Origin of the sequence: Thalassomonas sp. RHCl1, from assembly GCF_947387555.1 — a bacterium.
GTDB lineage: Bacteria > Pseudomonadota > Gammaproteobacteria > Enterobacterales > Alteromonadaceae > Thalassomonas.
In genome coordinates, this window is record NZ_CANDNZ010000002.1 from 922,742 (window position 1) to 980,412 (window position 57,671).

At 48.8% G+C, this 57,671-nt stretch carries 41 protein-coding genes (2 of these 41 running past the window's edge); 18 read left to right on the forward strand and 23 right to left on the reverse strand.

The features are described from left to right. Positions 1-1,617: the 3' portion of a phosphatidylinositol-specific phospholipase C domain-containing protein gene (locus QL234_RS10010; RefSeq protein WP_281557677.1), read on the forward strand. The gene continues 18 nt to the left of window position 1, outside the view; only the last 1,617 of its 1,635 coding nucleotides appear in the window; its start codon lies beyond the left edge, outside the window; the stop codon is at positions 1,615-1,617. 182 nt (positions 1,618-1,799) lie between these two features. Here the strand turns inward: QL234_RS10010 and QL234_RS10015 are convergent, their stop codons facing one another. Together QL234_RS10015 and QL234_RS10020 are read right to left on the reverse strand one after the other, a co-directional pair. Then, positions 1,800-2,804, reverse strand: a complete 1,005-nt coding sequence (locus tag QL234_RS10015) for a hypothetical protein (RefSeq protein WP_281557678.1) — start codon at positions 2,802-2,804, stop codon at positions 1,800-1,802. Positions 2,805-2,899: 95 nt separating this feature from the next. Further along, complete coding sequence (locus tag QL234_RS10020; protein ID WP_281557679.1) at positions 2,900-7,330, reverse strand: hypothetical protein; 4,431 nt, start codon at positions 7,328-7,330, stop codon at positions 2,900-2,902. Between the two features lie 559 nt (positions 7,331-7,889). Between QL234_RS10020 and QL234_RS10025 the strand changes: the two genes are divergently transcribed. From QL234_RS10025 to QL234_RS10055, 7 genes are all read left to right on the forward strand, one after another. Continuing rightward, entirely contained in the window at positions 7,890-9,905 is a 2,016-nt protein-coding gene (locus QL234_RS10025) for a hypothetical protein (protein WP_281557680.1), read from the forward strand. Positions 9,906-9,938: 33 nt separating this feature from the next. Further along, positions 9,939-10,646: a hypothetical protein gene (locus QL234_RS10030; protein ID WP_281557681.1), complete on the forward strand. Its 708-nt coding sequence runs from the start codon at positions 9,939-9,941 to the stop codon at positions 10,644-10,646. Positions 10,647-11,099: 453 nt separating this feature from the next. Next, on the forward strand, positions 11,100-11,966 hold the full coding sequence (locus tag QL234_RS10035) for a hypothetical protein (RefSeq protein WP_281557682.1): 867 nt from the start codon (positions 11,100-11,102) through the stop codon (positions 11,964-11,966). Positions 11,967-12,264: 298 nt separating this feature from the next. After that, positions 12,265-13,677: a reprolysin-like metallopeptidase gene (locus QL234_RS10040; protein ID WP_281557683.1), complete on the forward strand. Its 1,413-nt coding sequence runs from the start codon at positions 12,265-12,267 to the stop codon at positions 13,675-13,677. A 112-nt stretch (positions 13,678-13,789) separates the two neighbouring features. Continuing rightward, positions 13,790-14,473, forward strand: a complete 684-nt coding sequence (locus tag QL234_RS10045; RefSeq protein WP_281557684.1) for a hypothetical protein — start codon at positions 13,790-13,792, stop codon at positions 14,471-14,473. Between the two features lie 631 nt (positions 14,474-15,104). Then, a complete protein-coding gene (locus tag QL234_RS10050) occupies positions 15,105-16,454 on the forward strand; it encodes a hypothetical protein (protein WP_281557685.1) in 1,350 nt (449 codons plus the stop codon). A gap of 199 nt (positions 16,455-16,653) precedes the next feature. Further along, positions 16,654-17,553 carry a toll/interleukin-1 receptor domain-containing protein gene (locus QL234_RS10055; protein ID WP_281557686.1) on the forward strand — a complete coding sequence of 300 codons (900 nt, stop codon included), beginning with the start codon at positions 16,654-16,656 and terminating at the stop codon, positions 17,551-17,553. A gap of 208 nt (positions 17,554-17,761) precedes the next feature. Here the strand turns inward: QL234_RS10055 and QL234_RS10060 are convergent, their stop codons facing one another. The 3 genes from QL234_RS10060 to QL234_RS10070 all read right to left on the reverse strand — a co-directional run bounded on the left by QL234_RS10060 (position 17,762) and on the right by QL234_RS10070 (position 20,791). Then, positions 17,762-18,691 carry an alpha/beta hydrolase gene (locus QL234_RS10060; protein WP_281557687.1) on the reverse strand — a complete coding sequence of 310 codons (930 nt, stop codon included), beginning with the start codon at positions 18,689-18,691 and terminating at the stop codon, positions 17,762-17,764. Between the two features lie 37 nt (positions 18,692-18,728). Then, the gene (locus QL234_RS10065) at positions 18,729-19,604 is read right to left on the reverse strand and encodes an alpha/beta fold hydrolase (protein WP_281557688.1); all 876 of its coding nucleotides are present in this window, start codon (positions 19,602-19,604) and stop codon (positions 18,729-18,731) included. A 146-nt stretch (positions 19,605-19,750) separates the two neighbouring features. After that, entirely contained in the window at positions 19,751-20,791 is a 1,041-nt protein-coding gene (locus QL234_RS10070; RefSeq protein ID WP_281557689.1) for a hypothetical protein, read from the reverse strand. Positions 20,792-21,247: 456 nt separating this feature from the next. Here QL234_RS10070 and QL234_RS10075 point away from each other — a divergent pair, with 456 nt between their 5' ends. From QL234_RS10075 to QL234_RS10090, 4 genes are all read left to right on the forward strand, one after another. Further along, positions 21,248-23,095 carry a carotenoid oxygenase family protein gene (locus QL234_RS10075; protein WP_281557690.1) on the forward strand — a complete coding sequence of 616 codons (1,848 nt, stop codon included), beginning with the start codon at positions 21,248-21,250 and terminating at the stop codon, positions 23,093-23,095. Positions 23,096-23,156: 61 nt separating this feature from the next. Further along, positions 23,157-24,770 (forward strand): D-arabinono-1,4-lactone oxidase, encoded by a 1,614-nt coding sequence (locus tag QL234_RS10080; protein WP_281557691.1) that lies wholly within the window; start codon positions 23,157-23,159, stop codon positions 24,768-24,770. A 215-nt stretch (positions 24,771-24,985) separates the two neighbouring features. Then, on the forward strand, positions 24,986-27,583 hold the full coding sequence (locus QL234_RS10085; protein ID WP_281557692.1) for a TonB-dependent receptor: 2,598 nt from the start codon (positions 24,986-24,988) through the stop codon (positions 27,581-27,583). 427 nt (positions 27,584-28,010) lie between these two features. Continuing rightward, complete coding sequence (locus QL234_RS10090) at positions 28,011-29,138, forward strand: GGDEF domain-containing protein (protein ID WP_281557693.1); 1,128 nt, start codon at positions 28,011-28,013, stop codon at positions 29,136-29,138. A 9-nt stretch (positions 29,139-29,147) separates the two neighbouring features. On the opposite strand, the gene QL234_RS10095 is transcribed toward QL234_RS10090, so the two are convergent. Next, complete coding sequence (locus QL234_RS10095) at positions 29,148-29,522, reverse strand: YciI family protein (RefSeq protein WP_281557694.1); 375 nt, start codon at positions 29,520-29,522, stop codon at positions 29,148-29,150. A gap of 132 nt (positions 29,523-29,654) precedes the next feature. Beyond that, positions 29,655-31,835, reverse strand: a complete 2,181-nt coding sequence (locus tag QL234_RS10100; protein WP_281557695.1) for a TonB-dependent receptor — start codon at positions 31,833-31,835, stop codon at positions 29,655-29,657. A gap of 264 nt (positions 31,836-32,099) precedes the next feature. Here QL234_RS10100 and QL234_RS10105 point away from each other — a divergent pair, with 264 nt between their 5' ends. The 4 genes from QL234_RS10105 (at position 32,100) to QL234_RS10120 (ending at position 37,619) form a co-directional block, all read left to right on the forward strand. After that, positions 32,100-33,104: a D-cysteine desulfhydrase family protein gene (locus QL234_RS10105; RefSeq protein ID WP_281557696.1), complete on the forward strand. Its 1,005-nt coding sequence runs from the start codon at positions 32,100-32,102 to the stop codon at positions 33,102-33,104. Between the two features lie 240 nt (positions 33,105-33,344). Further along, the gene (locus QL234_RS10110) at positions 33,345-35,285 is read left to right on the forward strand and encodes a S8 family serine peptidase (protein WP_281557697.1); all 1,941 of its coding nucleotides are present in this window, start codon (positions 33,345-33,347) and stop codon (positions 35,283-35,285) included. Between the two features lie 123 nt (positions 35,286-35,408). Continuing rightward, positions 35,409-35,798 (forward strand): hypothetical protein, encoded by a 390-nt coding sequence (locus tag QL234_RS10115; RefSeq protein WP_281557698.1) that lies wholly within the window; start codon positions 35,409-35,411, stop codon positions 35,796-35,798. A 270-nt stretch (positions 35,799-36,068) separates the two neighbouring features. Then, positions 36,069-37,619, forward strand: a complete 1,551-nt coding sequence (locus QL234_RS10120) for an MFS transporter (protein ID WP_281557782.1) — start codon at positions 36,069-36,071, stop codon at positions 37,617-37,619. A 124-nt stretch (positions 37,620-37,743) separates the two neighbouring features. Here QL234_RS10120 and QL234_RS10125 read toward each other — a convergent pair whose 3' ends face one another. From QL234_RS10125 to QL234_RS10135, 3 genes are all read right to left on the reverse strand, one after another. Continuing rightward, positions 37,744-39,183 carry a cytochrome c peroxidase gene (locus tag QL234_RS10125; protein WP_281557699.1) on the reverse strand — a complete coding sequence of 480 codons (1,440 nt, stop codon included), beginning with the start codon at positions 39,181-39,183 and terminating at the stop codon, positions 37,744-37,746. Continuing rightward, a complete protein-coding gene (locus tag QL234_RS10130; RefSeq protein ID WP_281557700.1) occupies positions 39,183-40,217 on the reverse strand; it encodes a FixH family protein in 1,035 nt (344 codons plus the stop codon). Before QL234_RS10130 ends, QL234_RS10125 begins: the two co-directional genes overlap by 1 nt. 135 nt (positions 40,218-40,352) lie before the next feature. After that, entirely contained in the window at positions 40,353-42,095 is a 1,743-nt protein-coding gene (locus QL234_RS10135; protein WP_281557701.1) for a choice-of-anchor B family protein, read from the reverse strand. Between the two features lie 895 nt (positions 42,096-42,990). On the opposite strand from QL234_RS10135, the gene QL234_RS10140 reads away from it, so the two are divergent. Continuing rightward, positions 42,991-45,312 (forward strand): methyl-accepting chemotaxis protein, encoded by a 2,322-nt coding sequence (locus QL234_RS10140; RefSeq protein ID WP_281557702.1) that lies wholly within the window; start codon positions 42,991-42,993, stop codon positions 45,310-45,312. Between the two features lie 50 nt (positions 45,313-45,362). Here the strand turns inward: QL234_RS10140 and QL234_RS10145 are convergent, their stop codons facing one another. The 9 genes from QL234_RS10145 to QL234_RS10185 form a co-directional block, all read right to left on the reverse strand. Continuing rightward, positions 45,363-46,085: a transporter substrate-binding domain-containing protein gene (locus tag QL234_RS10145; RefSeq protein ID WP_281557703.1), complete on the reverse strand. Its 723-nt coding sequence runs from the start codon at positions 46,083-46,085 to the stop codon at positions 45,363-45,365. A gap of 115 nt (positions 46,086-46,200) precedes the next feature. Then, positions 46,201-46,503, reverse strand: a complete 303-nt coding sequence (locus QL234_RS10150) for a DUF1330 domain-containing protein (protein WP_281557704.1) — start codon at positions 46,501-46,503, stop codon at positions 46,201-46,203. A 32-nt stretch (positions 46,504-46,535) separates the two neighbouring features. Then, entirely contained in the window at positions 46,536-47,921 is a 1,386-nt protein-coding gene (radA, locus tag QL234_RS10155) for a DNA repair protein RadA (protein WP_281557705.1), read from the reverse strand. 122 nt (positions 47,922-48,043) lie between these two features. Next, positions 48,044-49,306 (reverse strand): gamma subclass chorismate mutase AroQ, encoded by a 1,263-nt coding sequence (aroQ, locus tag QL234_RS10160; RefSeq protein ID WP_281557706.1) that lies wholly within the window; start codon positions 49,304-49,306, stop codon positions 48,044-48,046. Positions 49,307-49,554: 248 nt separating this feature from the next. Next, on the reverse strand, positions 49,555-50,955 hold the full coding sequence (locus QL234_RS10165) for a cbb3-type cytochrome c oxidase subunit I (protein ID WP_281557707.1): 1,401 nt from the start codon (positions 50,953-50,955) through the stop codon (positions 49,555-49,557). 5 nt (positions 50,956-50,960) lie between these two features. Continuing rightward, positions 50,961-51,401, reverse strand: a complete 441-nt coding sequence (locus QL234_RS10170) for a cytochrome c (RefSeq protein ID WP_281557708.1) — start codon at positions 51,399-51,401, stop codon at positions 50,961-50,963. Positions 51,402-51,730: 329 nt separating this feature from the next. Continuing rightward, entirely contained in the window at positions 51,731-52,084 is a 354-nt protein-coding gene (locus tag QL234_RS10175) for a hypothetical protein (RefSeq protein WP_281557709.1), read from the reverse strand. 127 nt (positions 52,085-52,211) lie between these two features. After that, positions 52,212-53,042, reverse strand: coding sequence for a CbbQ/NirQ/NorQ/GpvN family protein (locus QL234_RS10180; protein ID WP_281557710.1), 831 nt, complete (start codon positions 53,040-53,042; stop codon positions 52,212-52,214). A gap of 119 nt (positions 53,043-53,161) precedes the next feature. Continuing rightward, positions 53,162-53,965, reverse strand: a complete 804-nt coding sequence (locus tag QL234_RS10185; protein ID WP_281557711.1) for a transporter substrate-binding domain-containing protein — start codon at positions 53,963-53,965, stop codon at positions 53,162-53,164. A gap of 195 nt (positions 53,966-54,160) precedes the next feature. On the opposite strand from QL234_RS10185, the gene QL234_RS10190 reads away from it, so the two are divergent. After that, a complete protein-coding gene (locus QL234_RS10190) occupies positions 54,161-54,508 on the forward strand; it encodes an efflux RND transporter permease subunit (RefSeq protein WP_348650706.1) in 348 nt (115 codons plus the stop codon). 209 nt (positions 54,509-54,717) lie between these two features. On the opposite strand, the gene QL234_RS10195 is transcribed toward QL234_RS10190, so the two are convergent. The 4 genes from QL234_RS10195 to QL234_RS10210 all read right to left on the reverse strand — a co-directional run. Then, the gene (locus QL234_RS10195; protein ID WP_281557712.1) at positions 54,718-54,918 is read right to left on the reverse strand and encodes a hypothetical protein; all 201 of its coding nucleotides are present in this window, start codon (positions 54,916-54,918) and stop codon (positions 54,718-54,720) included. 227 nt (positions 54,919-55,145) lie between these two features. After that, a complete protein-coding gene (locus tag QL234_RS10200; RefSeq protein WP_281557713.1) occupies positions 55,146-56,036 on the reverse strand; it encodes a hypothetical protein in 891 nt (296 codons plus the stop codon). Positions 56,037-56,291: 255 nt separating this feature from the next. Further along, entirely contained in the window at positions 56,292-56,699 is a 408-nt protein-coding gene (locus tag QL234_RS10205) for a hypothetical protein (RefSeq protein WP_281557714.1), read from the reverse strand. A gap of 215 nt (positions 56,700-56,914) precedes the next feature. Then, positions 56,915-57,671: the end of a PilC/PilY family type IV pilus protein gene (locus QL234_RS10210; RefSeq protein ID WP_281557715.1), read on the reverse strand. The gene runs 2,816 nt beyond the window's last position; the window shows 757 of its 3,573 coding nt (coding positions 2,817-3,573); its start codon lies beyond the right edge, outside the window; it ends in the stop codon at positions 56,915-56,917.

Sequence of the window (57,671 nt, forward strand, 5' to 3'; positions counted from 1 at the left end):
AGCAAAAAGCCGACTAACAAAAAAGCCCTGATGCTGGCCATAACCGCAGCCGCCGGTACTTTTACCGCCTCCGCCGACCAGCTTGGCCCCTATCACAGCCAGGACTGGGTCGGCCAGATTTATCAAAACCGGGGAGATACCCGGTTAAGGGACATAGTGATCCCCGGCACCCATGACTCGGGCACCTATAATATGCACTCGGGTTCGGATCTTTCGCCGGATGCCGAATCGTGGGCGCCTTATGTTACCGGGCTGTTGGGACAGGCAGGCGGCCATATCATAGCCAAATGGGGACGCACCCAGTCTTACGATATCCACACTATGCTGGAAAAAGGCATACGCCACTTTGATCTGAGGATCAAAAAACATCAGGGAGAATTTGTCATCGTCCATACTATGGTGGCGATGAAGGTTAAAGACGTGTTGGCGCAAGTCAAGCAGTTTGCAGAGGCACATCCGAAAGAGCCGATAATCCTGGAAGTAGCCAAAACTCCCGACAGCGCAGATATGCCCGCGTTATTGGATTTGTTTGATCAATACATAGGTCAGCGTAAGCCAAATAACAGTGTTAAAACGGCGGATCTTACCTTGAACACGCTTTGGCAAGATCATGGTGGTGACGGCAAAAATGACAATGTGGTGGTGGTCTGGAGCTCTTCCAGCGAAGACGGCAAGTCCCGGGGCTATTTCGGCGCAGAAAACTTTACCGGCACCTGGGCCAATACCGAAAGCTACGGGGAATTACGCGACCGGCTGCTAACGGGGCTAAAAAGCGCGCCAGATGACAAGCTCTTCTACAGCGCCTTCACCTACACCCCGACGGCCGGCACCATAATCAAAGACGCCATAGGGTTTGGCAAAAAACGCAGCCTGCTCAACTGGAGCCAGGACTTTTTACGTCCCTACCTGGGGGAGCTGGTTCCCGCCTGGGCACAGGCCGGTTACCGCCCCAATATTATGACCGCTGATTTTTTTGAATACACTGCCCTGATCCCCACGGCGCTGCAACTAAATACCCTGCCGCCCCAAGCGCCAACAAATAAGCTGCAAGTCACCCGGGCCGCGGGCGTGAAACGGGTGTGGACCGATGTCAATTCCGGCGCCGACACCGATGGCTCGGTATGGGTGGCAGAAGAAAAACCCGGTTATAAACCTTTGGCCTATATGCCGATCACCGGCTATCACTTCGACCCGGCGATTGACCAGTTGCTGGTCAAAGCAGATCAAGCAGGGGTTGTCCGGCCTTTAGGTTACAACTGGGTTTGGGACGATGTCGGCAACGGCGGCAGTGAATTTATCCAGGTATGGCGGCCGATAGCGCCCGCCGGTTATGTTTGTCTCGGTGATGTCGCCACGCCCAGCGCCCATCAGCATATTGCCCCTTCCACCGACTTGATCCGCTGCGTACATCAAAGTTATGTCGCCCAGGCGCCGTCTATATATCAAAAATGGACGGATAAAGACTCCGGCGGGACTTATGACGGCTCTTTATGGGACAGCGCCAACCATAACGGCAGCACCTATAATATCGGCGCACTGCGCACCAGCCGCGGCTACGCTCAACCCGATAACGCCCTGTTTCAGTTACTGCTGAAAAGCAAAACCGTGGAAATGTAAGCTGTGTAGAAGATTAAGTCTTTAGTTCAAGGCATCAGATTTAAAAAATCAGGTTTAGGGAATTTGCATTTTCTAAACCTTTATCCCAAACAGGCTGTTCCCGGCTAAGGATATCGCCGGGAGCCGCTGCTGTTGCTGCCCGCTTTCAACTCAGGCGAGGGGTAACATCCGCCCGCTAACGGTTACAATGTTTCCATCTGCCGCCCCAGGTTATTGGTTTTCCAATCCCGGTAAACCTCTGCCAGACGCAAGGCAACATCAAGCTCCCGGTTGGGATCTAAGTCTGTCAGGATAGTATTGATCTGCTCAAAGTAATGTACGGGATCCTTTGTCAGCCGGGGATCGATCGACGTTAAATATAACTCCAGCTTGGCCATGCTGTTGGCGCCGCCGTTCCACATAAGCTTGGCCGAAGCCCTGTCCAGGTTGATGTAAGCTGCCCAGATTTCATCATGATCCGTCTGCCGGTAGTCAAAAGGTTCGATAAAGTCTCCCGGCAGCAGCTTTTGTATGACAGTCAATTCTCCCTTTAGCCCTCCTTCGGGGTATTCGGCAATATAAAGTCCCTGTGCACTATGTTGGCTAAACTCGGGCAGCAACAGATACCGACCCGGCTCGGCAACATTAAATGCGGTGATGGTGCGCCATTTTTCCACCTGGCGTTTTTTATCGAGTGTGCCCGCCACCAGGATCAGCTTGTTGTCATTTTCCAGCAACACCATAACCTCAGGCGACATATCCGCCTGGATATTACCGCAAATAGCCGCCTTCACCATAAACGTTGCCCATTTGCCCGGTAACAGCGTACTTAGCGGCATCACATCAAGGTGCGTACTGTTAAAACGCTGACAGGCTAAGTCGGCTTCTTTTGCAAATACCTGGTGTTGGACTTGCTGCTTCGTCTGTTCGCGCAAGTCATATTCAAACAGCCCTTTGCCAGGTTCGGCAATGAACAATTTGCCATTGGCAAAACCTGCTGATTTAACTAACTGCCCGGGGGGAATAAAGTCCGCCAGCGCCGGCAGCCCTCCCCGGTATGCCGGCTGTGCTTTTACTTGTGTTTTAGCTTGTGTTTTAACTTGTGTTTCGGCCTGTGTTTCGGCAGTTTTTTCATGCTGGTGGTTGCAGGCCATGACCGCAAACAGGACAAAAAGAAACAAGCATTTATTTAATACTATCGCTCGCATATGCTTTCACTCTCAAAAACTAAACGGCAGCATCAAGGCCGGACCTGGATGCTGCCAAATGAAGCCAATTTTGGATTCATTGGGGTTAATTGGGGTTAATTGGGGTTAGGAATATAACGGCTGACACCGTCGACTCTGTGGGTTACCCGCCATACCGGGACGGCACTTTCACGCATTTGTTTGAGTATCTTCGCTGTGGTGATCTCACTGTCATGCAAATCTGTGCCCCTGATCAGGTGCGGCGACACCACCCTTTCAAAGAAGAATTTAAGGTTATTATCGCTTGCCGGCAGGAAATAGCTGCGGGAGTTATATTTATCCACCGCCCAGGGCAAAGTATTGTTGTTATCGTCCTGTACTTCGCTGGTCACACCTTTGTCAATGCTGGCATTAAAACTGATCGTGCTGGTATTGTTTTTACTGCCGACAAAGCTGCGCGAATAGTAGCCGCCGACCCCGACGCCAAAACCGGCGCCTGTTGGCGGATTTTCCAGGACATAGTCAACATTGGCTTCAATCGAGAAGTCATAACCGAGCCGGTCGGTCACAGAAGCTGCTGCCGTGGTACTGGTGCCGATAAAGCCGCCGTCGGAAACCGCTATGCCCGACACCAGCAATTTATCGCCGATAAAGGCTTCGGCGGAGGTGCCGGTAGAGCCTGCCCGGGAGACATTGGCGGCGGCATTGTAGCGTTTTTCCAGCTCCAGCTGCTGACGTTTATCTTCGGTGCGCCAGGCGCTTTCTTCCCTCGGGTTGAAATAAGAGAACCCGGCATTGTCTACTTTCTTCGGGCCGATATAACCGTCGAGAGAGCCCGCTTTGAGATATTCGGGATTGAGCTTAAAGTTGATACTCTCTTCATTGACGGCGGCATCGGAGAAATCCAGGCTATAACCTACCAGCTTATTGGTCTTGGGGTTATACATGGCATAACGCGAAGCACTTAAGGTCGAAGTGAACAGCGTACCTTCGGTGTGCGGCGCCCACAGCTCGGTTTTACTGCCGTCGCTATTTTCTTCATAGCAGGTATCGAGATAGGCACTTTCATTACTGTTACACTTTCTGCTCGGCACGCTACCGGTAATAAAACTTTTCCTGGAGATATTTTTAGTCAGGCTGTAATCCTCCGCCTTGCCAAACGTCGCCCCGCCGGTTACGGCAAGTGCGGCGGTCAGGCTGTGCTCGACAAAAATAGCCTTGCCGCCCCAACGCACATAACCGCTGGCTTTGGCGCCCAGGGCATTGTTGGCATCGGTAGAAACCGTGGTGCCCCTTTCGATCATAATTTCGACATCCGACAGTTCGGTGGAATAGGTCCAGATCCCGTTTTGGTTGCGGCCCAAGTTTTCCCGGGGAACCGGCGGCGGCCCTTCCATATAACCGATAGGCGTACTGCTGACCACCACACGTCCGGCAAAGCGGCTTTTTAACTGTCCGCGATCTTCTGAGGAGAAGGCGAACTTGTAACTGCCGTCGTCTTGTTTTAACAAGGTGACGTATTCGCGTATCAGCCTGGCTTCTTTTCTACCGCCAAACTCGCTCAGGCGGCCACTGCTAAAGACCACAGGGGCAAAACCGCCGCTGACCGGCACATCATTTCCCTGGTAGAAAACGCCAAATTTAGGCGACCATTTTGGCAAGGTATCCCCTGCTCTTGGGATCTGCAGGGCCTGGTATTTGCCAAAGGCACTCCTGTCTGACGGCGCCGGCCAGCTATGGGGAAACTCCAATGCCCTTACCGTATCTGAGCCGTCCACACCCCAGTTGGTGCGCATACTGGTTTTATTCAGGGCAGGATCTAACACATGGCTGACGATATCGCCGCTGGCCGCACGGAAATAATGGTGCAACAAGCCGTCAGAGCCAAAAAACAAGCTGCTATTGCCGGTATCGTTATTCTTTAATGCTACATCGGCATAGCCGTTATATGACAGCGCCCTTTTGCCCTGTTTCGGCTCGCCGCGGCTGTCAATCGGAATATGGGTAAACCGGGTTTCCCGGCCGTTGATATTGGTTGCTATGACCAGCTCCCGATCAACCAGGGCATTGATTTGCTCGCCCGCGGCACTTGCTGCGGCGGAAGTATCGATCACGATAGAATCTAAAGCACGCATATAGCCGTGGTTTCGGGTATACAGGGCTTGATGCCATTTGCTGACCGCGGCTGTCGTGCCGTCTTTAAGGTAGTTGATATTATTGGTATCGAAGATCTGATCTTTACCGAGCCGGTAACTGGCAACCGCCATATCCAGGCTATTGCTGCCGGAGCAGAAACCGCTGACCCCGGTCGTTAAAAACAAACGTTGTCTGCCTTTGCCTTCGCCGGCGATTGCAGCGGAGATCTCGTCTATTTGACACAATTCATTGTCAAGGGTGCCCGCCAGCGCATAAGGGATGACAAAAGCCGGCTCTAAAAAGCTGTTGCCGTCTTTATCGACGGTAGAAATATCGACCTCTTCGGTAAAAGATTGTTTCTGGGAAGCCTTAGTGACCACCTCTGTGGCATTGCCCGGCACATAACGCTTGCCGGAAGATTTATATCTCGACTCGATTAAACGCAGAAACTTGTTGTCCACCTCGGAAAACTCAAAACGCTCCACCAGGGCGTTAACCTCTTTGCCTGTGCCGTAGCCGCTTAAACCGTGGGCCCGGAACAGATAAAGGTATTGTCCGTCGGTTTCAACATCAAATGCCTGACCCTTATAAGCAGCATTACAGACAGGAACAAGGTAACCGCCTTCACTGCTTTGGCTAGCATTACTGATCGCCGGGTCGCTTAAGAAACGTTTGCCTGTGGGAATATCATTGCTACAGCGCACATCGTTATCCTGCAGGTAAAGCGGCAGCGCCTGTGCTTTTTGCCAGCCGTTTTCATCCTTATAGATGTATTTGATCTCATTCTCTTCACCGAAAAAGACAAACTTTTTATCCTTATAGCTGACACCGGCGATGCGTTTGACATTATGTACGGCTTCCTGGTTAACCGCCGCAACGGGATCGTAAGGCGGCATCAGGTAGAGTACGGGTGTCAGGCTATCTTGGGTCAAAATAAGCAAGTCATTAAAACCGTCGCCGTTGAAATCGGACGATGTCATACCGGTATCCTTTAACACAGTGCTCGGCAAATTATAATAACTGCCGTTATCGTCAAGGGCCTTAGTGTGTTTAATGCCGACAAAACTGACATCTTTGCCGTTAGTCTCTTCATTGCCAGTGGTTGAATATAAAACGAAAATGCTGCCTGCTATGGTGGCAATATCATCGCGGCTGTCGTTATTAAAATCGGCAACCACCGCCAGAGGGTTGTCTTTTTTCGCGCTTGAGTGTTCGATAACCGACTTGGAGAAAAGACCGACTTTACTTCGGGTAACCGTTTTTCTGCCGGTACGGTCCACTTTGGCTTTCACCGCATGGCTGGTGTAAATGGTATATTTGCCGTTTTCCATAAAGAGAATATCTTTACTGCCGTCACCGTTAAAATCGCCGATACGCACATCCTCTTCACCAAAATCGGCAAAAGAAGTCTTCACCTGGTTGTCATTGCTGGTTTTCAGGTAGTCGTTATCGGCATCCAAATAGAGGTAGCTGCGCCTGAAAGTGGCATTTTCACCTTCCTGTGCAAACCAGATATCAATTTTCGCGTGGCCGTCATCGCTATTGCTGATGCCGTCCAGATCCTCTTTACGATCCCACCTGAGAAAATCATCAAGGCCATCGCCGTTAAAATCACCAAAGGCAGTATTGGAGTTACCGATATACAGCAAATGTTGTGCTTTGCTTGCCTGGCTTGAGCCGTCGCTGCTGTCGGACATTTTCACCGTCAGGTATTCATTTTCAGGCCGGTAGGCAATAAAAGCACTGTGATTATCACTGCGGTTCAGGCTGCGTCCCATAAAGCTGTAATTGTCATTTTCCCCTTTGAAAAAGCTGATTTCATCAACGACGTCGGGAAATGCATTTATGGTATATTTTTTCTTTAATTGTGCACTCTGGTTGTTCGGCGAGCCGTCACCCCGGGTACCCGTGACTTCGACGCTATAAACCTCTACCGCTTTAATGTCGCCATTGGCGGTCGTGGTTACCGGCCTGGAGATTGAATTTGGCAAATCAAAAGCACTGCTTGAAAACATAAAGGGGGTATTGGTTTCGGTAATACTCAAACTATCCGGCAGCTCGATGCGGGAAAAGCGGACCTGCCCCGAGGTAAATAATTCCGACCACTGCCCTCTTTGCGCCTCGGGAGCATATTTGCCGCTACCGCCGACCGAGCGGTTAAGCAAGACCTGTATGCCATGGCCGCTGTTGCTTTTTTCCAACAGGAAAATATCGTCGGTGCCATTGTTGTCCAGATCGCCATAATCATTTGAAAAAAGAGGTTTGCCGCCGGATGTCGGCAAGGTGGTGCGCTTTAACGGCACCGTAGAGGTGTGTTCTTCAACTGCCTGGGCTAACACGGGTATACCCAAAAGCAGCATCAGGGGAAAACTTATCAAAGATCCCTTTTTCTTACTTCTTAACATATTCATACCTATATCTTTAAAAACTTAATGTGAAAAATTAAACCTTGTATACAAAAAATCACTCACCTCCTTATGCAAAGATTCAAGATAGTGCTCTGTCAGTGATGTGTTGACTTCGGGGGCAACTTGAACGATTCAGATAAAAACCGGGCCAGATATCTGGCATAGTACGAGAACATGACCCGGGCGTATTAGCATTGCGCTGCGCACACAGAAAACCGGGAGCGCCTGTTTACTCTACAAGTTAACGGGTGAAATTAATGTCTGGCTTTGTCCCGGTTTGTCCCGGCTTATCTTCACCTGTCACGCTTTGTCTTGATTGGTCTCAAAGCCAGCTTATAAAACCTAAAACCAAAGAAAATATAACCAATAAAATTCAACAACTTGCACATTACCTATCCAATTTCTCGCGGTTCCCGCCCAGTCTTTAGGGCGATAGACAAAGGCTTTTTCTATCACTAAAGTAGCGACCGGTTTTTGGCCGCATGCTCTTGCTATCACCTCTTGCTATCAAGAAAGGAGCGGACCATTAATCTGTGATCCATAGTGAAGTTAAAGGAATAAAATGAAACCCTACCAAAGAAGAATACTGTTACCGTTTTTATTAATCAGCCAGCAGGCTCTGGCAGCCGATGTCTGCGAAATCGATAAAAGCACACTGGAAAGCAATTTATCCAAAGTTGAAGCCACGGTAGATACCCTGGCAGAAACCGAATTGCCGTCGGCAACCAAACTCTCGATGCTGGCAGAGCTTACCCCTAAGCTCACGGCTTTTGTTGATGTCCTGGGCAAGATAGGCACAGTGGCCGGCCTGGGCATAGGGGTTTATGAAATTGCCGACGGCGCCAAAAGCCATAACTCGTCGGAAATTATTGACGGCAGCCTGAACATTGCCAGTGTGGTGGCGCCGGAAATTGTCTCAACCATAGTCGGAGAGCTGGCCGGTGAAGCCATCGGCGGTATTGCCGGAGGTGCGGCGGCCTTTGTCGTCATTGAAGGCATGGACATCTACAACGGCGTAAAAGTAGAAAAAGTGATTTCCAGCATAAAACACCAAAATGCCAAACTCAGCGAAGTCTACGGCGCCAATGTCACCGCCCTTGAACAAGGCTTGAGCGAAACCCGCCGGGTGATTGCCGGTGATTCGGATGAATTATATAAGATCACGACAGAAAATTTCGGCCGGGTTGCCGTAGAGTTAACCAAACGTTCTATCGACACCCTGGGCAATACCTTTTATTTAAGGGAAATGGGTAAAAAAGCCCTGAAATTATCGCAGGAAAATCACGATAAAAACGTGTTAACTTATAGCGAAGGCGGCGATAGCTTAGATAAAGACATCATAATGCAACGCCTTGAGGGCATGAACTTTAACCTCAAATTTTGGTACAGTATCGAGAAAGAGCAAATAGGCGGCGAAGGCAACGGCCGCCCCGTCAACACCAACGGTATTTGGAATGATTACTTTATCAGCAACAACTACTATTGGGGCCTGAGCCAGGCAACCCCGGATATGACCACCAACGAGCTGGAAGTTCGCCTGCTCACGCCGACTCTTTTTTCTAAAGGTGTGCAGAGCCATTTTATTCCGCTGGACAAATGGTCTAAAGCCACACTTGAGCCCGTAGTCACCCGCCTTGTCGATAGCGCTTTTGACGATAAACAGGCATTGGCAAAAGACTATCACGCGGTATTGCAGCAGGTGCTCAATAACTATCCCAAACTTCAAGCGCAAATGCTGGAAAGTTATAACCAAACCATCACCCAGCGGTATTCCTGGCTGAAATTCGGCCAGCAGCTGATGGCACATTTGGATTACAGCGATGAAAAAACCATAGATGCGCTGATTTGGACCTTCAGGATATTAAACCCGCTGGCAGCCTCTTTTGCCGAAGGTGCGCTGGATAAAAAATTAATCGAATCCGTCAATGTCAGCCATATGGTGTCCTCTGTTGTCAGCCACCTGATCAGCTCAGGTGTCGATATTTCTGCCCCCGGGACATACGATAAAGTCAGAAAGCTATTTGCCCACGATAAAGCCCCAACGGCAGTGACTTCAGCTTTTGATAAAGCCTTTAATTTAGCCAAAAGCGCCGCCAACCAGCGCCTGTTGGCAAAAAGTGCCGTTAAACCGCTCAAGCTGACACAAGCGGTTATCAACGAGCATTTGGCTAAAACCAAGGTAATGGTGGATGACGGCACCTTAAAAGGCATGTTGGATCGTGCCATCAACAGCCATCTGAAAGAAAAGGTCTTTGTTCCCTTACTCGACCCCCTGGCATTGGCAGAATTTACCCAGGCCGCATCGAAAATCCACTGGGCATACAACAAAACGGTTGTCAGCATTATCGACAAGCACAAAACCCGGTTAACCGAAGTTGAAGCCGGCGATAAGCAAAAAATAGCCGAAACTTTACTGAACTTAAAACTGGAGCTGTTGGCAAATTACGCCAGCTTTAAACAAAAAGACTTGCATGTTGATCCCAGGTACAAATGGGTCAGTTTCAATACCCTGCCGCATCCAAGAAGCGAACTTGACAGTATCGGTAAATATATCGATGCCACCACAAACAATTTATAACCGAGTTTATTCGCAGAGAATATGGAGAAAATAATGAAAAAACAAAAACGTTCAGTGAATACCCGGGTTATGCCTTTGCTCCTTGGTACGCTTGCCTTAAATACATATGCCGGCATTTTTGATGCCTGTTTTGGCGGCGGTGAATATAAGCCGATCACCGAGCAGAAACTGCAGGCAAGGATGAGTAAAATACCGGATAGTTTCGGTGTTTGTTTTAATAAGGCATTATGCCTGGCCAAGGTTGAACGCCTGCTGACTCAGGCCGATGAGGATGTTGTTGTCGCCGCCACAAAAACAGATCTGACAAAGTCGACCAATTATACCCCTGAGTATAAGTCGCTGATGAATTTAAATGATGACGGCCTGTTACATACCAGTCTCAATAACAGCAATGCCATCAATAATTTAAACCTTGGTGATATCCACGACTCCGGCTTTATCAACTTTAAGCGCTTAAACGGCGATAAAGCTTTCTTTCATACCGTTTATGTTCAGGTAAGCGCCAGCGGGGAAAAGTTTCTCTATAGTGCCAACGACGCTTCTCTGGCGCGGTCGATAATGCAGGCGGGCAATGATGAATTGGTTCAGGTCGGGGGCTCGTTACGTTTTAAGATGGATGAGAATACCGTAACCGGTTTCAATCGTTACCTCACAAACCATGAGGCGGGCGAGATAGGTTTTGTTTACACCCCCGCCAACCAGGTCGCCGACAATATCGCCCATTTTGGCAACGGAGTATAGACAGGCCACCTTGACTAGTGTTGTTATAGCGGGCAGACAAGGCAGGATATATACCCGCCTTTTATAAGGGAAAGCATGCTGAATTTGCTTGTCCGCCCGTTATTATGCATTTGGCTTTTTGGGCAATTACTTTCATTAATTACCCAAAAAGCCATTCCCCTAGATTCACAGTCAAACAAGCTAGAGAATAAAAGTTTAAAAATCAAACTCTTGACAACCTCTTTCACTCGAAGAAAGACACAGGGTTAAAGGCTTTTTTTGCCTATACTTACAGCAATTCTTTTTATCTACGCCACCGAATTACAAAAAGTAATAAAACCTTTATTGCTATTAGCCGGCCATTATGCGAAAAATGCGCTACTTATTTATTTTCCCCAACACTAACAAAAGCCTGTACACCAGGATAAAGAAACGGCTTATTGAGTTGGCTTATCCCGCGAAGGTGGTTTACCCGTGAAGTACTTTGCCGGACTGATGTTGTTTTTCTTATTCCCTGTAACCGCGATAGCAGAAGCAGAACAACGGATCCGTTATTTCCAAACCGATGCCAGATATGATTACCACGTTGAATTATTGCAGCTGGTACTGGATAAAACCCGGGATGAATTAGGTCCGGCGGTTTTGCATGCTACCACAGCCAACATGAGTCATGGCCGCGGCGAATTGTCATTGAAAAATGGCCAGATAGACATCGCTTTTTTGGCCACCAACCTGGCCCGGGAGCAAAAATATCGCGCCATTAAATATCCCATTTTGCAAGGCATACTCGGCTACCGGATATTGCTGGTACATAAAGACAAGCAGGCAGATTTTGCCGACATTAGCAACCTGGCACAGCTTACCAGCGATTTTATCGGCGGTTTCGGTACACACTGGGCCGACACAACTATTCTTAAAGATAACTACCTTAAGATCATCACTAACCCTTTATACCTGAACCTGTTTGCCATGTTAGACGCCAAGCGCTTTGATTATTTTCCGCGCGGCATTAATGAGGTCTGGCATGAAAGCAGCGCATTAAAACAACGTTATAACAACATAGTCGTCGAAGAAACCCTGGCATTGTATTACCCCTACCCGGTTTATTATTTTGTCACCAAGAACAACCGCCGCCTGGCTAAACGGGTTGAACTGGGGTTAAACCATGCCGTCAAAGACGGTTCGTTAAGAGCACTTTTTTTGAAGTATCACCTACAAGATATTAAGCGCAGCCGCTTACATAAGCGTAAAATACTCATGCTAGAAAATAATCAGCTTCCTGACGGTACGGCAAATCCAGACAGCCAGTGGTGGTTAAAACTGACAGAAAATGTAAGATAAAACCCCAAAATCGGACGGCGTCAATTGCTGCAGCACAAACCAATGCTAAACGCGAAAAGATAAATAGATGCTTTATAGCCACTTAGCCCTGCACTTAACATGATAGTAACGCCAGCCCACACCACAGACAAAACCAGACACAAAATTGCAACAAAAATACCCTTTGCTAAGCCGTTATTTGATGTGTAGTATATGGGTGTTGCTGAAAAATTATCGCCAACACCTAAAACTTTAAAGGACGCGCGCCAATTGGATAACCAGGGAGTGGTTGTTAAGTAAAGTTTAGGAGACTCCCTTTATGGGAAATCACCCCGTTAATCAACAGCTAAAAAGCTGCCGTAATCCCCTGATAAAAGCCGCTGGTATTGCCGCCGCTTTTACCTTTAGCGCAAATGCTTTCGCCACGACTACCTTAGATGTGATGGCCCTTTATACCGACGGGGTCCAGACACAATATGGCAGCAGCGTTGAAACCCGCTTAAACCAAATCATCAGCGTTTCCAATAAAGTCTACGCCGACAGTAACCTGGATATCGAATTACGCCTGGTGCACCAGCAACATGTCGATTACAGCGACTCGGTCTCACCTGAGCAGGCGCTGACGGATCTCACCTGTGACTTTACCGCGTTGCAAACCCAGGGAGTGTGTAACCGCGGCGAAGCATTTAGCCAGGTCGATGATTTGCGCGAACAATACGGCGCAGATTTAGTTTTACTGATGCGACCTTATGCCAACAGCCATAACAATGTTTGCGGTATCGCCTGGATCGGCGGCTACGGCACCAATGGCGATTTCAGCAACCCCTTGTGGCGTGAAACCGGCATGGGTGTGATCGGCATGGACGGCCCCTGCGGCGACTGGGTTACCAGCCATGAACTGGGCCATAACATGGGCCTGACCCACTCTTCACTGCAAGACAGCGAAGGCGGCACTTTCCCCTGGGCCTGGGGTTACGGCGAGTCCGACAACTTTGCCACTATCATGGGTTATGCCTGGCTCTTTGGCAGCAATACCCAAAAGGTCTATAACTTTTCCAGCCCGGATTTAGACTGTTTCGGCTCTGCCTGCGGTATCGACCACAACGAAGCTAACGGTGCCGATGCCGTGCATGCCTTAGGGGTTGCCGCGCCGCAGATTGCCGCCTATACCGCGACCGTGATCACAGATCCCAACGACGGCACTGACGGTTCAACCGACGGAGAAACACCAGAGGAAACTCAACCCTCGGACGATCCCGATGAGGCCAAGCAAGCCTGGTTAGATGCCAAAGAAAAACTGGCGGGGCTTAAAACCGAGCGTAAAGCGCTAAAAACCGAGCAAAACACCGCCCGCACAGCCTATAAGCAGGCCAGACGTGCTTATAACAAGGCTTATAACAGTTATCAGCGCCAGTTAACCCAGCTTAACAGCCTGTACCAGCAAGCGATGCAGGCAATTAATGATTATAATGCCAGCAGCAGCCTGACCACGGCTCAGCAACAAAGGTTATACAATGCCGCCATCAGCAAGGCAGACAGTTATAACGCCAAAGTGCTTGAAGTGAGTGCATCGGCAGAAGAGCTTAATGCCCTGCTTGACGCTTACAACAGCGCCAAAGACAGTTACGAGCAGGCCCAGGCAGCTTTCGAGCAAGCCAAAGCAGCCGTAGCAGCACAAAAACAAGTGGTTGCAGATGCCTACCAGGCTTATCAGGATGCCTTAAACGGTTAACCGGCAATGACGGCCATCAGCAGTGGCATTGTAAGCAGCGCCAATATCAAGCCTAAGGGCGGGATATTGGCGCTTTCTTTATAGAGTAAAGGCATAAGGGAAAAGGTTAACGATGAAAAACAACAAGGGGCTTTTTTTCGTTTTGGCCATAACAGCAAGTATCTTGCTGCTAATCTATTTCCAGCCATTTACCACGAATAAACACCAGACCCAGCAGCCGGGTCAACAACAAGAAAAGCAAAAACAGCCTGAACAAAGTATTTCAGCCCCACTCCCGACAGCACTCAAGCCACTGCCCTCGCCGCCGTCTCGCGCCACGATAAAACCTCTTAAACCTGGGCAGCTCTCGCTGCAAGGTAACGATATAGAGCCTGAAGACGATGCTGAAATTTCCGCCTGGCAGGTTAATAAGCAGGCCCTGGCCAGGGTACCAACGACCTTTGCCGATACCCCTTATCAAACCATTTCCTTTAATGACAGCCTGCATGCAGAGATCAGTGTCGGCGACACCGTGTCACTACCTCTACCCGATGGCAGTACCGTGGAAGTCACAGTCACCAAAGAAAGGCTGGAGAAAAACGGCGACTATACCTTCGAAGGCAATATCGAGCAGAACAACCACAGCTATCCCGTGGTGATCACCCAGGGCGCCGGCGGCACTTTTGGCTCAATAGCCACCAATGACAATACCTATAGCATCACGACTGTTGACGGTGTCGGGGTGATTTATCAAAACCCGCCACTACCGCCAAGCCATGATGATGATTTTTTGATTGTGCCTAAGATCAATCAATAACAATGTTTTGTTTTCCGAGTTAAACATCCGGTGCTTGTACCAAGCATGCCGGTAGAAACAATTAACTTTATCGGCAAACACGCTTTCGCCCGTATCATAATGTCCTAACTTGTCGGCTTAAGTGTAAAAGTCATCGACAACCTATTGAAGCCTTCATTGCATGCCTCAAATGCGCCGTTTGACTTGTGTGATCTTTGCAATACCAACAAGGTGTACACCAAAACTTCCCGGGTATGTTTATTAACAGTCACATTGTCATTTGTTTGCCAGGGACAGGAGCATAAAGCCGCCTGTAAACATTACTAACTATGCTTTTCCGCCCCTTACTCCCCCATTACAATAACAGCTATCATATCCGGTTATTTCCCCGATCTTGTCGATCTGCTCAGCAAATATTACGCAACCCGGTTTGTTATTGCTTCTGCAAATAGCAGTGAAATTTCATTTATCAAAAATTGAGGTGGGATAATCCATCCGGCATACGCACTAGCTAAATAAGCTGAAAGCGCAAAAGAACGTTCTGGGTGCGGTAGTCAAGGGATTCAGGCTGAAGGCTGATATTCGAAGGTACTGATATCTGTAGAGGTATTTAGCACCTTCTATAAAACTTCAATAGATTACGGAAACAAAGATGAGAAATTTAAACCTGTTAACTTTAGCCACCACAAAACAATCCAGCCTACTGCGCAACAGCAAGTTTATCATGCCGTTAAGCCTGTCGCTGTTATTAGCAACGCCGTTAGCAGCAAGTGCAGACGAAACACACTCACACGACCACGCGGATGACCACTCCCATGAGCAGGTATATCAAACCCGGGAGCAGACGGTTTATGAAGATGTCAAAATCCTGGCCGAGCAATCCGGTTTGTTAGTCGCCGATGTGGAAAAAGCCATAGCCTTTCAAACAAAGTTCTCGGAATTAGCGCAAAAAATCAACGAGCAATTTCCCGATAAAATTTCAGGGATCTGGGTCGAGCCTGTGCCTAAAACCCGGGGACATATGCGTTTTAAAGGCAAGATGCCAAAAGAAATCCGCACCCTGTTAAGAAAAAACCGCCTCAGCAATAAGGTCAGGGTTCAAGAGAACGACAAATTGTCCCTGGCAGAACAACTCAAGCGGGTAAATATCCTGTCGCGCTCTTTACTGGATTTAGGCTATAAAAACGCCATCACAGCTTTCAACCAGAAAACCCAGATGATTGACAGCACAGTACAGGCATCCAGGCAAAAAGCAAAACCCGATAAAAAAGCCATCATAGCCCAGGTACACAAACAGCTGCAGCTGCAACAAAGCAAGGCGCAGCAAGAAGATAGCTTCTTTATGGATAGCAAGGCCCTGTCCATCTCCGAGCAGGATCTCAACCTCAAGGTCGTCAGCGGTGATGCCCCGATGATCAACTTTGAGCACAGCCGCGGCGGCAACTGGCTGCGCGACGACGGTTTTCGCGAATGTACCAGCGGCTGGGCAGTTTCCGGCGGTTCGGGCGACGGCATTATTACCGCTGCCCACTGCAGCGGTTTGAACCAGTTTGAAGAACCGGGAGTTCCTTTATATTCCATGACCTGGCGTAACCAGCACTTAGGCCCTTTGGGAGATACCGAATACCACACCACCACCCATATTGAACCGGCAGAGTTTTATGCCAGCTCGGGACAAATCCGCGAAGTCAATAACTGGCGCTGGACCTGGTCTATGCCCGGCGCTTCCGTGTGCCGTTATGGCCGCTCTTCCAATATCCGTACCTGCAACCATACCGTGCTTAATATCGGGGTGACCGTCAACCAGAACGGTACCCTGGTGGGCAGCATGGTCACCGCCACCAACCATTCGGGGATCGGCGGCGACAGCGGCGGTGGCTGGTCTTGGGGCAATACCGCCTGGGGCATACACAGCGGCTCTATCTGGAGCGGCACTACCTCGGTGTTTACCCCGATATATGAAGGCATGATCTCAGTAGGCACTTTTATCAAAACCCAATAACCAGTCAAGCAACCACCTTAACCTGATGCAGATCGCAGGGACAGACAAGTTCACAGGGATGTGAGCTTTATCTTTTATCTGCGTCAGCAGAATCAGTGGTTAACTTGCCTTTATCAATCTATGCTTTCGGACAAGCCGAATAAATAACGACCCCTTGCGATAAACCCGCAATGCCGTCCGTTCAGGTTCGGGAGGTTTTATGAAAATATTTATCAGCCACGCCAGTAGTGAGCAGATTTTAGCCGATGCATGGAAACACCTGCTGGAAGATTTAGGCGCCAATATCGAGGCCTGGTATTCGGATGACCCGGATCCCGACGGCGGTATAGGCCCGGGCAAGTGGCGTGAGAAAATTGAAAAAGAACTGCAAAAGGCGGATTTAATTTTCGCCCTGTTCACCCCTGAGTCGAAAAACAGGCCGTGGATCTACTTTGAAAGCGCCTATGTCCTGGGCATGGGTAAAAACAAAACCATCATTCCTATCGTCTATTACATGGCAAAAGAAGAACTGCTCTCACCAATGCAAGACTTAAGTATTTTTTGCGGCGACGACGAAGCTAGCCTGACAGATCTCTACTACCGCTTGGTGAAAAAATATAAAGGCACACCGGTCAACCCCAAACTACTCAAAGTTGCCTTTAAGGACTATTTAAAAGCCGTTGACAGCTATAACCAGTCAAGGCTGGCGGAAAGTCTGTTCCACGGCCATTTTCATAACCAGCATACCGCTGCTTTCTTACAGGGCAACTGGTATTCAAAATGGACACAAATTGCCGAAGACGGCAGCCAAACCCCGTTTGAAGTTCACCCGGTAAAAATCTGGACCACGCCGGAGCGGCTGCGTATTGTCGGCGAAGGTAAGGACTGGGCAGATCATTATCCTATGGAGGGCGTGGTATCGTCTGAAGGCTATATCGCCTTGAGTTACTGGAGCCAGGGGGAGATTCCCATATGCGGCACTGCTTTGCTTAAACTTATCGGCGGCAACCGCATTATCAGAGGCACCTGGCAAGGTTATACTGCTGCCAGCTTAAACCAGGGACTCGGCTTTATGGCTGGCGAAGTGGTTATCGCCCGTGACCGGAATGATCTCAGCTGATAGCATGAATTGCCAAAAAAACCGAAAACCTTAGCCTTCTGCGTTTCATATAATTGCCTGAATAGCCGCTCCAGGCTTTATTGTTTATTTAGTGTATGTTTATCAGACTCTTGTTTGTCGACAATAGCACCTTTATCGATACTGGAAAGTAACGCCTTACCGGTGAATATCAAATTAACACCATAATAAATGACACAAACTTTGCGTCTCAGTTAAGCTCACACTTGGCTTTCATGAGATTTTCTCTGCCGGTCAGTGCACAACGAAAAGCCAGATAAGCCGTTAATACCGCCTCAGGGTCTTCTACCTGGGGATAATGCCCCACTTGCCCAAGGGCCACGACATCGCAGGCAGTTTCCGGCATCAGCTCACAGTAACGCGTTACCATGTGCGCGCCGGATATCGGATCTAAACTGCCATTTATCAGCCGAATTGGCACCCTGGCATTCACTAATGCCCCAACCCAGCGCTCACGATTTATTTTGCGTTCGGACATGTAACGGATAAGTTTATGACTGATAGCCAATCCCCGGTTATGTTTCATTAATGTCCAAAAATCCTGCCACTCATCATCCGACATTTGTTTATCCGGCGCTAAAATCCCATTAAGTTTTTTGCGTAACGTTCGCTCATTTGACAGATAACTGATCACTTTTCCTATCGGACTAAGCAGCAGCTTTTGCAACAATAACGGCCGGTGGGTTTCAGGGAACAAGCCACCGTTAAGCAAACAAAGGCTGTTGATAACATAACCGTTTTCATCGGGTGTTTTACTGACCTGTCCATCCTGGAATCTTGCCAGTAATTCCTGGGCCACGGTATCGCCATAATCATGTGCCATCAAGTGGAAACGGCTAATGCCCAAATAAGCCCATAAAGCCTGATGCAGATCCGCCTGGTCAAAAATACTGTAGTTATAATCCCGGGGTTTATCGGAAAAGCCAAAACCTATCATGTCCAGGCACACCACCCGGTAACGTTTAATTAACTCGGGCCAGAGTTTATGCCAGTCCCAACAAGCGGTGGGAAAGCCGTGAATTAATACCAGTACCTCACCTTCTCCCTCATCCCGGTAGAAGATATTATGCCCCCGGTATTGAAAATATCTGCCCTGTTGCTGCCATTGATTCAGTTTCATCAACATACCTTTGCATCCCTATGTTTGTCATCCAGCCTTAGCGGCATTGGCCATTTAAAAAGCTCGCACTGACCGCTATCAATTGATCGCGGGAGGAGGAAAAACTGTGATCGTCTTCAATCAATTGATAGGATACCCGGCTATTGTTAGTCCCTTTTAATGCCGCCAATAACGGCTTGATATGCTGAGCCATGGGGATCACTTCGGTATTGGCGGCAATGAGCATCACCGGGCGGCCGTTAATTTTGTCAATGCGTTTAACCAAGTCCAGCTCAGGGCCATATTGCCTGATTTCCGCCTCGGCCTTGGCTCCCGACCAGCCAGACAGCATAAACAAGCTATCACTGTAACTGCGCCAGAGCTCTGCACTTTGTTTTTCTTTAAAAAAGCCCAGGCCGTCGGCCCCGAGATTAGCGCCGTCATAAGAGAGCGAGCATTTTACCGCCGGATTATCCAATATACCGGCAATGGCCATATGCCCGCCCATGCTGTGACCAACCAGGGAGATTTTGTCCGCATTTATCCGCAAACTGGCGGCATTTTTCTCCTGCCTTAAATAAGCCAAAACCTGCTGGACATCCTGCTCGGCACCACGAAAGGAGAACTCCCCCTCGCTGCCCCAGGCTCCGCGGTAATGGAAAAAGATCACATTCCAGCCTTCACGGCGCATCGCCTGGGCCACATCCAGGTTCTTCTCATTGCCGGGATAGCCGTGCAGTAGCAAAATCGTAGGATGCGGCCCCGCCCCTTCGGCCAAATAAGCCAGGCCGGACATGCGCTTACCATGTGAAGGTATGGTCAGTTCGACGATACTGGCGGGATATTTTCCGCGGGCTTTGGCATTTACTTCAAAAATGGCAAAGGTTGAAATCACCAGGGAGAACAGGCTGATCAGCAAGAGCAAAGGCCGCATGTAATTTTCCTTAACTTAGCGCAAGTGATAAATAAATTGACGTTTATACTAAGTCAGAACATGCCGTGAAAACAAGTAATTAGCAGCATAAGGCTGTAGGGCTGCGTGCCCGCTCTAAGCACGCAGCCAGGCCTTTGATTGGGAAGTTAGTCCGGCAACTCACTGCAGGCAAAGGGGCCGCTAAATTCCAGCAGCGCCTGCGGCAAATGTATGGTCTCTTTTAATTCACCCAAATGATAAAGGTTAAAGTCCACTTCTGCCTTCATCGATTTCATATAGTTTTGTTCGCCGCCAAAAATAATCACCGAAGGAAAATTCAGCAGATAAAAACTTTCCGGCGCCGCCCTGGCATCAAGCACGAGTTTTTTACCGATTTTGTTCAGCTCAACATGTAACTCTCCGGCGCAGGCATCTATTTCCCGTTTTACCGAAAGACCTTTAAACGCAGGGTAAAACACCAAGTCGTAATTATCTGACACATAACGGCCCGCCCACATCTCAACACTGCTATCGCCGAAAACCGCACCGGTAAACATAAAAGCGACTTCGTCGGACAAGCCCATGGTATACATCATACCGGCGCTGGACTCCTTATCGTACCAGCCCTTGTCTACCTGGGCATAACCCGGGCCGCTCCACCCTTGCACACCGTCGTCAAAACTGTATTGCACAGGCGTGGTGACCGTATACAGGAACCATTTCCCGCCGACACCAGGCAACTCAGGAATAATGCCAAAAGGTGTTTGTCCCGGGTTTAATCCCCCCCAGTAACGGGTATGGGGGCCGTCCCAGGCCAGAGAAAAGGTAAAATCCTCATGGGTGACGCTGATCTGCTCTTCATCGGCAACAATAATGCCCGGCACCTCATAATAAAAGGCATCAGCCTTGCTCGGATGCTCCAGGATAACCTCATCATAAAAGAGATCATATTTTACCGTTGCTCCCTGAAGCGGCGTAAAGGCCAGGTGCATATAGGCCTTTTCCTGCCCGTCAACAGAATCCGGAGCAATATAGGTTTGAAAACTAATTTTAAAATAACCGATTCCCGGTGCAGCAACATTATAAAACCACTGTTCGGCCCAGGTGACCCGTGAGCTGGGCTCATGGGCTCGGATATCATCCAGATTGGTTGACCAGCTTGACAGGGGTAAAAAACTTAAACAAAAAACCAGTAATAGACGCAGCATATTTGTTCCCTCAATTATCTGCATAACGAAAAAATAGTGATGTAGAGTGCCACCCGGCACTCATTTTTATAGATATATCATAAAATTAACTTAAGTGTTTATTTTTTAACCCTTGAATCTGCGAGTTTTTTACAGTACCTTAGCCTCATGGAATAAATATCGGACGGAGTCGGTATTTGCCATGCTAACAAGTCAAATCACCAAAAGGCATATACACGGCTAAGGAAAGTCGTCGACCCGGTTAAAGGTGGTTTATTCATTGGCATGTCGCAATTAAGCTTACTTGATAGCCGATTCTGTTTGCTTGCCCGTAAAGTGAGATCCCCGATTTATTCCTGTTTTGGTCACCGTTACTCATGGAAGAATAACGTGCGCCGGCCTTTTGCTGATCCGCATTTACCTTCCTGAGTGGCATAGTTTTAATCATTTATTTTAAAAGCCAAATAGGACTTCAAGATGGATCGAAGACGTTTTATTAAAACGGCGGGTGTGCTCTCCGCCCTGCCCATGGTGAGTTTTGGCCATGAACAATCTCAGCTGGCCGCCTCAAGTTTTCCCACCAGTATTATGCACGGCAGTTTAACGCAGTCCAGTGATGAACTGACGGTATTATCCGGACAATTGCCGCAGGATATTTTCGGCCATGTCTTTATGACCGAAGGCATTTCCCTGGAGGAAAACCAGCTCACCCCCAACGGCAGGGGCGCCCTGACCCGGGTCGACTTCTCTGCCGAAACAGCGGCTTTTACCCGCAAGATGATCAATACCCCGTCTGCCATCATGCAGGAGCATGTGACCGCCCCGTTTGACAAGTTTGCCCTGCTCGGCGGTACCGTCTATTTCAGTATGAACCTCGGCTTTATGAATTACTGCAATACCGCCCCCAATTATATGGGCAATAACCGTTTTGCCCTCAGTTATGAAGGCGGTATGCCGTTTGAGTTCGACGCAACCACCCTGGAGCTGGTAACCCCCATAGGCGAGCCCTGGGAATGGCATTCCAGCCTGCCGCCTTTTGCCGATTTACTGGCGCCGGACAAGTGGCTTTTCCCCCAGATAAGGACCACGGGACATCCTTACTTTGATCTCGACTCAGAAGAATGTTTTACCATCAACTATGGCGGCAATATGGGGGAGTCCGGACTGAAAAACGGCTTTATCCGCCTGATCCGCTGGGATTTATCCGGCCCGTTCGACAGCTGGCAGGTTATCGGCCGCAATGGAAAAAGTGCCTATATTACAGCAACTTCCCACTCGCTAAGCGTTACGCGTAACCATATTTTGATTTTTGAAACCGCTGCCCGGGTAGAAAATGCCCGCATCATGGGTATACGCACGGTCACGGCGCAAAAACACCGTACCCCGGTATGGATAATCCGCAAAGCCGACCTGCATTTTGGCCAGAGTATGGTGTTCGCCGATTACCTGGAGCTGGACTTTGATACCTCGGATATCATGTGCAACTACAATGATGACGGCGACATCATTACCCTTTATGGCCAGTACCTGGGCGCCATGGATAAATCAGAGCCTCAGTTCGACTGGGAGTCCCTGTATTTCGGCGGCCGGGTGGAGTCGGAAATTGCCGGTTACCCGGCAGCACCGGTGGATGTCGGTGGCCTGGTGCGGGCACGCATCCGGGTAAATGCGGTCTCAAGTGAAGAAATTAAAGGCGACTTTGACGTCATCCGCGACCAAAGCCTGTGCTGGGATATGAACGACCCCGCCTACCGTGGCCATTTCCAGTTCCCGGAAACCTTTGAGCATATCTACTGGGCCGCCGTAGGTTATCGCCCCGAACACCTGGTTAAAAGGGTAGCCAGGGCTTATGATGATTATCCGGGCCGTTATTACCAAAACGAAACTTTACCGCAAAGTGCTCAGCCCTCGGCGCTGATCCATATGGATTGCAGCGCTATGACTATCAGCGACAGTTACCAGTTTCCTGAAGACTGTGTGATGCGCACCCCGCAATTTATGGCGCGGAAAAACTCCACCGCCCAGGATGACGGGTATATTTTTACCGCCGTGGTCAGGAAGGAGCCCAGCAACGGCCAGTTTACCGGCAAGGAATTCTGGCTGTTTGATGCGAAAAACTTAAGCCAGGGACCTGTCTGTATCCTGGGCAGCGCCAAGCTCGATTTTGCCACCACAAATCATGCCTTATGGGTGCCTGAAATCGGCCCGCGTCCGCCATTGGCTTATAAAGCAGATCTCAACAGCCATTTTAATGACAAGCTTGCTTGTCATAGCCGGCAGGTACAGGAGGTGTTAACCACCTATGTGTTGCCCAAATTTGCTTAAGCGAAACCAGAATCACTACACCTTAACAGTAAACACCATTAATCACCCATGGAGGGGAGCAATGAAAATGATAAAACTCTTTATCGCATTTTTGGCGCTTAGCGCCGTTGCCGGACTGTCGTTTGGCCTTTATTCAACCGAAAACCCGGGAGAAACCCTGTCGAACTATCAAAATACCTATGAGTGCCATCCGGCCGTGATCCACACCCCGAGTTCTGTTGAAGAAGTCCAGCAGATTGTCCAGGACGCCATCGCCAACGGCCAGACCGTCATGACAGGCAACCGTAAGTTCGCCAGCCAGATAGACGCCGCCTGTACCGCCAACGGCCAGGTACAGATCACCCTGGAGAATATGAACCATATCCTCGCCTTTGACGCCGAGGCGAAAACAGTTTCGGTAGAAGCAGGGATGCGTTTTAACGATCTCAATGATTTCCTGCGCAGCCAGGAGCTGGCGGTCAATATGGTCACTGAGCTCAATATCTTTACCATAGGCGGCATGCTCGGCAGCGGCACCCATGGCTCTACCCTGGCCAAGCCCAGCAATATGATTGCCGATTACGTCACCTCCATGACCATAGTGAACGGCTTAGGGGAAGTTAAGGTACTTACCGGCGAAGCCCTTAATGCTGCCCGGGTCAATCTCGGGGTACTAGGGGTCGTGGTGGAGGTTACCCTGCAGCTCGAACCCGCGTTTAAAGTACTGGCGGATGTTAAAGGCTACAGGGACGATACCGGCCTTGAAGATATTATCCTAGATGTTGCCCGCGACAATTATAGCGCCAATATCGCCTGGTTCCCGGGAATAGGCCGCTATACCACCACCCTTTATAACCCTATGCCGCTGGAAAGCGAAGGCAATGCCTACAATGCCCAGGCAGATGTCAGCGATACCCAGGAGTTCTTTTTCGGTTTATTGTTTGACGCCCTGCATGAATTCCCGGGATCCGGCCTGCAATGCCTGGCCGCCAAAGTCAGATACGGCGCACGGGATGAGTCTTATTACCGCGACCTTGATACCGGTAAGGTGGTGGATTATCCGATTGGCCATTCGGATCAAATGCAGTACTTTGAATGTAAAGATCCCGATTCCTGTGTCTGGGATAAGCTGCCGATTGCCTTGCAGGAAGTGGCCATTCCTTTGGAAGAATTGCCCAACTGGATCATGGACGTGCGTGAAATCCTCGCCGCCCACCCCACTACTTGCTTCCCGTTAAACGGCATTTATTTCCGCTTCGGCAAGGCATCGCCGAGCTACCTGGGCATGAGCGCCGGACGTGATACCGCCTATCTAGGCATAGAATATACCCTGCGTCAGGAAGGTAATGCGGTGCCGAAGAACTATTTTGTCAACCTGGAAATCGAGCAGATGTCCATCCGTAAATATGGCGCCAGACCCCATTGGGGTAAAAACTCGGTGGCAATATTTGAAAATGCCCCGGCGAAATATGAAAAATGGGACGAGTTTATGGCCTTTAAGAACGAGATGGATCCGCAAAACATCTTTACCAACCCGTTCTGGCAACGTATTACCGGCGAAGACTCCCTGGATAACTACTTCAGCCCTGAGTGTAATGCCCGGGGAGAATGCTATTGCCAGACGGATGAGCATTGCGCCGACGGCACCAGCTGTCAGGCCGGCGCCTGGTATGATGACGCCCGCATCTGTAAATAGTGCTATAGCTGCTAACGTCAGCGACCGCCGTACTTAACTACAAGTGCGCAAAAAAGCCGCCAGCTTTTTCATCCTGGCGGTTTATCTAGTTTATTTAACAAAAGAGCAAGCAACCGGGAATAGCTGCCCGGTTGCATTCCTTCCCTACAGCACACTCATATCCGTTAAAAAAGCGCTATTCTTGATAGAGGCATATTTATCCCTCAGGCGGAAAAATGAAGTGCTTAACCCGGTATTTGACCCTGAAACGCCCCCTCACTGATGCCAGGCTTATCATAACACTGGTGTTTATTACTTGTTTATCGCCAGTATTTATCCAGGCGGCAGCTCAGTCCCCCGAGCAAGAGCCAAAAAGCAACTTAGAAGCCTTATACCAGCTCAGCCTTGAAGACTTGATCAGTATTCAGTTTTCTACCGGCATCGCCGGCCCCGCCCAGAAAAAGCTGGACTCTTCCATCGCCATCACCACCATCTCCTTTAACGAACTTATCGCGCTGCAACCGCAAAGCACTGCGGATTTGCTGGAAGTGGTACCGGGCTTTTTCACCGAAGACAGTGCCGGTGAAGTGCATAGCAATTTTTCCGCCCGCGGCACCTGGGGGGATTCCAACCGTATGATAGGCATGCACAACGACGGCGTGATGCATGCCTACAGCGATATCTTTAACGGCTCGTTAGGCAAAATTGATTTCATGACCGAAAAAGTCGAAGTGGTACGCGGCGGCACTGCCGGCATTATTTCCTCCCGCGGCCCTTCTGCTGTGGTGAACTATATCACCAGAAAAGGCAGTAAAACCGGGCAAGGCCAGAGCGCACTGAGGCTCAGCGATCATCATACCCGGCGGTTTGACGGCTATTATTCAGGGCCGTTGACGGATAACTGGCTGTTTGCCCTGGGCGGTTTTTATCGCCGCCAGGACGGCCTGCGCGACCGGGGCTTTACCGCCGACAGCGGCGGACAATTCAGGCTCAACCTCTCCCGGCAACTATTCACTGATAACGCTGCCGATGGCGAAATTATCCTGAGCTATCATCATGTTAACGATAAAAATGCCTTTTACCTGCCAACGCCGATGACCCATATGAAAGATCCCCGGGCCATAACCGGCGGGGTAAATGCCCTCAAAGGCAGTTTAGCCAGCCTGGATGCCAAGCAGGTAAACCTTGTCAGTCCCGACGGCCTTATCAGCCATGACCTGGAAGATGGTATCCATACCCGGGCCAATATCTTTGGTCTGGATATCAGTAAAAACTTTAGCAACCGGCGCTGGAGCATAAATAACCAACTCAGGGTTATGCATTACAAGGGGGACGGCAATGCCGTTTATCCCAACGGTAATAACCAAATCCAGGAGGCAGCGCAGCGTTTATATGGCGACGGCGGTATTGCCGACACTATGTTTACCGCCTTCCCGGGAGCCGTTGCGGTGCAATATGCCTATGCCGGCAGCGGCGAGTTAATCCCGGATAAGCAAATGTCGCTCTTAAACCGCAACGGCCTGACCCAGGAGCTGAGCTACCGCCATTTCGGCTATCACCTGAGCCAGGTGGTCAATAACTTTACTGTCCGCTATCAAAGCCAGGATAATATCCTGACCCTGGGCAGTGTTTACCTTACGGCGGACTACGATAAATTATACCGGGATCAGCATAAGTATCTGGCAGAATTAACCGACAATGCCCGTAAACTCGATGTGGTTGCCTTAAACGCCAATGAAGAGATCATCGGGCATTACACCCGGGAGGGATTCAGCGATTTTTTTAGCGAATTTTCCCTTGGCGATGCCAAGCTCGACTCCCTGAGTGTATATCTGCTCGATGAATACCAGCTGACGGAGAACTTCAGAATGGACTTTGGCGTCCGCTATGAAGATTTAACCGTAAAAACCCGCGCCTGGCTCAGTGAAGCCGATCAGCATATCCCCCCACCCTATAATGATGTCGACATACTGGCAGATGACAGTGTTCGGGCCTGGCGTACAGATGAGCGCTTTACCCTCAGCCCGAGACATGAAAACGACATCGGCTGGTCCGTCGGGGCAAATTACCATGTGAATGATCACCTCGCCCTCTATAGCCGTTATACCGATACTTTTATGTTTCGCTCGGATTTGCTCGGCGAAGTGATTAATGCCGCCCGCGGCCGGGATGTTTCCCAGGCCCAGAAAGAGTCTAAAACCGAACTCAATTTCTTCGAAATCGGTTTGCGCTACGCCAGAAAAAGCTTTGCCACCTCGCTGACCCTGTACAATACCGAGTTCACCCCGCAGGCCATCAATGTCACCGTCACTGAAAACGGCCGGGATGTTTTTAAAAGCATAGAATTTGATACCCGGACCTGGGGACTGGAATTCGAAGCGAGCTGGACTCCCCGCCCCTGGTTTAGCCTGGCAATGACCGGCGTTATCCAGGACGCAGAATATACCGGGGCACAGGGCTTGATTGACGGCATAGAAGTTGACGGCAACCAAATCAACCGCATCGCCAACGAGCAAATAAGACTGACGCCAACCTTCTATTTTGGCAATAGCGAGCTGTTTTTCACTTATCATTACCTGGGGGATCGCTTTGGCAATGCCGCCAATATCAGTAAACTACCCGCTTATGGGACTTTAGCCGCCGGCATGTCTTTTTTCTTAAACGACAACATCACCTTAATGCTAAAAGGTACCAACCTTACGAAACAAATCGGGCTGTCAGAAGGCAACCCCAGAGACCAGAGCCAGTTTAACCAGCTGGAAATTGCTGATAATTTTTATGCCAGGTCAATTTTTGGCCGCACCTTTACCGCCTCATTAACTTATGCCTTTTAGCACAAGAAAGATGTTTTTTAGAAAATAATGATCTCAATCCCACAGAGCCTAAAATCAACCCCCTCGGCTAACCATAAAAAAAATCTATCAATTTGATATTGATGCTTTTTTTATTCTCTCACCTGCTTTCTGCTATTTTCCCGGAGAAGCTGAGAAGCTTTTATCGGCTGTGGCAGATGAATTTTTATCCATTTTCAAAGCGGCCCGCTCCATTAAAGCGATCGCTTGTGCTAATGTTTTTGATAAAGGTAAGTTTTATTTGCTCCCCTGCCGAGGAGGGAAAAAGGACAAAAAGAGTTAACAAGATAGGATAAATGAAGGAATAACGGCTTACTCTGAAGAGAGAAATTAAGCAATTCATGCTTGATATTTGGCTTTATTCGGTTCGGAAAGTTACTTTACTGACAAAATCTAAGGTTATTTGTTAATGATTAAAGTTAAAAAGTGGTTGAGATCATACTTTCGTTCCGGACTCGATGAACAAAGGTATAATGATATCAACAGCCAGATCACCATCATCTATTTTTTCTCCTTTGTCGGCATGCTGGTGACCGGGGTTTTAGCTGTTAATGCATTATTTAATAATAATTATCTACTGGCCCTGACCCTGCTGGTTTCCCATATCGTTTATTTCTTATGTTTTTATATATATAAAGTCACCAAAACCATCAAATTATCTCTGGCCATCATCTTATATTCCAATTTTATTCTGATGTCGTACCTGGTGTATTCCGGTGGGGTCGATAATACCGGTCCTTTGTGGATCTTTATCCTGCCTTCCATTGCCCTGTTTATCAATGGCCTGATCAGGGGCATAGTGGTTATTTCAGCATTTATTGCTTTTATTTCCCTGCTGATGTTTTATCCCAATGAAGCCCTGCTCGCTACCAGCTATCCGCTGGAATTTAAATTACGCTTACTTTATTCTTTCATTACCGTCAGCGCCTTGTCTGCCTATTACGAATATGCCAGGGAAAGTTCCTATCTGCATACGTTGGAATTAAGCCGCAAATATGAATTATTGTCCCGGTTAGATCCCCTGACCCAGCTTTCCAACCGGCGCGATGCCACCAATACCTTAGAGCATGAACAATTACGCCTGGCACGCAATGCCGAAACCCTGGCCATTATTATTTGCGATGTCGACTATTTTAAAAAAATCAATGACAGTTTTGGTCACAGCGCCGGCGATTACGTCCTGGTGGAGCTGGCCAAGTTGTTCAAACACTGCAGCCGCGGGCAAGACACCATCGCCCGCTGGGGCGGTGAAGAATTCCTGTTTATTTTACCGCAAACCAATCTCAGCCACGCCCAGGATTTTGCCGCCAAACTTCACCTGGCACTGGAGCAGCAGCAAATGTGCTATCAAGAGCAGCTGATCGAAGTAACCTTAAGCATGGGGATCAGTGAATTAAAGCCCGAACAAAGCATCCAGGAAGCCATCAGCATCGCCGATAAATACCTGTACCAGGCAAAACAGGCCGGCAGAAACCAAACTTTCCCCCAGATCTCGGCAGTAAAATATGATGCCACAGATAAAGCGGTAACAGGTTAAGGCTCCCGCCTAAACCTTGCTTGCACTGTCACTGCTATCCATTTTCGTCACCTGGCGGACTTCAACCGAAGACTCAGGGTACCTGAAATAGGGGCTTTTTTTCGCCCAGCTGACGGCTTCATCCATATTGTCGGCTTTGATAAAAGAATAACCTGTCACCAGCTCAGAGACTTGGGTTGCAGAAAGATCATTAACAACCCCGTCCCCTGCCACCGTAAAACCGCTAAAAATCAACGGCGCGCCTAATGACACCAGCTGCTCGTTTTCCTGCAATGCCGCCACCCAGGCTTGCCACTCAGCTTTTGATGCGGCAATTTCCTGCCCGGATGCCTTTGCCATCCAGTTGGCATCACCCCCTTTATAGATCAGCATAAATTGTTCCATTACTCTCTCCCTGCTAGCCATGAATATACTTGTTGTTGCTTTTAAAGAGTTTAGCCAAGCAAAGCCTTAACGACAGTCATTGACAAGCTTTTGGGGAAAATATTGCTTGTGTGCCCCGGGAACATGTATCCGTTAAAATTGATAACGGACACTGAGCCCGGCGTTACGATCCGGCGCCGGGGTTAGTATGCCGCCGCCAAGTGTAGGAAAACCATGGATAAAATAGCTTTCATCCCAGATATTATCGATCCAAAACCCCAAAACCCAGCGGCTGTCGGGCTCATGGTAGCTGACATCGAGATTAGCCAGGTCAAACGCAGGCACCGCACTCACCTTTATATTGGCGGGATCCTGATAGCGGATCTCGCTATAACTGTGGCTATAACTGATATTCAGCTCAGCGCCGCTGCTTAACATACGCTGATAAGTTAAAGACAGCGCTGCGGCATGTTTGGGGGAATTACGTAACCTATTATCGGCAAAGTTTCCCTGGGTACTGATAAATTCCTCAAAGCTGGCATCTAAATAACCGTAGTTCCCCCGCAATTGCCAATGATCTGCCAGCATCAATTGCCATTCCAGCTCAAGGCCTTTACTGATAGCATCGGCAGCATTTTCGGTAACGATAACGCCGATATCATTAGGATCGTTTGGATCATCCACTAACTGTAATACCTGCAAATCATCATAAGCCATATGAAAAAAAGCGGCATAAAGACGGGCATCCCCGCCCGGGCTGTGCCACTTAAAACCCAACTCATATGCCAGGACATTCTCTTCATCAAAAGGGGTACGGGCCGCCATGGCATTTGGTGCCTGGCCCTGATAGCCACCGGACTTGTAACCGGTGGAAACACTGAAATAAGTATGCAAACCCGGATTGGGCCAGTAGTCGATGATCATTCTCGGGGTAAATTTTCCCCAGGACTTTTCCGCTTTTTCGCGGTATTGCGTACTAATGATCAACAACCCGGGAATTGAGGACTGATGAATATGTTTTTTATCCCGGCTAAAGCGCCCGCCCACCGTTAACGACAACGCCTTACTAACGGAAAAAGTTGTTTCTGAAAACAAAGCAAAGCTATTGGTGACATTGTCCTGGAAAGAGAAACTGTCGGGATTAAAATTAAAAGTTTCAAGGCGCTCGATATCCTCATGGAAATAAAAAAGCCCGGCAAGAAAAAACCAGCTTTCCCGCTCAAGACTCAGCCGCAACTCCTGGCTAAACTGCCAGCTTTTTTCCCTGACATCATTGGTGCCCGCCACAGGCCTGCCAAACACGGCAGCCAATAACCCTTCCTGTTCACTTAAGCCCTGTTGGTCTATGGAAGAGGCCATGTCTGTTTTACGATAGCCGCTAACCCCATGAAGATCCCCCCAGGACAAAGTATTATCGAATTGCAGCGTCAGGGCATAAGTATCCCGGTTTTGAAAGCCGTCATAACCAGACAAGTTATAATAGGGACTGTGCGCCGCCTTAAGGGAAGTTTGCTCGATTGCCGCACCGATTGCGCCTTCAACGGCGTGGCGGCCTGCCCCTTCTCTTCTTAACCAGCTGTATTCCCCGATCAGGCGCCAGTGATAAGGAGAATGCGGGAGGTAGAGTTGCCCCTTGATGCCGCTGTCATTAATATCCGACTGCTCATGACCATAACCGCTGTTGACCACGCCGTCACGTTGGCGGTGGAACAGGGATAAACTGCCCAGATATTGCCCTTCATCGTCAAGGGCTCCGCCCCAATAACAGTTCAAGGCTAAAATGCCGTCATTGCCCAGCGCCAGTTGCACATCTTTGCGGCTTTCTTCTTCCGGTAAGGCCGAGATAACATTGATCACGCCCCCGGTGGCATTTTTACCATACAGGGAGCCTTGCGGTCCCCTCAGCACTTCTATGCGTTCGAGATCATAAAAATCAAACAGAGATCCCGCGGCCCTGCCCACAGGCACGCCGTCGGCATTCACCACTACGGCATTATCGCCGCCGGCGCCGTCTTCGTTTGATCCTATACCCCGTATAAAAAACTGCGGCTGACCGACATTAAATTCCCCGGCAGAAAAGCCCGGGGTAAGATACGTCAGTTCAAGGGCATCAAAAACCCTGAACCGGCCAAGCTCTTCCCCCCAAAAATTGCTGACCGCAACCGGGACTTCTTGCAGTGTTTGCTGACGCTTTTGTGCGGTAATGGTAATGGTTTCCAGCTCAGGGGAGGTTTCGTCAGCAAGAGTAAGGAAGTTAACCGCAAGTAATACAGTGAGAAGTAATAAAAACCACAGATAACGGTTTTTCTTGTCAGTCAGGGAGCACGTATACATTACAACCTTCCTTATTCGCTAATGAGTTAACCATTTAGCGAGTAAGGCCAAACACACTTTGTGTTTGAGTATAGGATAAAATTGCAATAACCAGCCGCAGCAGGCATGATAACCAAGGTATTTGGAGCCGGCTTTAGCTTTAACAGACCGCCTGAGCTGACAACCAAATTAAGCAGGCACTTCATCCGTTTATCTCAAATAAATAGCCGACAAAGCGTCAGCTTCAGGTAATAATTTAACAACAATATAAAAAGGTTAATGGTTATGGACTATCAACAATTTTCCAAAGTCGACCTGGGGTTTTTCCCTACCCCGTTAGTCAAACTTTCCCGGTTGAGCCAGGCGCTGGGATGCGAAATATGGATGAAGCGCGATGATATGACCGGCCTGGCCTTCGGCGGCAATAAAACCCGCAAGCTCGAGTATATTCTCGGCGATGCCCTGGCCAAGGGTTGCGATACCATCATCACCGCCGGAGCCGCCCAATCGAACCATTGCCGGCAAACAGCTGCGGCGGCAGCGCAATTAAACCTTGAGTGCCATTTGATCTTAGGGGGCGAGCAGCCGGATAAGGCTCAAGGCAATCTGCTGCTCGATAACCTTTTCGGCTGCGATATTCACTGGGCCGGAGAAAACCGCAAGGGAGAAGATATTCCCGCCCTTTATCAACGCTTGCAGGCCGAGGGCAAAAAGCCCTATATAGTGCCCTATGGCGGTTCCAACGAGTTGGGAGCACTGGCTTTTGTTGATGCGGTTAAGGAGCTGGCGGAACAATCCCCGGGACTGGCTTTTTCCCGGTTGATTTTTGCTTCCAGCTCAGGCGGTACCCATGCCGGCTTAATGCTCGGCAAACGGTTCTTTAATCAGGCATTTGAACTCATCGGTATTAATATCGACAAAGATGAAAACGCAGACTTGCCTTTTGATGCCCAAATTCTCGAACTGACAAGAAAAACGGCAATCATGGCAGGCAGCACTGAAACCTTTTCACCTCAAGAACTGATCCTCAACCCCAATTATCTGGGACAGGGTTACGGTGTTGTCGGCGCGCCGGAAAATGAAGCCATCGCCATGACCGCACAACTTGAAGGCATATTATTAGATCCTGTCTATACCGGCCGTGCCATGGCGGGATTAATCGATATGATCAGAAGCGGAGAAATCTCCCAGGGTGAACAAGTGCTTTTCTGGCATACCGGCGGCGCCCCTTCGCTGTTCGCCTACACAGAGCAGCTGGATTTAGCGCAGGATAAAAACCAGGCGCTATGATCCCGGATAGGCTTTGTCATTAGCGTCGGGGCAGTCATTCTCTCTCCCTGGCGTTATCACCGCTGAAATATGCTTCTCCCCCCGAAAGCAATACATTCTTAAGCTGTCAATATCATTAGATTTTTATGGCAGTCCTGTACTTCTCTACTAGTCTTTATTTTATCCTCCCGACATCCCGCTGATCACAAGTTGTCGTCACCGTACGGATAAATCAGCCATGACTTACTAGGAACAGCAACCATGAGTACCATGAAATTAAAAAGAGGTAATAAAGAGATCACCCTGAAAAAAGTCGACGATCAATTTGCAGTACGTTTAAAACAGGGGGCCGCCACAACCGAGCAAGAGCTCAATGCGGTATTGCGCCAGCCCAATGTACATTCCTGCCATATATCGGCGGTTGAGCCGGCAAGGATGGATGTCTTCTCCCTCAGCGACAGTAAAGAGCTCGAACACACCATGGATTCGTTGCGCCATGCCGAAGAAAGCGAGGTGATCAGCCATGTTTACAGTCTGGATGATGATAAGGCAACCCCGGTTGTGCCCACAGGTAAATTAACGGTACAATTTAAACCCGGGGTCGATAACCATAACCAGGAAAAAATCCTCGCCGACTATGGCCTGGAATTCGTGCAGGCTCTGGACTACCTGCCCCGCACCTACAGCGTTTCCTTAACCCAGGCCTCGACCATGAATCCCCTGAAAATTGCTGCAGCGCTAGAGACGCGGGATGAAGTGGAAACTGCCGAAGCAGATCTCGCCTTTGAAGTGGCCTTAAAGCACCAGCCGATTGACAGTCTCTATGCCCAGCAATGGCACCTGAGCAACAGCGGCGGTCCCGGCCTGCGCTCGGGAGCGGACGTCAAGGCCGAACCCGCCTGGGAATTTACCCGCGGCAGCCGGGATATCAGCATATGTGTAATGGATGACGGTTTTGATCTTAACCACCCGGATTTAAGCGGCACCGGAAAAATCGTCTCCCCCAAAGATTTTGGCGATAATGATACCAGTCCCCGCCCGGTGAAAAGGGACGACAACCACGGCACTGCCTGCGCCGGGATCGCCGTCGCCGAAGAAAACGGCAGCGGTGTGGTCGGCCTTGCCCCCCTTTGCGCCCTGATGCCGGTACGCACCTCCGGCTGGTTATCCGACGACAGTGTCGAAGCCCTGTTCCAGCACGCCATAGATCACCATGCCGATGTGATCAGCTGCAGCTGGGCGGCGGCGAGCTGGAATTTCCCCTTATCCATCCGCATGAAAGGCATTATCCATAAGGCCGCTACCGAAGGGCGGCGCAATAAAAAAGGCTGTGTCATCCTCTTTGCCGCCGGCAATGAAAACCGTCCCCTGGACGGCATCAAAGACGGCAGGGTATCGCACCAGGGGTTTGCCCTACACCCGGACGTATTGGCGGTGGCCGCCTCCAACAGCCTGGATCAAAAGTCCGATTACAGTAATTTTGGCCCCAAACTCTCTGTGTGCGCCCCCTCCAGCGGCAGTCCCGGCAAAAGGATCGTCACCACCGACCGGCTCGGACAAAAAGGTTATCAGGCCGGGGATTTCACCTTCTCCTTCGGCGGCACTTCCAGCTCTACCCCGCTGGCAGCCGGTCTCGCCGGGCTGATGCTTTCCTTTAATGAAGATTTAACTGCCGCCGAAGTCAAAGACATCATGCAAAAAACGGCGGATAAGATTGACGACCGCCCGGGTGAATACGACGGCAACGGCCATTCGAGCAAATACGGCTTTGGCCGTATCAATGCCGAGCGGGCACTGGCTCTGCTTGCCGCCAAAGATGAGCAAAGCCTGCCCAGAACCCTGTTTATGGAGCACAGGGTCAGCAAACCTATCCCGGATCAGGGCAGTATCGATGAAGAAATTACTTTCCCGGTAGCCGCCAACATCACCGGCTTTGAAGTCTCCGTTAACATTACCCACACCTATCGCGGCGATTTGACACTGATACTCAAGTCTCCATCAGGGACAGAGATAGTGTTACACCAAGATACCGGCGGCAATGCCCAGGATCTGATCAAGTCCTACCGCATGTCGGATGAACCCGAACTTCTGGGCGCCCTGTCAGGCAGTGCCGCCCAGGGGCAATGGCGACTGACGGTCAGGGATGAGCTCGCCCGGGATGTCGGGGTACTCAATAAATGGGGCATAGCCGTCACCTATTAAAGCAAGTTTACCGGCTATCCGGCACTTTATGATAAATTAGGGTGACATGGCTGGCTTTGTCGCCCTAAGCCTGGACTGATAAAACGGTTTTAGCACCGGTAAAAACTGCTGGAAAGGCCTGAGATGACAATAATCAAGTCTTTACGTTTCCTGCTTTTATTAGCCCTGCTGGCCCTGATTGTGGCTAAATGGGACGCCTTATTTTCTATGTCCGCAATCATAGCCAGCGATAAAATCCAGGCACAGGTATTAACAAGCAAGCGCGCCGTTATCACCCGCCACAGTCGCGGCGCAGATTATACCGTCATTCAATATCATCTCACCCTGAGCGCCTCATCCGGACAACCGTTCCATTACACCCTGGATAACAGCTTGTTAAAGGGCAAGGCGCCCGTTAATGGCGAATGGCTCTCCTTCACCCGGTTGAGGCGCAAAAGCGGTGCCAGCGATTATCTGATTGACCGCGCCTCTTTGGAGCAAAGGTTGATACAAGGCCCTCAACTGATACCTTGAATTTAATCTGCTTAGCGCCGCTGCCAGCAATACATAATGAATTGCATACGTATGTATGGTAAAAAACGTATATTTTTGCCGCTTTTCACAGTAAAAAGAAAACTGATCTTTTATGCCTTAATATCAGATGCTCCTTTTGTATCCACTTATGTTAACTTATATCAGCTAAGGAGCAGATGTTATTAATGCCAACAGGCAGGCCGAAAATAACAACCAAGGGCTTATTCACCCTTAATAATCCCCTGCTTCGAGCGTTATAAAACACAGGAAATAAACATGCAAAAACCCACGTTATCCTTTTGGCAAATCTGGAATATGTGCTTCGGTTTTTTTGGCATCCAGTTTGGTTTTGCTTTGCAAAACAGCAATGTCAGCCGGATCTTTCAAACCTTAGGCGCAGACTACTCCAGTATGACCATACTCTGGGTAGCAGCCCCCCTGACCGGGCTTTTTGTCCAGCCGATCATCGGCTATATGAGTGACAGAACCTGGGGCAAGCTCGGCCGACGCCGTCCCTATTTTCTTTACGGCGCGATTTTGGCCAGCCTATCCCTGTTTATCATGCCCCACTCCCCTGCGCTGTGGATTGCCGCCGGTATGTTATGGGTGATGGATGCCTCGATTAATGTTTCCATGGAGCCGTTTCGGGCTTTCGTCGGCGATATGTTGCCGCGCAAACAAAGGGGCATGGGTTATGCCATGCAGAGCTTTTTTATCGGCGTAGCCTCCGTAGTCGCCTCTGCCTTACCCTGGATGATGACCAACTGGTTTGATATCAGTAATACCGCCGAGGCCGGTGTGATCCCGGATTCCGTCAGATTTTCCTTTTATGCCGGTGGCGCCTTGTTTTTGCTCGCCGTGCTCTGGACCGTTTATTCCACCAAGGAATATTCCCCCGAAGAGTTGGCCGCTTTTGAAAAAGCAGAAAATGCCCTGGCCCCGCAAGAAGAATACCAGCCAAGCCGCAGCGCCAAACAGTTTTTCCAGGGGGGTGTTATCTGGGGCTTAACCGGGATAGTGGCTACAGTACTGGTTGCTTTAAATATTGAACAACTGGATAAAAACCTGATGTTGCTTACCTGCGGCCTGCTGGTCTTTGGCCTGTTCCAGCTGATTGCCGGATTGCTGGAGAAAAAAGGCAATAACAGCAACGGCTTTTCCCAGGTGATGGTGGATCTCTTTAATATGCCAACCACCATGAAAAAACTGGCGGCGGTACAGTTTTTCTCCTGGTTCCCGTTTTTTGCCTGGTGGTCTTCGGCGACACCCGCTATCACTTCCTTCCATTACGGAACCAGCGATGTCACCTCAGCCGCCTTTAATGAAGGAGCTGACTGGGTCGGCATCCTGATGGCCGCCTACAATGTCTCCGCCGTGTTCGCCGCTTTAACCATCCCTGTGGTGGTCCGTTTATTTAATTTAAAAACCGCCCATATGATCAATCTTTTCCTTGGCGGGATCGGCTTTATCTCTTTTGTGCTGATTAAAGATCCTACCTACCTGATTGCCCCTATGATAGGCGTAGGTTTTGCCTGGGCCTCGATCTTGTCTTTGCCTTATGCCTTGCTATCCAATGCGCTGCCGGCGAAAAAAATGGGCTTGTTTATGGGGATATTTAACTTCTTTATCGTTCTGCCGCAGATCCTGGCCGCCAGTATCTTAGGTTTCCTGGTCAGCAAGTTTTTTGCCGGGGAAACCATTTATGCCTTGGTTATCGGCGGTGTCAGCATGTTGATTGCCGGTGTACTGACCTTACGGGTGGCAGAGCCGGAGCAGGAAATCCAGCAGCAAAAAAAGGGTGAAGCCCTCACCAGTCACTAGATCTTTTAACGGTGAAACTATGGGGCTAAATCAGGGAGCTTTTTCCCGGATTTAGCCCCTTATTTTTGACCTGCATATGATTAACAAAATTAAGATTTACCCTGCATGGTGGAAAGTTAATCAGCTAATGTGCCCGGGTCAACCTCAGCGGTTCAAGTCCCCACCAGGGATCCCCTGACGGCAAAGGAGAAGTCAGGGTGTGTAGAAACATCTGTAAATCCTCACTTTCTTCATCGGTTAATTTCAAGGGTAAAATGTCAAAGTGCGGCCGGCTGGGATGCAGCTGACGGTTATAAACCGGCGGAGACGGCTGATTATAATGTGCTATCACCGCTTTGAGATCGCTAAACTGGCCAAATTGCATATAAGGAGCGGTTTTGGCGATATTGCGCAACGTTGGTGTCTTTAACGCCCCCACCAACTCTGGCCCGCTGACTTTCAAAAAACGCATCTCATCACAGGCACTGCTGTCGGCATCACTAAAATCAGACAGGCAAGTAAATTCATCCTGTGCCAGTAGCTTCACCCCCTGGTAACGCCCCAGCTCAACGCTGCCCTCAAGCGGCTCGGGGGCGCCGATATTATGAAACTCATAATTCGTAAACAGCGGACCATTATGGCAACTGGCACAATTGCCTTTGCCAACAAATAACCTCAGCCCCCTGACCTCGGCCGGCGTGAATAATTGCTGCACAGTTTTGGCCTGCTCATCAGTGCTGCGGGATGTGTCTGAACCGCTTTTCTGTTGCTTTTCACTCACCAGGGCATCAACAAAGTGATCAAAACGGGCGCGGGGCAACTCTAGTCTGCGCTGATAGGCCATCATCGCCTTGCCGGCATTACTAAACACCCGGTTGACCCAGGTTTGTAATGCGGGAGATAAGGCTTGCCAGCGTTTGATTTGTGCTTCATTGCCCAGCGGAGATGCCGGTACTGTCAGCTGCGTCAGCTTCTGTGGCAATGTTTTTTCATCTAAGGAGCCAAAGACCTGCTGGTATAGGGGTAAATAGGTTGTTAATAACGCATGGACATATTCAGTACGGCTGGTATTAAACTCATTAACATCTTCTATCGGGCCCAGTGCCTGAGACCACAAACTGTCTTTGCGGCCATCCCAGAACTGCCAGGGACTAAAAGCCGCCCCCAATACCGTCGGTGAACTGCGAAAAGTCAAACCTGCGCCCTGGCTGACTTTTTTGCCGTCGGTAAAATATAAATCCGGCTGATGACAACTGCCGCAGGAAACCTGGTTATTCCGGCTTAAGCCTTCATCAAAAAACAGTTTTTTGCCCAGCTTTGCCGCCTTGAGATCATCCGCCAGCCGGTTGCCGGGCGCCGCCGGCAAAGGCTTAAGCCGGCTCAGGGAAAATTGTGCCAGAAACTCGATATCCGCCCCGGTAAAATGATAAGGATCAACGACCTGGTTTTGTTCTTGCTCCTGGCCGTTGGCCGGCAACATTACAGCAAATAGCGCCAGCACAGTAAGCATATAAAACATGGTTAACGAAGGAGAAAACGCCGAAATTAACCGGGTATCACAATTATTTGATAGATTATTTTTCATCACAGCACCAGATTAAAGGTAAAAAAATCATCTGCGGATTGGCTGTTATCCGCTCCCGGTTGGCGCAAAATAAACTTCATCACCCACCAGCCTTTCATCTGAAACTTGAGCCCGTCTACCAGGTAAATGCCCGAGTCAATTTCCTCAACCACGGCGGGTTTAGTGGGTAAACCGTGCACATGCCCGGGCATATGTCCCTGCACTTCAATTTCAACATCTTCAACCGGATTGCCCCGGACATCACTGATCATCAAGCGCCATTGATGGATCTCATTTAACGGCACCGAGGAGGCTGCCGCTTGCCCTGTCCCCGGCTCTTTTTCCGCCAGGCTGCCATCGCTTGATTGGCCAGAGCCGCCGGGATGGACCTCGATATGGGCAAAATACTGTTCATGGCGGGAAAATTGAAAGGAAGAGATATTAAGATCTGCCGGTGCATTTTGTTTACCTAAGGCGGGGACTTGCAACGACATATCCGGCTGCGCTGTACTCGTTGACGGCTCGGAGCCAAAACCAAGCATATTTTTATGGACACTCCTTACCCGGGTATTATGGGCAAGGGAGCCGTTAAAGTTATCTTCCAGGGTTAACGCTTCCCGGTTATGCAGCCACTGCGGCCAGATATGCAACAAGGCCTGTTCAAAATCCGTTTTCGCCTGCTGCTTTAATGCCAGGCTTTTAGTCCTCAGCTCTGCTCCCTGCTGCTGTGCTTGTGTTAACTGACTGAGCAGCCCCTGTATTTCTTGCTCAAACTTTTGCTTGTCTGTACTTTTAGCCGCCCTGACACGGATCTTTTTCAACTGCTTACGGATCTTATTGGCATTGAGGATCAATTCATTTGCCTGCTTTTGCCACAGGTTAGCCTGATCAAGTTGTGCCACCGCTTTGGCCACTAAGGGGTTTTCAATGGCCGTATCCGGTAATTTTTCCTGTGCGACGGCTTTAACCGCCAGCAAGAATAAGCTAAGCGACAGCATATAAAACAGCAAGGATTTTACATTCTGAGATTTATTGTTATCAGCAAGTCTTTTCATGTTAATGCACTTCATTGAATTTATTATATTGACCAGGCTTTAGATAAAATCTGTACCAACAAATAAAGGGGGCAGTTCCCTTTGCCCCTTTTATTACCGCTGTCTTGTACAGATTAACCAAGCCGTTTCATTGCCTTAAGGGGTGAAGGTCACGGTATAGTCTTCCACCTCGCCGTAATTAAAGCTGCCGCATGCAGAAGGTGCGCTGGTATATCTCATGACAATCCGCATCCGGGTATCGGCGCCGGCAGTCGCCGGGATATCCATAGTGCCGCTGACGGCATTTCTGCTGGCACTGCCGGAATCAAAGACTTGTTCACTATCGGCAAAAGTGCCGTCACCGTTAAAGTCTATCCAGACTCGCCAGTATTCACGGTAGCTGTTACCGCTAAACGCCGGGGTAAACTCCACCGTATTGCTGCCTGTGTTCAGGGACACGGTAATATCGGTATGATCGCTGTAAGGAGCACCTGCCGACGCATAACTGGTACCGTTAAACGCCACTTCGCCAATCCACTCTTCAGAAGCATTATTGCTGCTGGCTTCACAATAGCTTATCGGTGGCGGCGGAGGCGGCGTGTCGTTTTCAATCGCATCCCAGTCCGGTTTGACAATAAACAAGCCGGTGCCGATATCGCTTAACACGATATTGCCGCTGGCAAAATACGGATAATTACTCCAGGTGCCCGAATATTGCGCGCTGTCGGAGCCGGGAATGGTATCGAAATAGGCCGCTTCGCTGAGATTGCCGTTGGCAATATCATCGGTTTTCAGGATACGCAATCCCGCGCGGTAATTGGTTTCAATCACATAGTTGTTCAGGGTATAGAGATTATGATCTATCGCTGGGGTCGGCCCGATATAGCGCCCTATTTCGCTGGGGTTGTCCAGATCGGTAACATCCCAGATATAGGAGGTGGTATTGTTGCCGGTACCGGATTCGTCGAGTTCATCATTCATGATCAAGGTGGTCTGACTGTTATTTAAAAACCAGCCCTGGTGAGTATAGCGCGAACCGCTGTAGCCGCTTCGGGAGATCTGCACCGGGTTACTTTTATCGCTGACATCCACTATGGTGATGGTATCTTCATTGTAGGCGACACAGATCTCACGCCCGCTATAAGCGGTATCCGGCCCCTGGTAATGTACGCACTGGGTATCATGGGTATAACCGTCGGCGGAAAAACAACCGGCATAAGACGGCGAACCCGGGTTGATCAGGTTGACCATAAACAAACCGCCGCTGCACTGGTTGCTGCCGACAATATAGGCATAACCGCTGTCTTCGTTGATGGCGATATTATGGGCGGAGCCAAAGTCGTTCATATGGGCGGTTTCTGAAAAGGTCGAGCCCGGAGACGCCGTGCGCAGCTGGGTCAAATCAAAAACCTGCAAGCCGTGGTTACTCGCTTCCGAGACGATATAGGCGTGATCATTATAAACCTTCATATCCCGCCAGGAGGAGCTGCTGTTATTATGTCCCGGTAATAAACCCAGATGCACCGGATTGACCGGATCCGAGATATCGACAAAAGCGGTGCCCTGCGTGCGACCGACAATCGCGATTTCCTTGCCGGTCACGGGATCTGTCCAGCCCCAGATATCATTTAAATTGTTGCTGCCTCCCCCCATCTCGGCTTTTGGCATAAAGGCCTGCAAATGAATATTGTGACAGGGGTAACCATTGGCCGAGCCGTCAACACATAAATTACTTAGCGCCCCCGGCCCCTTAAGCAGTCGTATTTGTGCGGCGGTAAGCCCTTCATTGCTATTATCGTATTGGTAATTGTCTTTATACATGGCGCTGTGACCCCAGCTTAGCCCGCTAAAAACTACGCTAAACGAAAGCAACGCCGATACCAGCGATTTTCTCTTCATAACATGTTCCTATCGAATATTGGTTTATGTTTGAACTCAGGTGACACGACAGGAAGAAACGGCCCCGTAGCGACTCCTTCGCTATTGATAATCAGGGGACAGCAACCGTTGCATCCATACAACGACAATAATATTTTTACTGGAAAATAACCGAAAATCAGACCAGTGGAATTCTTAAACCCTTTACTTATCTCCTTTGAATCGCTTCCGGCTTTGCGCTTATACAAAAACACACAAAGCAGACAGAGATTAACCCTAATCACTTTAGGTGCTGATTAAAGGCCTTGCCATGAAAAGCTGATAGTCAAAAACAAGACACTGAGCCCTGGCCTGAAATAAACCATTTCATACAAAGATAAAAATTATCAATATCTACCGATAGTTAACAAAATTTTTACCTCCAGGAGTTATTAAACCCGAGTGAGCTCAAGGGCTTTAATAAATGGCTGGAAATTGTTGCTGAACAAGTCTTATTTTTTGATCTGGATGACAACCCAGGGGGTCAACAGGAATAGTAGGTTATATGAGTAAATATCAAGCTGACACCGAAATGGAACGACTATTTTGTCTAAAACCGGCAAGTATCCATAAATAAACCCTTAACGATATAACAGACAGTACTGAGACCGTTAAAACCACGGGCAAGCACCACATAAGGAGCTTCTCCACCATATATAAATACGCAGATTAGGGAAATTCTCGCAATACCTTTATATAACAGATATTTCAACGGTTCGTTCTCCCCATAGAGACATATTTTCTTTAGCTGCAATATTTCTATTCCTTCGTCGTACATTATTTGCGCAATTAAAAAGCTGTTCTAGACTTTAAATTAGTTTGCAGTACCCGGTAATTCGTTAATACGATTTTATTTACTTCAGACAAGGATGTTAATGTGAAAATTCGAGCGAAGCTGTCCTTACTTTTTGGTACCATCACCGCCTCCTTTGTTATTCTTTCCTGTATTGCCGTCGGTTTTATTGCTTATGAAATGGGCAGAAATGTCATTCAAAAACAGGCAGAAAAACACCTGACGTCGGTGCGCGGGCTGAAAAAAGATCAGATTGAACGCTACTTTTCCATTATCAGGCGCCAGGTACAAACCTTTGCCAATGACCGCATGATCATGACCGCCATGCGCGACTTTAAACGCGCCTATGACAGCTACCCGCTACCTTTTAACCGCACCGAGCACCCTGTCGAATTAAAAAACTATTACCAGAACGAATTCGGCAAGCATTTTGATTCCATCAATGACGGGGAAAACCTCGATACCCGCGAGCTGCTCACCAACCTGCCTCCGCGGGCCGTAGCCCTGCAGCAACAATATATTGCCCTTAACAGCAACCCGCTGGGAGAAAAAGACAAACTACTTGAGGCCGGCGATGGCAGCCTCTATAGCAGCATACATAAAACCTTTCATCCCCATATTCGTGACTTCTTACAAAAATTTGCCTATTACGATATTTTCCTGGTGGATGATAAAACCGGCAATATTGTCTACTCGGTCTTTAAAGAGCTCGATTTTGCCACCTCGTTGATCAACGGCCCTTACGCCAACAGCGGCATAGGTAAAGCCTTTCGCGCCGCCAACAAGGTCAATGACCCCGGCCATGTGGTCACTTCCACCTTTGAGCCCTACCTGCCCTCCTACTACGGGCCCGCTGCCTTTATCGCTTCACCGATATACAGCGGCAACGAAAAACTCGGTATCTTGATTTTCCAGGCACCCATTGACGAAATCAACGCCATTATGACCTTTAATAATAACTGGCAAGACTTTGGCCTGGGCAGTTCAGGCGAAAGTTATTTAGTTGATCAGGACTATTACATGCAATCTGCCAGCCGCTTCCTGATAGATGACAAACCCGGATATCTGGAGGCATTACGCAATGCTGGTGTTCCCAGAGATAAAATCAGTAAAATAGAGGTCAAAGGCACCAGCATCGGCCTGCAAAAAGTCGACAGCCAGGGCGTTAAAGCAGCCCTGTCGGGTGAAAGTGGTTTTGCCATCTTCCCCGATTACCGCAATGTCGAGGTGCTCTCTGCCTATGCCCCGCTGGAAATAGAGGGCATCAAACTGGCCATTTTAAGTGAAATAGACGCCGCCGAAGCCTTTGCCCCGCAAGCCGTACTGGCGAGTACCATCAGCTATTGGTCAATCGGTATTACCCTGATCCTGGTGCTGCTCTCCGGCTTTATCGGTTACCTGGTGGCCGGACAAATCACCAAGCCTATTAATACTGTGGTGACTTCACTGAATGAAATTGCCGCAGCAGGCGGCGATCTCACCCGCAGGATCAACTCCAACCAAAAAGATGAAACCGGCCTGCTGGCCAAAGGGTTTAACGGCTTTGTCGATAAGATCCATTCGGTGATCTCCGACGTTGCCCACAATACCCGGCAATTATCCGATACCGCCAGCTCATTATCGGTGATCAGCCAGGAAGCCAGCTCAGGGGCACAAGATCAGCAAACGGATTCTGATGTGATGGCAACGGCTATGACCGAAATGTCTGCCACCATCAAGGAAGTCTCCACCAATACCCAAAAAGCCCTGGAAGCGGCAAAAGCGTGCGAGGCCACCACCAATAACGGCAAAGATGAAGTCAACCGCACCATCTCCCAGATAAAATCTCTTGCCGGTCAGGTCACCTCGGTATCGCAGGCTTTAACCCAGGTAAACGACCAGTCGCAAAAAATTACCAGCCTGGTCAATGTTATCAATGATATGGCAGAACAAACCAATTTACTGGCTCTTAATGCCGCGATAGAAGCGGCACGTGCCGGCGAGCATGGCCGAGGCTTTACCGTAGTCGCCGAAGAAGTCAGGAATCTGGCCTCACGGGTGCAAAACTCCACCGAGGATATCCGCGATGTAGTGGGTAAATTAAACAGCAGTATAGACGATGCCAATACCGCAATGTCACATGGAGCGGAACAAAGCGAAGCCAGTGTCTCTCAGGCAGAAAAAGCCGGTTTGGCCTTGGATGAAATCAGCCGTTCAACGGTCAATATTGAAGATCTCAATGCCATGATCGCCACCGCCATGGAAGAGCAAAGCGTCGCCACCGAAGACATTTTACGCTCGATCACCAACATCAGTGTCGTTGCCACCCAAGCTGCTTCCGGCACCGAAAAACAGGCCAATATGAGCGATGACTTGAAGAAAATGGCGGAACTGCTTGATGATGCTATCGCCCAGTTCACGGTATAAACTGTCAACAAATGTGCTGAAGCAGCAATTGAGGGTTTTCTTTCAAGAGTTCAGTAGCTATCAAGGATTTCCTGATAGCTCCCGGAATGTTTAAGTTGCTGCAGGGCAAGGTTAAACCGGCTCACTATGGCATGACCGCTTTTCTTGGGGAAGATAACATACAAAGGCACAAGCGCCATGGCCGGATCCGACGGGCTAAATTTCAGCCCCTGAAACTGGGGATAATGATCGGTAAAAAACTCTCCCACCCGCTTACTGCAAGCAAGAAGGTCCACCCTCTTTTTGCTCAGCATTTTAAAACACTGCAGCATAGAAGCTGGCCGGATCAACGTCATATCATGCGCTTGGATCAGCTCATCCAAACGGCCTTTTGCATAACCCAAAGGTAAACAAATTGTTTTTTTATCATAGCTTTTAGTATCTGCAGATTGATTATGATAGAAAACATTCTCAATGAAAATCACCGGCTGACTGAAATAAAATGCCGCGGCGCGTTGTTCATTACGAAAATAGGGAAAGGTCGCCTGATATTTTTGGTTTTCGGTATTGGCAAGCCCTCGTGCCCAGGGCTCAAAGCTCACCTTAATTTGTGCCCCGTCAAAAGTTTGGGCAAAAGTTGCCTGTACCAGGCGGGTGACCAAGCCGCCACCTGGCAGGGACTGGCCGGTAAATGGCGGGTAATCGCCGGACACCAGCTTAATTTGTGTTGGCGATTGTCCGTAGGCGGTCAATGAAACAAGCAAGCAGACAACTAAGAGATAACCTTTTTTCACTCAGGGCCCCGAAAAACAGCAACGACAATTTCACCATAGCACCGTAATGCGGATATAAAAACCAACAGCGTATATTTTTCATACCGCCATAGCCATAAGGACAAGTGCTTTGCCGTTATTCACGCCTATAGCCGGCTAAAATACGGGTACTGGCCACAGAGGTTTCAAAATATCGGGTTTTGACCTCAAGATAATCGCCATCACTGAAAAAGCTGTCTTTTGCCGCTTCATCACGAAAATAAATGGTAAAAACCCGATTAATGTTTGGCGATTCTTGCGGCAGTAACACTTCAGAAACACGAAAGTCTACACCAAACCCCCCGCCATAAGTGGCCAAAATCGGCTTCATCGCCTGGCGGTAGGCTTGATAATTTTCATCATCAATAACTTCTAATCCCACTAACATTTCATATGCCATCTCGTTTCCTTATTTTTCTTGCTATTTGACTGTCAGGTCGCCAAATCAAAGACATTTTCCAGCTCAGAAACCTGACTGATGGGGATAAGTTTCACCCCCTGAGTTTCCAGGCTCTTATGGTAATTTTTCTTGGGCACGATCACGATTTCAAAACCGTTTCGGATCGCTTCCTTGATACGCTCTTGCCCCATGGGCACGGGGCGCACTTCCCCGGATAGACCGACTTCGCCAAAGGCCAGGGTTTTACTGGAGAGGATTTTGTCGCGAAAAGATGACAACATAGCCAGCAACATAGGCACATCGGTACCGGTTTCATTAAGCTTCAGACCGCCAACAACATTGATATAAATGTCATTATCGCCGATGGACACCGACATGCGTTTACGCATCACCGCCAGCAACATGGACAAACGTTTATAATCCACCCCGACCACACCCCGCTGCGGGCTCTCACCGTTACTGACATCCACCAGAGATTGCAGGTTCACCAATAAAGTCCTGCGCCCTTCCGCCGAGGCATAGGCTATATTGCCCGAAGCTTCAACACTGCCGTGCTCTAAAAAAATCGCCGAGGGGTTGGTGACATCTTTGAGACCGTCCGCCATCATCGCCAGGGTGCCGATTTCTTCAGCGCTGCCAAAACGGTTTTTATCGGCGCGTATGGTGCGGTATTTAGAGTCCGACTCCCGGGCAATACGCAAGGTGGCATCGCCGATATGGCTCAGGGTTTGCGGGCCGCTGATGCTGCCGTCTTTGGTTTCATGGACAATAATAATCGTAGTGATGCCGTGCTCTTTCGATGCCCGGTTTAAATAAGCCGCCGACTCTTTTACCTGGGTAACATTACCCGGAGAAGAATCTATACCGGTTAAAAACATGGTTTGTATGGAATCGATCACCAGAAATTTATGGCCCCGATCCAGCGCCACCTGACAAATGCGCTCGATATCGCCCGTGGTCATGATATCGATTTTGCTTAAATCCAGCTTGAGACGATCGCCCCTGTCCTTGATCTGGTTTTTACTTTCCTCGCCGCTGACATAAAGCGCCGGGGCAATTTGACTTAAGCGGGAGAGGACATCAATCAGCAAGGTCGACTTGCCCGCCCCGGGAGAGCCGGAAAGCAACACCACAGAGCCATGTACTATGCCTTCACCTAACACCCGGTCGAACTCGCTGCTGCCGGTTTTATAGCGGTGCAGTTGCTGATCGGAGACTTCGCTGAGTTTCTCAATCTCAGTGTCCTGCACCGAATAACCCGCCGAGGTCTGCGCGGTTCTCTGGGTCGCAACCTTGGCTTCTTTAAATTCAACTATGGTATTCCATGCCTTACAGGCGCCGCAATTGCCCTGCCAGCGCGGATAATCGGTACCGCATTCCGAGCAGACATAACTAATTTTTGTTTTTGCTTTCGCCATGAATTCTTTTCTTTCCTGTTGGGACTTTTCTCATAAAAAGCCGACAAAGATTTTGGCCGCTCATTTTAATCAAGCCGCGTGCAAGAGACAAATGTTAAACGCAGATTTGTCGCTGCTAACCTTTATAGATATTGCGCAAAGGCCCGTTGAAGGGTGCCGTCATTGTTCACCTGCTCAAGCCAGGTATCAACATACTCAAGCCAGATCAGATCCCTTACCAGCAAAAAAGCCTTGGCAGAATAACTTAAGGTGCCATTCATAGTGCTGCATAACTGAGGGTGTTTTTTCGCCTGCACCGCCACTTCTATTTTGTCGGTGATCATCACATCCGCCCTGCCCGCTAAAATTTGCTCAAACACCGTAGTATTATCCTCATGGACAAACACCTGCGCCTGTTTGATATGTTGATTGACAAAACGCTCGTTGGTACCGCCTTTATTGACGATAACCCGGGTCTGCGGCGTGTCTATTTTCTCCAGCGAGTTATATTGATGTTTTTGCCGGCACAGTGAAATCGGCGTTTTGCCACCGCTATGGTAACTGTCAGAGAACAGGCCAAGCTGCTGGCGAAACAGCTTTTTCGAGATGCCGCTCATCATAATATCGTATTGCCCGGTGCCAAGATCTGTTAATAAACCGGGCCAGCTGGTGGCAAGAAAAACGGCGCTGGCTCCCAGTGTTTGGGCTAAGTCGCGGGCGAGGTCTATATCGATACCGGCTCTGTTATTGCCGGCATAAAATGAAAACGGCTGATAATCTCCGGTAGTACCGACATAAAGGATTTTTTCAGAGACAATGCGATCTAAACGGCTGGCATAAGAGCGTGGGTTAATCCGGGACAGTGCCTTAAATAATGCCGCCTTATCGTTTATATCCAGCGCATCGTGCTGCACAATTTGCTTAAATAGCTCAAAATCATGGCTTGCTTTACTGCCATCTGTTGCCGCCAAACGGGTAATAATATCGGCCCCTAAGGTGATCAGCTCAGCACGAATTTTTTCAAGGGAGGGGGCATTTTCGGGTAACAATAACCTTGTCGGCACCCCATGCTCAGTCCAACGCTTGTGGTAATAAGCCTGGATTTTTTTTGCTAAGGTGATTTGTATTTGAAAAAACGGCGTGATTTCTTCCGAGGTTAGCCCTTGTTCCATGGCCTTGGCGACACTTTTCTCAATAACCACCTGCTCCCTTTCTAAATCTTCAATGGCCCGTTTATGTTGCCATTTATACAGGGCCACCGCCTGCATATGCCCCAGGCGGGTATTGAGCAGCTGATAGAGATGACTATTGTCCGGCTCGTTAGCTTGTGTTTGCGCAGATGCAAAAAAATGGCTAAAACAACAAATGAAAAGTAGCAGATATGATTTTTTAGATAAAAATTTCATTATTTTTATGGGATTAATCAAAAGGAGAATGCCGTAAAATATCAGTTCCTGTTGAGATTGCAACAATCCCTTCCCCGATTTTAACGCTGATGGCAATTTATCATTGAGCATAGTTAGCAGCTGGTAAATTGCCACAGTAGGCACAAGCCTGGTTTGTTCCAGGATCTTTTAGTAACCCCATGTTGTCACAGACAAAAAAAAGCCGCGGCACTGCCACGGCTTTTGCTTGCTAAGGTAAAGCTATCAAATTATTGGCTTACTTTTGCAGTTTCTTTACCGCCGATAAAGAAACTGGCAAGATACGCCAGCAGGCCAATTAAGAAGATCACCCCGGAAACTTCGCGCATCCAGTAGAAGAGCGCCAGCTTATCCTGTGTCGCCATAAAGCTTAATGCTTCACCGGACTCAGGCAGACGCTGTAACCATACCTGCAAGATACCGGCGCCGGTCAGGAACAAGGTGATAAACACCATGGCCACCGTCATCAGCCAGAAGCCCCACATTTCACAAACCTGCGCTTTGTTGCTGTTGGCTTCGCCGATACCGCGCAGCTTAGGCATGGCATATGAAATGATGGTCATCACTATCATGGCATACGCCCCGTAAAACGCCATATGGCCGTGCGCTGCGGTGATTTGTGAACCGTGAGTGTAATAGTTCACCGGAGCCAAAGTGTGCAGGAAGCCCCAGACACCGGCGCCTAAAAATGCCATTACCGAAGTACCCAGCGCCCAAAGCGTAGCCGCTTTGTTGGGATGTTCACGGCGGCGGCGGTTCACCATATTAAAGGCATATAACACCATGGCAAAGAAAGGTAACGGCTCAATGGCTGAGAAGATAGAACCGATCCACTGCCAGTACTCAGGTGTGGTTAACCAGTAGAAGTGGTGGCCGGTACCTAAGATACCTGAGATCAACGCCATGGCGATGATGACATACAACCATTTTTCAATCACTTCACGGTCAACGCCGGTTACCTTGATCAAGACATAAGCTAAGATAGCACCCATGATCAGTTCCCATACACCTTCAACCCATAAGTGCACCACGAACCACCAGAAGTATTTATCCAGTGCCAGGTTTTCCGGGTTATAGAAAGCAAACAGGAAGAATACCGCCAGACCAATCAAACCTGTCATCAATACCATGTTGATAGCGGTTTTACGGCCTTTTAATATCGTCATGCCTAAGTTTAACAAGAAGCCCAGGGCGACCACCACAATACCGATTTTGGTAATGGTCGGCTGCTCGAGGAACTCGCGTCCCATGGTCGGCCATAACTCGTTAAAGGTAAACTCTGCCAGCGTTGAATAAGGCACCAACAGATAACCTAAGATGGTGGCGGTACCGGCAGCGGCAAACACCCAGAACAGGATAATCGCCAGTTTCGGGCTCCACAACTCAGTATCGGCTTCTTCCGGCACCAGGTAGTAGGCAGAGCCCATAAAACCAAAGAGTAACCAGACAATTAATAAGTTAGTGTGCACCATACGGGCAACGTTAAAGGGGATGGCGCCGGCAAGAAAATCACCGACCACATATTGAAGCCCCATGATCAAACCAAACAGGATTTGACCGACAAACAAGATCAAAGCGAAAGCGAAATAAGGCTTAGCTACGGCTTGCGACTGAAATTTTAAAGTACTCATGCAGCTTATCCTTCAATGTTTGGTGGCCAGCTATTAACATCCATTTCTGAGGTCCACTTCAGAAACTCCGCTAAATCATCAATTTCTTGATCGTTCAGGTGAAAATTAGGCATTTGACGACGACCCGGAATATTTAATGGTTGTGATTTCATCCAGCCGTTGAAAAACGCCTTAAAGCCCCCTTCTCCCCCTCTGCGGATATAAACATTACCCAATTCAGGTGCAAAATACGCGCCTTCACCAAGCAAGGTGTGACAGCCTATACAGTTATTATCTTCCCACAGCGCTTTTCCCCGCGCTACGGATTCGGTGAGATTCTCCCTATGATCTCTTTGTGGCATTTCCTTGGTTGTGTGGAAGGTCAGGCCCAAAAATATCAACAGGAAGAAGACACTTCCCCCGTAATAGATATTTCGTGCCATGCCTTTGGTAAAGCTTTCGGACATGTTGTTTTCCTTAAATAAGAAAATGAATAAAGCGAAAGCAAGCATAGTCCTCTTTTGCCGGCACGATATTGATGGAAATCAAATTTTTAAATGAGTATTTCAAAAGGGATCGCTAATAAAAAAGAACCTTGCGCCATGTCAAAAAATAGCGAAATAATACGGGTCAAAAAAGTATCTCCATACGGCCAAAGCCCTTATAAACATTAGGGTTTATAAGGGCTTCAACCTAAGAGCAAGCATTTTTTATGAAGGGATAACAAGCGCCCGGTCGTTATTAAGCGAGGCGAAAAACGTAAACAACAGGATGAGCCGGCAATGAAAAGCCGGCGTTAAAAAATGGGCAGTTTTTTAGCCATCGCCCGGGACAAGTTCAACATGCCCAGCAACACCAGGGCGGCATGCATAGTAACAAAGTATAAGATAACCATCATCAAAGACAATTGCATGCTGGCAGAGAACATCATATAAATAAGCGGCACTATCACCAACAAGGCACCGGCCAGCAGGGATAACTGCAACGATCGATATAAATGAATACGGGCCCAGTTTCTCTGGTGCTTAAAGCGAAGAAAAAACCACACTAGCACCAAAAAGCAGATCCCGGGCAAGAGTAATAAATTGGCAAGATAGAGGGACTGGCTGATAATCGCCAGGCGTTTGGCCGAAGATGAAGCTGCTGACATCGAGTTTCCTTATTGACTGCCCCGGAGCGATACCGGGAGAAACGGTTTCCTTTACCGCTGTATCTATTCATTTGATGGTAAAAGGCGCCCCGAGCCTCTCGAAGCGCCACCTGAGTCACCTTATGACCTATGACTCATCAAAGTAGATTTTCGCCACATCCATCAGCGCCGCCACCGTTTGCGGATCATCCGATAACGGCTCCGCCAGGCAAGAGCGGCAAACATCCAGCGGGTGCATACCGCTGGAAATCATTTTCGCGGCATAGATCAATAACCGGGTAGAGGCACCTTCATCCAGGTCATTTTGCTCCAGGCGGCGCAGCGCATGGGCAAGCTCTACCAGCTTATGGGCTAAATGTGGGGTGGCGCCACCTTCTTTGATAAGAATTTGCTGCTCCACGTCACTGCCCGGGTATTCAAATCTTAAAGCAACAAAACGCTGGCGGGTACTGGGCTTCATGCCTTTTAATAAATTCTGGTAACCCGGGTTATAAGAAACCACCAGCATAAAGCCTGGGGCGGCGGTGATCAATTCTCCGGTACGCTCCAGCGGCAGCACCCGGCGATCATCGGCCAAAGGGTGCAAAACCACAGTGGTGTCTTTACGCGCTTCGACAATTTCATCAAGATAACAAATGCCCCCTTCCCTGACCGCCCGGGTTAAAGGACCGTCCTGCCAGTAAGTGCCTTGCGGACCAATCAGATGCCTGCCGACCAGATCGGCAGCGGTTAAATCATCGTGACAAGACACGGTATAAAGGGGTTTATTGAGCTTTTGCGCCATATGGGAGACGAAACGGGTTTTACCGCAACCGGTGGGGCCTTTGATCAGTACCGGTAATTCATGCTGGTAGGCATGCTCAAATAAAGCAACTTCGTTGCCCTGCTCTTGATAAAAAAGCGTTTGCTCGTCTTCATTTGCTATCGCCATAGTTACTGCATTCGTACTGACAGTCATAACCACTCTTTAATTTATGCAAGTATCGTGAGCTAGAAAATACCCTTAACCAGGACGAAGTACAAACCCCCATTAACGCTTAGTTGATACGGATCAAGACTAGATTAAAACTAACGCCGTTAAGGGGGATTTTTCGAACTGGCGCTGATATCAGGCCAGGGTACACCTACTTTATCCGGCAGGTAATCGGCCAAGGTTTTGCGCTTTTTAAGCTGAGTGAACCCCAGGTTAAACTGCTCTTTGAAATAATCGCCATCCGGATGTGCTTTGGAAAACAATACATGACCCAGTTGCGCCGCTAACGGTTTGGGATGGACCACCAGCCGGGCCAGGTGTTGTGGCGAAAACTCCTGTTTGGCGTAATACCAGGCAGACTCGGTATTGGCAAAAATATCCAACCGTTCCGCCATCAACATTTTCCAGCCCTGCTTATCATAAGGGTGCCAATTGACATCAAGTACTTTGTCATGAGCAAGACGGTAAAAGTCCGGGGTGTAGGTATAGCTGATGGTGGCGCCAATTTTATAAACCGATAAATCTTCAAGCCGTTGCCAGTGAATATCCTTCTTTCTTAAGTGAAATAATACCCAGTTATCCCTGAGCATAGGATGGCTGAAGGTAAAAAACTCCGCCCTTTGCTCATTCTTGTCAAAATACATCACCGCGGCTTCGCGTCCTAACTCCACCATGCGCAGCGCCCGGCCCCAGGGGACAAATAAAAACTCGGTTTTAATGCCCACCTGGGCAAAAACATCTGTCACTAAACGGGAAATATAACCCTTGTCTTTGCGGTTTTCATCAATAAGCGGCGGAAACTGTCCGGTAACAATAACAAGAGAAGATTTGGGCTGTTCATGCTTTTGTTGCTTATTATCACCAGCTGCACTGTGCGGCTGGGCAGCCTGTGAAAAAAACGCAGCCACGAGCAAAAACCACAATAACAGCAGTTTTATCGTGATACTTTTAATAAAATGAACTAGTTGTGGGCAGTTATTCATCAGCAGACAGCATTAACTCCCGATTCCCCCGGTAAACTTAAGTAAAGCAGAGAAAACATGAATAAAATAATCTCCCCATATGTCACCACAAATACTGGTGATTAATCAAGTTCTGACCAGATGTTTCTGTTACCCCTGATGATCAATAATGCCTCTTACTCGCGGCTCAATATGATCATTAAAGGCGGATTAAACCAACGAAGTGCGATACTTGAGGCGCTAAAACTGCGCAAACGGCCGATTTATATCAGTACCTGCACCACCACCTTTGGCATGTTGCCACTGATGTTAAGCCCGGGCGAAGGTGCGGAAATATACCAGGGCCTGGCGGCAGTGATCATTGGCGACATGACGGTCAGTGCGCTGTTTACCCTGAGTTTTTTCGGCATTTTGTCTTTACCGCTATTTACCAGTTTCGCAAAAACTTATCGAAGCACAAAGAAAATAATCACAGCAGATGCCGCTTGAGCATAAAAAGTTTTACTTTTAGCTGTCTGAGCTTCAAGGGCGACAGTAATAGCTGTTAGCTCTGATGGTAAGGTAATAATGCAAGAGGATATTGAAGAGGATTGTTTTTTGTAAAATTTACTGAACCATTTTCTGTCTTTCATAGAGGATCTGCTATCTGAATTTAGATAACAGATCCTTTTTCCCGGGAGTGATATCTCCCTAAGAAATTAGATCATCAGTTCCTGACCACATGCTCTGACAATGTTAACCCAGTGACGGCACATGTTATCGTCCATCACATAGTTGCAGTAATAATTTGACATGCTGTAGGCTTGACGGCATTCGCTGCTAGTTGCTGCACTTGCTGTAGTTGCCAGACTGATACCCATACCTAAACCCGTCAGGGCTAACATTAATTTCTTGTTCATGATATTCCTTATATTCACCCGTTAGTCGATGAATTTTCTATTATTATTTTTCAGTTAATACCTGCTTCCATGCCATCGTGGCCAAAAGCAGGTACCGGACTAAACTACTGAACAAGTTAAATAATGTCAAACAAATATTTACAAGTTTTATACATTTGCCGTCACATATTTACATTATTAAAACAAATTAGTTTAACAAAAAAGCAGCAACAAACCGGCATTGCTCCCTAGTCGGTGCCGGGACATTCAGGAGCAAACATGGCATCGTCAAAAGTATAAGTAAAATCATCGTTACACCAACCGCTGATCAAGGAATGGCCGTTACGCACACATTGATCATGATTTAAGCAATCCCGGGTCAGGATCTGGTTTCCCGATGGACAGCCGCCGCCACAGTTGCCATAACACTCCCCCCGCTGGCGGACATTAGGGATATGATCCGGTACCGCCGTGGTCCATTGGCCGTTAATAAAGGACTCGGTATTGCTGCCCCGGCTGCCCACCAGGGCTAAACTGGTGCATTCGGGGTCATCATAACCGCACTGGTTACCGTCATGACTTGCGGCAAGTTCAAGACCGTTATAGCTACACAAGTTTTCATAGGCAGAGGTAGAAACGCCATCGATAGTACGCTGCAGACTCACGCTATCCGGGGTTTGCGCCCATAAAGAAAGTAAACGCTTAAGCATATTGGCGGCATCGTTTTGCTTGCCGTAGCCCTGCAGCTCATAGGTTTTAAGTAATGCCGTAAGTTGCAAGCGGTCTTTTTCGTTTAAAAATACTGCTTGTCCTTTGGCATCCAGGGCGGATAGTTTTGCACTTTTACTATCCTTATCCACCGATGCCGTCAGGCTTTTACCGTGAACAACCAGCGCAAGTTCAAATTGTCCCGGGGCAATTTGCATACTGGAAAAATGTAGCTGCGTTCGTTTCTCCCCCTGTACCGCCAGCGCTTTGCCAAGTATATTTTGCTCACCTTGCCCCCAAAATACACCGGAAATATTTTCCCTGTCGATCTTTATTTCCAATGGCTCTGGTAACCTTTTACTGTTGGTATCAGCCTGAAGGGAAAGTGGCAATATGGTCAAAAGCAGAGCAGCGAGTTTTATCGTTTTCATATGTTATTATCCTTATTAAAAAACAAGTCCTGTTTTATTTACTCAAGGATAAAGGTATGCCAGATTATTGAATTTTCAAATAAAAGTGGAAATATTGGTAACAATGGCTGAAAAGTTACGGCTGGAGTAATATTAATCGCTGCGATGTTGGGCAATGAAGAAATTATTTTTGTGGTGGTAAAATTAAGGCGCTCAGACTCGTCTCCCTAAGCGCCAACTTTTTAACCGTCCGGTTATAACAGCTCAAGCTGCAACTTAAGCCCGGCGGTGCTGATCCGTTATAAAACCGCGGGATAAAATCTGCTCCTCGCTGCTGTCTTGTTCATTTGCCTTGCCGGTATCAAGAAAATCCACCAGTAACAAGGCGGCAAACAACAATTTTACCACCAGGCCTTCGGTTATCGGTGAGGCTCCGGTCACGGCACTGACGATATACAGGGTTAATAAAAAAATCAAACCACCGGCGAAACTCTGCCTCGGCCGGGTATAAGAGAGTTGTGCGAACATCAAAAATATCGCCCCTATCCCCAATGCCGCAATCTTAATATGCGGCTCCGGATGCTGGTTTACCGGCGTAAACGGCAATAGCCAGTGGATCACCACCAATAAATACAAAACCACCTGCGCCATATAGGATAATCTGAGTTCATTTTTTCCTTTCATCGCTATTCACCCTTTTTCAACCTTAAGCTATAAGGTTATTCTAGCGAAGACCGGTGTTATTAACTGCTATGATTTGTAACCCATTTGTACCACCATTCCCCGCCCTGCAAGCCCTGGCAACAAGGGAGAAGAATAAAGCCCGTTATAAAAATAACATCGACTTGCCTGCTGTTGCTGTTTAAAAAGCGCGGCTAACCACATGGCCATTATCAGCGCTACTGGCCCTCGGTGACATAAAGGTAAGTACGCATGGTTTTCAGGCTGATGCCATTAGGATCGTCTTCGTCAGGATCACCCGGATTGCAATCATCACTGCTACAAAGGGTAATAGTGCCGCCATCGGTCCCTTCGCCCACACCAACAAATAATAATTTGCTATGCTCTGAATCATCCGGCGGAATGATCACCGTCGGAGTATCCGGGATCCGATCACCAACGCTTAATTGCCGCCAATCATAAATGGTCGTACCCAACGCCAAATCAACGGCATATAATACACCGGCACCGGCACTGAGTTCACAGGTATTGCTGTTACTGCCGGATGCCGGGGTAAAAGAAGTAAAATAGGCAACACCGGCCACCGCAGTCGCCGCCGATAAGCTTTTCTCGCCACTGCCGGTGTAATCGACAAACCAACCGCTTTTACTGCTTACGGCAAGCTCCAGTGTTTCCCGCTCCTGGGTAGTCATCGTTTGGCCAAAAGGGTTATTGGTATAATCATATAGGTCGGTGATCTCAATCGCATCCGGAGTCGGCGGCGTACTGGTATCGCTAAATGACTGGGTAAAAACCGTTTCATCGCGGATCATGAAAAACTTATCACTGGTATCGGTCGCCGAGGGAGTGGAGCGATCGCCACTGCCGATCAATATCGCCTCATAGGGCCTTTCCTGGCGCGTGACTACCGTAGTGGTTTTGCCGTCTACATCGGTAACCGAAGTTTCTATGGTATCGCTGATCAGGGTTCTGACA

Bases quoted from the DNA above. Each gene is read 5' to 3' on its own strand.
- QL234_RS10015 (WP_281557678.1), bottom strand. From the start codon at position 2,804: ATGCGAGCGATAGTATTAAATAAATGCTTGTTTCTTTTTGTCCTGTTT.
- QL234_RS10020 (WP_281557679.1), bottom strand. From the start codon at position 7,330: ATGAATATGTTAAGAAGTAAGAAAAAGGGATCTTTGATAAGTTTTCCC.
- QL234_RS10025 (WP_281557680.1), top strand. From the start codon at position 7,890: ATGAAACCCTACCAAAGAAGAATACTGTTACCGTTTTTATTAATCAGC.
- QL234_RS10030 (WP_281557681.1), top strand. From the start codon at position 9,939: ATGAAAAAACAAAAACGTTCAGTGAATACCCGGGTTATGCCTTTGCTC.
- QL234_RS10040 (WP_281557683.1), top strand. From the start codon at position 12,265: ATGGGAAATCACCCCGTTAATCAACAGCTAAAAAGCTGCCGTAATCCC.
- QL234_RS10045 (WP_281557684.1), top strand. From the start codon at position 13,790: ATGAAAAACAACAAGGGGCTTTTTTTCGTTTTGGCCATAACAGCAAGT.
- QL234_RS10050 (WP_281557685.1), top strand. From the start codon at position 15,105: ATGAGAAATTTAAACCTGTTAACTTTAGCCACCACAAAACAATCCAGC.
- QL234_RS10055 (WP_281557686.1), top strand. From the start codon at position 16,654: ATGAAAATATTTATCAGCCACGCCAGTAGTGAGCAGATTTTAGCCGAT.
- QL234_RS10060 (WP_281557687.1), bottom strand. From the start codon at position 18,691: ATGAAACTGAATCAATGGCAGCAACAGGGCAGATATTTTCAATACCGG.
- QL234_RS10065 (WP_281557688.1), bottom strand. From the start codon at position 19,604: ATGCGGCCTTTGCTCTTGCTGATCAGCCTGTTCTCCCTGGTGATTTCA.
- QL234_RS10070 (WP_281557689.1), bottom strand. From the start codon at position 20,791: ATGCTGCGTCTATTACTGGTTTTTTGTTTAAGTTTTTTACCCCTGTCA.
- QL234_RS10075 (WP_281557690.1), top strand. From the start codon at position 21,248: ATGGATCGAAGACGTTTTATTAAAACGGCGGGTGTGCTCTCCGCCCTG.
- QL234_RS10080 (WP_281557691.1), top strand. From the start codon at position 23,157: ATGAAAATGATAAAACTCTTTATCGCATTTTTGGCGCTTAGCGCCGTT.
- QL234_RS10085 (WP_281557692.1), top strand. From the start codon at position 24,986: ATGAAGTGCTTAACCCGGTATTTGACCCTGAAACGCCCCCTCACTGAT.
- QL234_RS10090 (WP_281557693.1), top strand. From the start codon at position 28,011: ATGATTAAAGTTAAAAAGTGGTTGAGATCATACTTTCGTTCCGGACTC.
- QL234_RS10095 (WP_281557694.1), bottom strand. From the start codon at position 29,522: ATGGAACAATTTATGCTGATCTATAAAGGGGGTGATGCCAACTGGATG.
- QL234_RS10100 (WP_281557695.1), bottom strand. From the start codon at position 31,835: ATGTATACGTGCTCCCTGACTGACAAGAAAAACCGTTATCTGTGGTTT.
- QL234_RS10105 (WP_281557696.1), top strand. From the start codon at position 32,100: ATGGACTATCAACAATTTTCCAAAGTCGACCTGGGGTTTTTCCCTACC.
- QL234_RS10110 (WP_281557697.1), top strand. From the start codon at position 33,345: ATGAGTACCATGAAATTAAAAAGAGGTAATAAAGAGATCACCCTGAAA.
- QL234_RS10115 (WP_281557698.1), top strand. From the start codon at position 35,409: ATGACAATAATCAAGTCTTTACGTTTCCTGCTTTTATTAGCCCTGCTG.
- QL234_RS10125 (WP_281557699.1), bottom strand. From the start codon at position 39,183: ATGAAAAATAATCTATCAAATAATTGTGATACCCGGTTAATTTCGGCG.
- QL234_RS10130 (WP_281557700.1), bottom strand. From the start codon at position 40,217: ATGAAAAGACTTGCTGATAACAATAAATCTCAGAATGTAAAATCCTTG.
- QL234_RS10135 (WP_281557701.1), bottom strand. From the start codon at position 42,095: ATGAAGAGAAAATCGCTGGTATCGGCGTTGCTTTCGTTTAGCGTAGTT.
- QL234_RS10150 (WP_281557704.1), bottom strand. From the start codon at position 46,503: ATGGCATATGAAATGTTAGTGGGATTAGAAGTTATTGATGATGAAAAT.
- radA (WP_281557705.1), bottom strand. From the start codon at position 47,921: ATGGCGAAAGCAAAAACAAAAATTAGTTATGTCTGCTCGGAATGCGGT.
- aroQ (WP_281557706.1), bottom strand. From the start codon at position 49,306: ATGAAATTTTTATCTAAAAAATCATATCTGCTACTTTTCATTTGTTGT.
- QL234_RS10165 (WP_281557707.1), bottom strand. From the start codon at position 50,955: ATGAGTACTTTAAAATTTCAGTCGCAAGCCGTAGCTAAGCCTTATTTC.
- QL234_RS10170 (WP_281557708.1), bottom strand. From the start codon at position 51,401: ATGTCCGAAAGCTTTACCAAAGGCATGGCACGAAATATCTATTACGGG.
- QL234_RS10175 (WP_281557709.1), bottom strand. From the start codon at position 52,084: ATGTCAGCAGCTTCATCTTCGGCCAAACGCCTGGCGATTATCAGCCAG.
- QL234_RS10180 (WP_281557710.1), bottom strand. From the start codon at position 53,042: ATGACTGTCAGTACGAATGCAGTAACTATGGCGATAGCAAATGAAGAC.
- QL234_RS10190 (WP_348650706.1), top strand. From the start codon at position 54,161: ATGTTTCTGTTACCCCTGATGATCAATAATGCCTCTTACTCGCGGCTC.
- QL234_RS10195 (WP_281557712.1), bottom strand. From the start codon at position 54,918: ATGAACAAGAAATTAATGTTAGCCCTGACGGGTTTAGGTATGGGTATC.
- QL234_RS10200 (WP_281557713.1), bottom strand. From the start codon at position 56,036: ATGAAAACGATAAAACTCGCTGCTCTGCTTTTGACCATATTGCCACTT.
- QL234_RS10205 (WP_281557714.1), bottom strand. From the start codon at position 56,699: ATGAAAGGAAAAAATGAACTCAGATTATCCTATATGGCGCAGGTGGTT.